Here is a 57,671-nt window from a genome sequence, read left to right on the forward strand (position 1 = left end):
AAGGAAGCGCAACCTTGGAAAAAAATCACGGAAGATTAAATCATTTAGCATTCTGAGTAGGTACGCATTCCCCCAACATCACGCAAGTTTTCAACTTGTTGGAACCCCTTTCAAGATAACATCTTGTATGCGTCTACACAACATTCCACCAAAGGCGCAATAACTTTTAAGCCTACACTACACTTATACTTGGCCGTTGTGCGTCAGCTAAAACCTCGTTCATTCAACTTAATTGTTTCTATATTTAGAAACTTTCATTATCTTTGTTAGGTTAACTAAAGACCATGTATGAGGTACTTTGAGACAGAATTTTTAGACGAAGCAAAGAAGTTTTTAAAGACCCTTCAGCCGAAAACTGCAAAAAAAGTATTTTACAACATTGACCTTGCTGAACAGACAAATGACCCAAGACTCTTTAAGAAACTCGAAAGTGAAATTTGGGAATTTCGAACAAAATATGCAGGACTTCAAATACGACTTCTTGCATTTTGGGACAAGACAGACAATAAAGAAACTTTGGTAATAGCTACCCACGGTTTTATAAAAAAGGTTGACAAGATTCCGACAAAAGAGATTGACCGAGCAGTGAGATTGAAGGATAAATATTTTGAAAGTAAAACTAAATGATATGGCAACTAAAAAAATGAAAACATCAACGCTTGCCGAAATGAAAGATGAATTTATCGGGAAGGTTGGCACACAGGAAAGAGACGAATACGAATACGAGCTCCGAATGGAAGTCTTGGGTAGAATGATAAGAGCAGCACGTAAAGAAAGACATTTAACTCAAGAAGAGCTGGGTAAGCTCATTGGTGTTAGGAAAGCTCAAATTTCAAAGCTTGAAAGCAGTGCTAATAGTGCTACAATTGACACGATAATAAAAGTTTTCAAAGCATTAAAGGCTGAGATTAATTTTAACGTAAAGTTAGAAGACGACTTTGTTAAACTCGCTTGATCGAAAAAAAGCCGACCGCACAATCGAGACGACTGACGGTCAGATGACCGCCAGTGCGCCCCCGCCAACATGAAGCATTCGGGCAAGCCTCCCTTTGGGACGTTCACTTTAATGAACTATATTTAACATTCAAGGCGCACACATCGGCTATAGCAAATGTGGGTTTAGGTGCTTAAGTGAAAAGTAAATAAATAAAATGTCAGTGCTAAATTGAAAAAAAGGGCGAGAAATCCCCAACTGCTCATAGCCGAGAACCGTAGTAGTATAACTTGCATGAATTACCAAATTTTGGTACTTTAGGGTAAAACATTTGAATTATGAGTAAAAATACATCTATATCACTCGGGAATTATTTTGACCAATTCGTAAGTAGCCAAGTTTCTGCTGGCCGATATAAAAACGTAAGTGAAGTTATTCGTGCAGGGCTTCGACTTTTGGAAAATGAAGAAAGTAAAGCAATTGCCTTGAGAAATGCTATTCAGGAAGGAATTGATAGTGGTATAGCACACGATTTTGACCCAAAAAAGAACCTTGAGGAATTAAAAGCCAAAAGGAGAAAGAATGGCTGAATATAAATTGACCAATAAAGCTGTTGATGACTTGAGCGGGATTTGGGTCTATACGGCTGACGAGTGGTCCGAGGAGCAAGCTGATAAATATTACAATATGCTACTTGACAATTGCCAAGAAATAGCCAATAATCCCGAATTAGGAAAGAATTATGACAGAATTACAACCGACTTGTTTGGATTAAAAGCAAACCGACATATAATCTTCTACCGTAAAACAAAATCAGTTCCAATTGAAATAACAAGAATATTGCACGGAAGAATGGATTTGAAAAACAGATTGACCGAATAGAAAACCACACTCAATCGAGTAGCCCGAACTGAAATAATCAGGCGGGTTTGCTTAGTTTTTTCAGCAATGGAAAAAATGAAGAAAAGGAAGCGCAACCTTGGAAAAAAATCACGGAAGATTAAATCATTTAGCATTCTGAGTAGGCACGCCCGTCCGACTGGCGCAACCGGGCGGGCATTCGCTATACACTGGCTGGGCTGCAAAATGCGCGCTAGTTGAGTGGGCTTTTATAAAGATCACTTCTTTCATAAGGGCTATTCGAAAATTCAGCTTAAAATTCGAAGTGAAAGTTGTGTCAAATTTCAGGCTGTTTGAGCCAAACGAGATTGACTAAATTAGATAATTTTTAATGGCGAGTTCCTGAAATTTAGCTACTGAACAAAGAATTTAGTTGAATTTTAGACAGCCTAGATTTTCCTGCTTTCAGCAGGCAAGCTTGCCCGAACTGAAATAATCAGGCGGGTTTGCTTCGTTTTTTCAGCAATGGAAAAAATGAAGAGTAGGCACCTGTAACAACCGGAGGACCCGTTCGACTGGCTGGGCTACAAAATGCGCGCCAGTTGGGTAAAAATATTTTTATTAATTTGTCAGAAAAATTTTAAACAGATGAAAACAATCCTTTTTGTACTGAGCATTTGCCTGTTGGATTTCTCGATTGCCCAAGCCCAAACAGAAATTGAGATAAGCGATGAAACCTTTTCTAAAAATTGGTACAACGATATAGACAAGGCTGCAAGTGAGCCTGAAAATGTTGTATTTCTGGACCTCAGCCTGCAAAAACTCAAAACTTTCCCCGAGGAAATACTGGAATTCAAAAACCTGGAAAAACTCTATCTGCCTTTCAACTACTACCCTGCTATTCCCAATGAAATCGGTCAACTGGACAAGGTAAAGGAATTGGACATCAGCGGAAGTTACTACATGAACCGCCTGCCCATAGAAGGACTAAAAGAAATGGAAAGCCTGGAAAAAATCATTGTGAAAGATCACAAATTAGTGGCTGGAGAGATTGACAAGCTGCGTGAAGCCCTACCCGGTTGCACCATAATTACGGAATGAGGGTTCAGGATGCACCATCTTAAACACCATTTCGGTAAGCAAGGATTCGTTATTACTGCCCATTGCGCCCACACCTTTGAATTTAAGATCGTATTCCTGTAAAATTTCCATTATGCTCTCTGTCTCAACAAGCGAATAATTGCCAACAAAGTTTTTCAAATCTTTCATTTGAAAAAAATTAGCTCTAAGTGCACTTTGTACTTCAGAATCGGGAAGTGTTTTGATGTGCTGGTAAACATAGGCTTTGCTGAAAAAAGAATACAGTGTTCCTACAACTCCCAGCGGATGGTTTTTTTTGGGATTGGCAATGAAATAATTGACGATCTGAAAAGCTTTAGGGGCATTGCCTTCTGCCAGAGCTTTGGTCAGTTCAAAAACATTAAAATCCTTTGAAATCCCAACCAGTCTCTCAATATCTGATTCAGAAACCCGGCTGCCTTCACCACAGCTCATGGCGATTTTCTTTATTTCATTGTCGATTTTTGAAAGATCCATTCCAAGATATTCACTCAGCAACATCGATGCCTTGTATTCAAAATGCAATTTGTAATGCGCTGCCCTTTCATTGATAAAAGCGGGAACCTGATTTTCATACATCTTTTTGGGCTCAAAAATCACCGCACTTTTTTTCAGCGCCTTAGTAATCTTCAGCCTTTTATCCATGCTTTTGTGCTTGTGCACAATCACAAAAACAGTAGTGGGCATTGGATTTTCAGCATAACTGACCAAAGGATCCCAATCTTTCAACGACTGTGCTTCTTTCAAAATCACCAGTTGCCTTTCAGCGCCCATGGGATATCTCCTGAGCGCATCCAGTAAACTCACAGGATCGGTATCCTTCCCATAAGCTATGGTTTGATTGAAAGCTTTTTCCTGATCATTCAACAAATGCTCCTCAATATGAGCGCTGATCTTATCAATGTAAAATGATTCGTCTCCGTGTAAAAGATAAATCGGTGCGATTTTCCGATTATTAAAGTCCTGAATGACTTTCTCCATGTCCTTGCTGCTCATAGTCCTCCTGCGCTTTAAAACTTTAAGTGTTTTACTGTGTCCCCTTTATTTATCAACTGTTTCAGGGAATCAACACCAATATTCAGATGTAATTGTACGAAATTTTCGGTCACTTGTTTATCACTTTTAGAAGTTTTTACACCTTCTGCCACCATAGGCTGGTCGGAAACCAATAATAAAGCACCTGCCGGTATTTCATTGCTAAAAGCAGTGATAAAAATCGTGGCTGTTTCCATATCAATGGCCATGGCGCGCATTTTCCTCAATCTTTTTTTAAAGCGATTGTCGTGCTCCCAAACCCTGCGGTTGGTGGTATAAACGGTACCCGTCCAGTAATCACATTCGTAATCCCTGATGGTGGTGGAAATGGCCTTTTGTAAAGCAAAGGCGGGCAATGAAGGCACTTCTGGCGGAAAATAATCATTGGAAGTTCCTTCACCCCGGATGCCGGCAATGGGCAAAATCAGGTCGCCAATATTGTTTTTCTTTTTCAGGCCTCCGCATTTGCCCAAAAACAATACTGCTTTGGGTTCAATGGCAGACAGTAAATCCATAACTGTAGCGGCATTGGCACTGCCCATTCCAAAATTTATAATGGTGATCCCCTCGGCAGTTGCTGAAGGCATGGCATTTAACCTGCCGGTGACCTCCACCCCGTGCTTTTCTGCAAAGCGATCCACATAGTTTTGGAAATTGACCAGCAGGATATATTTGCCAAATTGTTCCAGTGACAGCCCGGTATATCGGGACAGCCAATCTTCCACTATTTCCTTTTTGCTTTTCATCTACAACAAATCTAAGCCATGAACCAATTCTTTTGAAAATATAAATATCAACAAAATGGACGAGAGCTTTCTAACAATTAGTAACTTTATGTAAATTCAATGTTCCGAATAAGCTCAGACTATGAAATATAAATACTTAATGTCGCTGATTTTTATTTTAATCAGCTGCATTTCTACTGCATTTGCACAAAACCAGGTATTAAATTACAGTTTTGAAAATTTTCCATCTTGCCCGGAGTACCCCGATGACATTACAAACTGGCAAAGTCCCTATCAAATAGTAAGTGGAGACACCTGTTCTACTCCCGATGCTTATAATTCCTGCAACAATATCCCTTTTGGAGGAGGAATTGGCGTACCTGATAATATCCTGGGATTTCAATATGCACATTCAGGAGAAGGTTATGTAGGAATTATCCTGTATGATGCCTTTGCTTTAACGGGATGTAGTAACACTCCTACCGGGTGGAGAGAATATGTGGAGGGCACCCTTGATGCCCCTCTTATTGCAGGAGAAACATACTGTGTTTCATTTTATGTGAACCTCGCAGATGATGTAAAGTTTGCAACAGATGATATTGGGGTCTATTTTTCCAATTCACTGGTGAATATAGATTGTTCAACGGTGGGCAATGCATCAGATTTACCATTTACGCCTCAACTACAATACACCGGCCAAACACTTACTGATACTTCAAACTGGACTCGTTTAGAATGGGCTTACACCGCTTCTGGTGGAGAGCAATACATCATTATTGGAAATTTTAATGATGATGCAAACACATCATATACATGTGTAAACCCTAATGCAATTAATTCTCATGCTTACTATTACATAGATGACGTGGAAGTTACTTTAGATTTATGCTGCCCTGTGATAGATATTGTAAACAGAACATCAGTTTCCTGTAATGGTCTGAGTGATGGAGCCACTACTGTAAGTGTAACTGGAGGTGTCCCACCTTACTCTTATTCATGGTCTGCAGGTACAAGTTCTGATGAAATAAATACAAATCTACCGGCTGGAAGACATACGCTAAGTGTAAGTGATTCAAGGGGCTGCCAGGTTTCTAAAAATATTGTTATTGAAGAACCTGATGAGTTAAGTGTCAGTATCGTTGAACTATCTACCAGTTGTGGAAATACAATTACCGCTACTACTGCTGGCGGAACCGGCCCTTTCACTTATAACTGGTCAAATGGTGCTTCAGGTGCCAGTTTATCCAATGTTCCCACAGGCACACTTTCGGTTACGGTAACCGATGACAATGGCTGTACAGATAATAGTTCAATTAATGTAACTCAGGTTTCAACTTTTACAATTACACCTTCTTCTACCGACAATACCTCATGTGCACAATGCAACGGAACTGCAACTGCCAATGTCAATGGTGGCACGCCTCCTTTCACCTACGAATGGTCAAATGGTCAAACAGGTACAACTGCCGACAGTTTGTGTGAAGGAACCTACACTGTTACCGTTACAGAAGGTGGAAGCGGTGGAGGTGGAGGTAGTGTTTTTTGGTCAGAAGACTTTTCAAGTGGTGGTACCGGCTGGTCATTAAATATCAATGGCCCTGGAGCTAATGACGCAGATGCCAATGAATGGGTTATTAACAGCAATGTGAATGAATGCTCCAATTGTCCTGACACAGGCTCTTTGGGCAACTACCTTCACATTACCTGTACCAGCACTCCCTGTCAACTGGGAGGGGATAATGGAACATGCGTTTACGATCAAGGCGTTCCATTTTTTGCCGAAGCAGCTACAGATAAATATGTATCATCCCCAAATATTTCAACTATGGGAAGATCAGGAATTACTCTCACGTTTTGGTATATGTCTGGTGGAGAAAGTGGTGCAGACTATGGTCTTGTTAGATTAAGTGATGACGGAGGAACTACATGGTCTGATCTGCCTGCACAATATCAAGGTGTGCAAACTTGTACACAGGCATCAGTAAATATACCTGCTGCATATGAAAACTTGCCTGATTTCAGAATAGGTTTTCGTTGGATCAATGACAACAATACCGATGGAGATGACCCGCCATTTATGATTGACGATATTGAATTAAGTGATACCAGCAGCAGTGCTTGTACTGCAACAGCTTCAGTTACTGTTGATTTTTCCGGTAGCGGTTTAAATGCAAGCATTGATAGCATATCCAACATTTCCTGTAATGGGGAAAATGATGGTTATATGAGCGCAAGTAGTGGTAGTAATTTCTCCTACAACTGGTCCAATGGAGAAACTACACAGGATATTTCAGGACTGTCACCGGGCACCTATACGATAACTATTGAGGACAATAACAATTGCAGTATAACACTAAGTGATACAATACACGAACCGGAACCCTTAACACTAACTGGCAACAGCTCCGGCTCCGGTTGTGACGGAGATGCTGCAATTGCAATAAATGTGACAGGCGGAACACCCTCCTATTCCTATGAATGGAGCAATGATTCAACAGGTAATACAATCAGCAATCTCAACAGTGGAGATTATACAGTTACTGTTACAGATGTCAATAATTGTACTGCTTCTGAAAGCTTTAATATTGACAGCACAGGTAGCTTTAATATTGACCTTACTGCTGTAAATGCCTCCTGCCCTGGAGTAAATGACGGGCAAATTACATCATCGGTAAGCGGAGCCAATTTGCCCCTATCCTATTCCTGGAGCAATGGCCAGCAAAGTGCTGATCTTAACAATGTAGATGTGGGCACCTATTCCGTAACCATTAGTGATGCAAATAACTGTACGGTTTCTGCCAGCGAAACTGTTTTTGCAGATGAAAACATTGAAGTTTTTGCAGGCATTTCTCAGCCCATTTGTCCTGAAAATCAAACAGGGGCAATAAAAATAACACCATTAACCGGCACTCCACCATACACTGGCGAATGGAGCAATGGCGAAAACCAGGTAAGCATTTCAAATCTTGAGGCAGGCACCTATTCCTTAACACTGACCGATTCGGCAGGTTGCGTACTCGATACTTCATTCGATGTCAATTCCCTTTCCAATTTTGAAATACAGACTACTTCCAGCGGATTGTCCTGCTCAGATACTGAAGGCAATGCAAGTGCCGCTACAGAAGTAACAAGCGGAAATACCGCTCCATATACTTATGCCTGGAATACGGGCGATTCCACTCAAAATATTTCAGGACTTGAAAGCGGCACCTATATTGTTACCGTTAGCGATTCGCTCGGCTGCAACAAAGTAGATACTGTCAATATTTTTGCAGCCGGATTGTTTCTGAATGCGGAAATCATTAATGAATCCTGTCCGGATGAAGGAGATGGCGCAATTATCACCACTGTTGCAGGTGGATTCCCTCCTTATACTTATAATTGGAGTACGGGGTCTGCCGATTCAAGCATTTTAAATCTCAGTGCAGGAGAATACGAACTTACCGTTAGCGATGCCGAAGATTGCAGTGCCTCTGAAGCATTCGAAGTTGAACTGAGTGATAATGCTACTGAAAACTGCGATACACTGATTATTTACGATGTGTTTTCACCCAATGGTGATGTGCGCAATGATATCTGGATTATTGACGGTCTGTTTGAATATACTGACAATGAACTGCAAATATTCAACCGCTGGGGTGGAAAAGTCTTTGAAGCCAATCCTTATGACAACGACTGGGATGGCCGCTCCATGAAAGGTGAGGCATTGCCCACAGCAACCTATTACTATATTTTAAAAGTGAAAAACGGAAGTGAAAAAGTTTATTCCGGACATGTAAATATCATCAGATGAGGAAATTCAATACCATCATTGCAGGCATAATTATTTTACTGGTTTCAGCAGAGTCAAAGGCCCAGCAGAAACCACTGTTTACCAATTATGTCTTCAACCAATTTTACTACAACCCGGCTGTTGCAGCTACTTCCGAGGCCATTGATTTCCGCTTTTTATACAGAAACCAGTGGGCTGGATTAGATGGAAAGCCACATACACAAACCCTTTCTGCTTTTGGAGCCCTAAAAGACATAAATCTCGGACTTGGCGGTAATGTCTATCACGACCAAACCGGGCATATTCGCAATACCGGATTTAATCTTTCTGCATCTTATGCTGTAAATATTGGCGATGAAAGTATGCTGTCAGGTGGTATTTCTGCTGGAATTATCCATTACAAACTCGCAAATGATATCAATATTCGTGAATCTGATGATGCAGCGGTAATCAGTGCACAGGAAGGCAGAATCGCCCCGGATATCGGACTGGGTATTTATTTTAAAAGAAAAGGACTTTATGCGGGTTTTTCGATGCCACAAGTCATTCAAAGTTCTTTGGAGTTTAATGTGGAAGACCCAGACAACCGCAATAAATTAATGCGGCATTATTTCCTGATGGCTGGCTATCGCTTTGAAGTTGCTGATAAATTTGAACTGGAACCCTCTGCTTTGCTCAAAGGGGTAAAAGGCAGCCCTTTACAAGTTGATATCAACTTAAAGGGGATTTACAATAAAATGGTATGGCTGGGTGCTTCCTACAGGAGCCTGGATGCTGTAACCCTGATGGCCGGAGCCATTATCAAAGAACAGTTTGAACTGGGCTATGCCTATGACATTACCACTTCAAACCTCAACAATGTGAGCAATGGAAGTCATGAAATTCTTTTGGCCTACAAAATATTCAACAAAAAATAACTCAATTTCTTCTAAGCTCTATTTTCCAACTTCTAACTTCTAATTTCTATCCTATAACTTCTAATTTCCTCTAACAACATACCCCAAATTATTTCTACTATATTTCAATAAGCATCAGATAAATCAAAAGCTAAAATCAATTTCTAACTTCCAACTTCTACCTTCCAACTTCTAATTTCCTCCAACAACCTACCCCCACCTTATTTCCACTGTATTTCAATAAGCATCAGGCAAATCAAAAACTAAAATCAATGCCTCCTAACTTGTAGTATCATTGTAATGATGAGAGGCTAATCAAACCCAGCTTAAACCTCTATATTTGTAATTGAGGTAAAATTTATGGGAATTATCAATAAAAAATCAATTTGGGTGTTTTATCAGGACGGAGGAACACCTAATCAGGGATGGGGAGAGCGCCATTTGTCTATGGCTAAAGAATGGATCAATCACGGATATGAGGTGACCATTTTTGCCGCCAACCGATCCCACAGATATATCAATCAAGTTGAATTCCAGGGCAACTATAAAATAGAAAATTACGATGGGGTTCAATATTGCTGGGTCAAGGTACCTGGTTATAAAAAAGCGAAAAGTATTGTCCGTATTATTTCATGGTTGATCTATATGTGGCGAATATTTTTCGTTCCTAAATCGATCAAAAGGCCTGACATCATTATTGCATCTTCTATACCATTATTTCCAGTGATCAATGCGCTCTATTGGAAGAGAAAAACCAAATGCAGGTTTATTTTTGAAATCCGTGATATTTGGCCTCTTACCCCTATTGAACTTGGCAACTATAGTAAGTTCAATCCCTTTATTCTTCTGCTCAGAAGAATAGAGAAAAAAGGATATCGTAAAGCCGATCATGTTGTGTCAGTACTTGAAATGGCTGATAAACACATTGAGCAAAGTATAAAACGGTCAGTAGAGTTTACCTGGATTTCAAATGGAATCCCCAATGAAATACTTAACCGAAAAGATTCTCTGAATAGTGAAATGGAAAAATTATTTCCCAAAAATAAATTTATTGTTGGATATGCTGGCAGTATTGGACAGGCCAATAATATGTATCCCCTACTAGATGCTGCCAGAATCCTTTTAAATGAAAATGATTATCATTTTGTAATCGTAGGTGAAGGTCCAGAGAAAAATAATTTAATAAGGAAGGCAAGAGGTTTGGACAATATTACATTCCTTAATAAAGTCAATAAGTATCAGGTTCAGTCAGTACTTGATCATTTTGACCTTAACTTTCTCAGTTGGAGTAAAACTCCGATTTATAGATTTGGAATTTCGCCCAATAAATTATTTGACTATATGTTATCGACAAAGCCAATACTAATGGCAGGTAATATTGATGAATCAGCATTGCTTGAAACACCTTCCTTATATACAGTTCCAGCTAATGATTCGGCAGCTATTGCTAAAGCCATTAAAGAGATCAGTGCAATTGACAAACAAAAAAGGGAAGAGTTGGGAAATAAAAGCAGGGAGTTTTTACTCGATAACTTCACCTATAACAAATTAGCCCACAGATATCTTGAAATATTCCGAAATGAAAATTGAAACAATTACAGTGGGTACCAATCCTGATAATATTGTACCTTACCTAAAGAAATTAATGCAGGGAAATTGGAAAAGTGCGACTACTCCCCCGCTTTGGGATGGAAAAGCTGCCGAAAGAATTGTAGATAAAATTATTGATTTGTACAGTTAATTGTCAAATTCAAATACATGAAGCATACTAGTATTGCTAATTTTATTTCTGTATTGGCTTTATTGCTTTTTTTATCAGAATCAATACTGGCCCAAACCACTGAAATAGCCGCCCACCGCGGAGCAAACCACCTGGCACCGGAAAACACCAAAGCCGCAGCCCAGGCCGCCATTGATCTTGGCGTGGAATACATTGAAATCGATGTGCGTAAAAGCCGTGACGGGGTACATTTTATCATCCACGATTTGCGAGTTAACAGAACTACTGATGGCAGCGGATTTGTGAGTGAAATGACCGCCAGTCAATTGCGGAAATTAGATGCCGGCTCCTGGTATGAAAATGGCGATTTTGCAGGCGAACCCATTCCCGAACTCTACGATTACCTAAAATGGATCAAAGGAGAAGCTAAGGTTTATTTTGATGTGAAAAGTGCCGATTGGGATACGCTATATGCCTATGTCAAAGAATTTGAAATACAGGATGAAGCATTTTTCAATTTTTTCTCCAAACGCAAAGCCCGAAAATTCAAGGAACAATTTCCCGATCTGCACATTAAAGTCAATTCATACAGCAGCGACCCTGAAGATTTGCGCAAAACAATCAAAAAATACAATGCCTCAGTTATTGAAATAAGGCCGGAACACATGAACGGGGATTTGAAAAAAGTGGCAGAAGAAGAAAATGTGCGCCTGATGGTCTATGCCAAAGAAAATTCAGAAAAGGAATTCAGGCAAATCATCAAATTTGCCCCTGCTATTGTCAATTTGGATCGTCCAGCATTATTTGTAAAACTCAGAACCCTAGCTACCAACAAAAAATAATATCACAAAAAAGTAAGTTTTGCAGGCTGATCAAGCATCCATCCTTTAATGCTGTACCTTTCCCTATTGGTTAGCAATACTTCATGTTCAAGTTCACTCCTAAAACAAACCAAAGTGCCCTGTGCAGGTAAAATTTCGTGTGCTTCACCTTCATTGTAAATAATCAATTGACCACCATCCGCAACTTTCCAGTCTGAAGCTAAATAACAAACTACCGATATCAAACGATGTGCATTGTGCTGAAAACGATCTCTGTGCTTAATATACCTGGTATTGGTCGGATAAAAAGTATAATGCGCTTCAAAATCTTTCAGGGATAAAAAACAAGTTCTGTTCAATAGCTGCATTAAAAAATCCATGCGCTGAAGAAAACTCTGCACAATTACCGGTTCATCACTCTTGCTGATCCAACGGATAAAATCACCGCGCAAATTTTCCCTAACATCAAATTTGAGCTGTTTGCCGATTCCAGCTTTCTTTAATTCATCTTCATCCTGAAGTGCCTGGATATGTTTTAATACAGCATTACTTTCCTCTTGGCTTAAAAAATTGGGCTGTAATGCATAGGAATGAGCAGCAAGATTGTCAATCAGTTGATCAGCAAACTCATTTATATTTCTGGGAAATTTTATTGTTGTCAAGTTTATTCGTTGTGGATCAAAATTACATCGGTTTTTCTGAAATAATGTTGTTTTTGAAATTTCAAAATACCTGGATTTTATATCTTCAAATCAAAATATTGAAATTGAGCAAAGCCACCGACTTTTTTGAAAGCCTCCCTCCCATTCAGCTAAAGTACAGAGCTGCTGTTTTGGCGCACCACATCAAAACCCCAACGAATATCGGGCAAATATTGCGCATAGCTGGAAATGCCCACTGCGATGAAGTGATACTTACTTATAAAACCCAAAAAGCTACTGATAGATTGATCAAAAGAACGGCTGTCAATAGTTTTGGCATCACGCCATTTCATTGGGTTCAGGCGCAAAAACTGAGCTTGGATATTTTGCCAAAAGATAAAACGCCCGTGATTGTAGAAACCACTCCCGGTGCTAAAAACCTTTATGAGTGTGCACTGCCCGCTAATCCCATTTTTATTGTGGGCAATGAATCACATGGACTTGATAGAGAAGACCTCTCGCTTTTTGATAACAAAATTTACATTCCCATGCCCGGAAAAGTTGTCTCCATGAATGTGGGCAATGCGCTGAGCGTAGTTCTTTTTGAGTGGATAAGACAGCAAGCAAAATTCTAGGTTCTAATTTTCTAATATCGGTTTGCTACTAAGAAACTTGGGGCTTTTCGGAGCAATTTCCTGTCCGCCCCATGTTTTTTTTAGGTGTTGGCCACAGTCTTTTTTATTTCTTTTTCCTTCGCACAATTGTGAATATTAGGAGTCCTGAAAATCCAAGTGGAACTCCTAGTAGGTAACTAATTCCTGTCGTTTTATTCCAAGTCCAAAATCGTGCAGAATAGCTGGTTAATGTCCATTTCTTAACTTCAAATTTAGGAACAACTTCACAGTCTGTCGGTGAACACAAAATTGTATCTATGCCTATTACTTTTCCTTCAATTAAGATTTCTGAGTGTCCTATTTCGTAATTGTAAGGTTCAAAAGGCGAATTTCCAGTCAATGTCAATTCGTATTCATGAATGTTGGGGTGTTTGTCCAAAATGTTCTCTGGAATCTCTATTGCTCCTTTTAGCACTCTTGCTTCTGGACACGGACAACCACATTCTTGTCCTGTTATTATTAAATCAGTTTTATTCGGTCGTGTCCATAAAGAATTGATTGTCGCTGGTGTAAAACCATACAATGCGATTAGTAGCCATATTAACCAAGCGTATCTCATTTTTCAGATTGTGCCCAACTACTTTCTATCCTCAACCATTCTAACTTCCAGCTTCTAACCTCTAACCATCTAGCTTCTAAATTCTAAGAATAAAACCCCTCTCCTTTTTCTGCTTGGGCTTTCAATGAATCCGTTGGCTTAAATCGCTCTCCAAATTTCCCAGCCAATTCTTCCGCTCTTTTTACATAATTTTCAATCCCCACAAAATCAATAAAGGAAATAGCACCTCCGGTATAAGGCGGGAATCCCCAGCCCAGAATGGATCCTATGTCTGCATCTTCAGGGCGCATCACAATGCCTTCGTCCATGCAGCGCACGGTTTCAAGGGATTGTACATACAACAATCGATCTTTCACTTCCTGTAAATCGGGCTGTGTTTCCAATGGCTTGAAATGTTCTTTCAATCCTGACCACAAGTGCTTTTTGCCGTTTTCAGGATATTCGTAAAATCCTTTTTTGGCCTTTTTGCCCGGACGATCCAGTTTTTCCATAAATAGGGTGCTGACCTCTTTGGCCGCAGCTTTTGTAACGATACCGTCTTTTTCTGTTTGCTTAAAAATACGGTACAGCAATTCTATGCTCACCTCATCGGCTACGGCCAAAGGCCCAACAGGCATTCCAGCTTGTTTTCCTGCATTTTCAATCAATGCGGGTTCCACGCCTTCTGCCAATAATTCTATGCCTTCGCTTACATAAGTTTTGAATATTCTGGAAGTATAAAAACCTCTTCCATCGCGCACTACTATTGGTGTCTTGCGAATTTGCTTCACATAATCCATGGCCAGGCCGAGTGCTTCATCTCCTGTTTTTTCGCCCAAAATAATTTCCACCAATTGCATTTTATCCACTGGCGAAAAGAAGTGCAGCCCGATAAATCTTTCAGGTCGTTTGGAAGCTTCTGCCAACCCGGTAATGGGCAATGTAGAAGTGTTGGAGGCAAATACCGCTTTTTCATCAATAATGGCTTCGCTGTCTTTGGTTACATCCGCTTTTAGTTTTCTATCCTCAAAGACCGCTTCTATCACCAAATCGGCATTTTCCAAATCTTTGTAATCATCAGCACATTTGATGTTTTCCAGCACACGCTCTGCCGTTGCTTCGTCCATTTTGCCTCGCTCAATGCGTTTTTTCAGCAAATTGCGGCTGTAGTCTTTGCCCTTCTCTGCTCCTTCCAAGTTGATGTCTTTCAAAACCGTTTCTATTCCAGCCATTGCCGAAACATAAGCGATTCCTGCGCCCATCATTCCTGCACCGAGTATGGCGACTTTATTCACTTTGCGCTTTTCAACATTGGGGCGGTTGCTCAGGGCATTGGCCTTGTTCATATTGAAAAACAAAGTGCGGATCATGTTTTTGGCTACTTTTCCTGTTGCCAATTGAGTGAAATAGCGCACTTCAATTTCACAAGCACGATCAAATTGCAAAGGCAAACCTTCATATACCGCATTCAAAATGGCCTGTGGTGCTGGGTAATTGTTTTGCGTTTTGCCCGCTACCAAAGCCGATCCGGCAGAAAAAGTATTGAATCCCTTTCCTGAATGCACATCCCCACCGGGAATCCTGAATCCTTTTTGATCCCAAGGCTTTTGAACCGATGGATTGTCTGTAATCCATGATTTTGCAGCCGCAATCAATTGATCCTGATTTTCAACCAAAGCATCTACCAAACCAATTTTTTCGGCTTGTTCGGGCTTTAATCTTCTGCCTTCTACCAACAAGGGTAATGCTTTTTCAAAACCGATCATACGGGGCAAGCGCTGCGTACCTCCTGCTCCGGGCAATAAGCCCAGCGTAACTTCCGGCAAGCCAATTTGCGCTCCGGAATTCTTTACCGCTATTCTGTGGTGACAGGCCAGGCACAATTCATATCCACCACCCAGGGCTGTTCCGTTCATGGCTGCTACGATGGGTCTTTCCGACAATTCTATTTTCCTGAAAAGCTGATGCAATTTTGTGGCCATGGCACTGATTTCTTCAGCCGTATCCAGCGAAGTGATCATTTTCAGATCTGCTCCGGCCATAAATTCATTGTGTGAGGAAGTAATGATAGCTCCTTTTAAGTCTTTGTTGACCAAGAACTTATCAATGCTCTCTTCCAGTGCTTTTACAGATGCATCGTTCAGTACATTCATGGATTGGTCTTCCACACCAATGGTGAGTAATGCAATATTGTCTTCAGTTGTGTATTTGATCATCTCTATAAATTTCTCTTCGTTCAATTAAAATTCTAAATGCCAATCTCTAAATGCTAAATAATTTCAAATAATGAATGTTCAAATTCCAGAAACAATTGCAATTGAAGGGTTTTGAGCATTATTCATTTAGATTTTGAATTTGTTTGGTTTTTAGTGCTTAGATATTAGATTTTGAAAAATTAAATTCTTTCAATTATCGTAGCAATGCCCATACCTCCACCAACACATAGTGTGGCCATTCCGGTATTGAGATCGCGTCTTTCCAATTCATCAATCAATGTGCTGATCAGCATAGAACCGGTCGCGCCCAGTGGATGCCCCATGGCGATGGCTCCACCATTCACATTCACTTTGTCGTGTGGCACGTTCATTTCCTGCATAAAGCGCATTGGCACTACGGCAAATGCTTCATTGACTTCAAATAAATCGATATCGCCAATTTCCATTCCCGCTTTTTTCAATGCTTTTCTGGCGGATAATCCCGGGCCTAAAAGCATAATGGTGGGCTCGGTGCCCGTTACGGCAAAGGCTCGAACTTTTGCTCGGGGTTTTAAGCCCAATTGCTGGCCCATACTTTCACTGCCCACCAGCGTAAGTGCTGCTCCGTCAACAATAGCCGAGGAATTGCCAGGATGGTGCACATGGTTTATTTTTTCAACTTCGGGATATTTCTGAAGGGCGAGATTGTCAAAACCACCCTGTTCGCCCATCATTTGGAAGGAAGGTTTTAGATTCCCCAATGTTTCTACGGAAGAATCCGGGCGGATCATTTCGTCTTTATCCAAGATCACTTTTCCATTGACATCACTGATGGAAATCAATGAATTTTTGAAATAGCCACCTTGCGTAGCTTTGGCTGCTCTTTTGTGCGATTCGGCAGCAAAGGCATCCAAATCCCTACGGCTAAAGCCAAATTTAGAAGCAATCAAATCGGCAGAAATGCCCTGTGGCACGATCTTGTGTTGCATCACTACTTCTGGGTTGGTGAACAAAGCACCGCCATCAGAACCCATCGGTACGCGCGACATGGATTCCAATCCGCCTGCCAAAATCAAATCCTCTTGGCCCGACATCACATAAGCTGAAGCCTGATTGATGGCTTCCAAACCGGAAGCGCAGTATCGGCTTAAAGTTACTCCGGCCGTGGTGTCGGGATAACCGGCAGCCATGGCGGCAGTTTTGGCAATATTAAAACCCTGTTCTTTTACGGGCGTTACGCAGCCCACAATGGCATCTTCCACAAATTCGGGCGCATTTGGATAGCGTTTTTTGTATTCGTCAAATAAGGCGATTAATAAATCGATGGGCTGGGTGGTGTAAAGCGACCCGTCTTTTTTGCCCTTGCCCCGCGGTGTGCGAAGACTGTCATAAATATAGGCGTGGTTCATGTTTTTTTACTTTCGTGCAAAAATAAGATTCTTTAGGGGGATTATTAAGACACAAAGGTTTTTTCGTTTCACCACAAAGGCACAATGGACACAAAGATTCTTTATTGACCACCAAGTCGCAAAGGGCACAAAGGTTTTCTATGACCACGAAGATTCTTTGTTGACCTCCAAGGCACAAAGGGCACAAAGGTTTTTTGGAACTCTGACAGGGTTTTGCCCCCTGTTAGAGTTATGAGAAGTGGGTGTTGTTTGTGAATTCAGAGGAATAAAATCAAAATATGCCCGTCTTTCCGTAAAATTTTCCCAAGAAAATTTATGTGCCTGTCCCGATTCATTTGAGTCGGGAGAATCCCCATCTATGAAAATGAATAGTCTGATTTTTAGTATATTAGTGTTCTAAATTGTTAAGATTTATTTCAAGCTAAAGTCTTATGAACCCCGAAAGCATCAGTAAAATAATACCCGGTATAGCCTTGTTGGTCTTGGGCATTATCGAGGCTATTGGCGGATTGTACATTCATGACAAACGCACAAAAAATGATTTCACCATTGAGCTGCTTAGCTTGATCATCCTCCCCACTTTGATTCAGCCGGGTATTTTTTTTCTTGTCATTTTTGGCATGGGCGCATTATTTCCCGGTCTTGAAGATGTTTTTGTCGGAACTTCCTTGTGGTTGCATTTTGCAGCATTTCTTGTTTTTGACGATATGGCCCAATATTGGTGGCACCGGTTTTCACATGCCAATAGAACCATGTGGAAATTGCATCGGCCGCATCATGTAGTGGAGGAAATGGGTGTGTTGATGACTTATCGAAATGCCGCGCTTTACTATGCCTTAATGCCGGGGATATGGTTTTCCGCTGCATTGGTGTTTATGGGTATGGGATATGTCTATCTAATTTATTTGCCCATAAAACTGGTTGTGATTTTATTGGCGCATAGCAATACCAAATGGGATCGTATATTGTACAGGTATAGAATATTGAATCCCCTGGCATGGGTTATTGAAAGAACGATCTCTACGCCCAGCACGCATTTTGCCCATCATGGATTAACGGCTGAAGATGGCGTATCTCATCCAAACGGCAATTATGGCAACCTCCTGTTTTTATGGGATATCATTTTTGGAAGCGCAAAAATTACGCGCAAATATCCCACTAAGTTTGGCGCCTGGAACCAGATGAAAGAACCCTGGTATGTTCAGCTATTTTTCCCGATCATCCGATCAAAAGACCCAAAGAGCGAACTGCACTCCATTAAAACAAACAATGACTACGATCCTTCTGTGGATTCTAAGCAATTTCATAAGTAAGGCTATTACCAGAGCGCTTTTAGCTCAGGTCTTGAAATAGACGAATGTGCAGTTCAACCCGGGGTATTCATTAGAAGAAAGGATTAATGACGAAAAACACCTTTTAACCAGCATTATACAATTAAAAAGCAATTGTATATTCCGGATTTAAGCATTGCACATTTTTTTTAGGATCATAAATCAAATTCAGCACAATTTTAAAACCATTTTAGAAATAATTATCTTCAAGCATCGTTTTTGGCAATAAAAATATTCCATTTGTATTCCTCCATGCGCAATTTTTCACTCATTTGTTTTTCAATATTCTCATTGAATGTGTTTGCCCAAATTGGAGGGACTGGCACCTACAATTTTATCAACCTACCTGCCACGCCCAGGATTACTGCCACCGGGGGAAACTTAATCACAGTGATGGACGATGATCCTGGACTGGGATTTGTAAATCCCGCACTGCTCAATCCTTCCATGGACAATAAAGTTACTGCCAATTCGGCCATTTACTTTTCCGGTATCAATTTTGGCTATGCAGGATATACCAGGCATTGGGATGATATTGGGACTTTTCAGGGCGGCATTCAATACATTTCCTATGGCCGATTTTCCCAAAGAGATGAAACAGGTGTTGAAAATGGGAGCTTTAGTGCCAGCGAATACAATATCAATGTTGGAGGATCGCGCCAATATGACGAAAAATATTCCTACGGAGCCAATGTGAAAATGCTGATTTCCTCAATGGGTGGCGGATATACCTCTTTGGGAACTGCACTGGACTTAGCTGCTGCTTATAATGATTCATCTAAATATTTCACAGCTACTCTTCTGGTGAAAAATATTGGATTTCAGTTTTTGGCCTACGAAGGCAGTAATCGCGAACCATTGCCATTTGACATTCAATTGGGTTTTTCAAAAAGATTTAAAAAATTGCCTTTCCGCATCAGTGTGGTGTATCACAATTTGCATCGTTTTAATTTGCGCTATGAGAATGATTTGCAAACGGAGCAGCCCTTATTTGGTGAAGAAGAAACGGAGAGCAAAGCCGGAATATTTTTCGACAATTTAATGCGCCATTTCATTGTGGGTGGGGAATTGACCATTGCCAAAGTGGTTCGCATTGGGTTTGGCTACAATCACCAATTGAGGCAAAGCATGTCCTTTGAATCTAAACGTGGGCTTACCGGATTTTCCTTTGGAATAGGCATTAAAATCAAGCAATTTGATTTTGGATTTGCCCGCGGCAGATATCACTTGGCCGGGGCTGTAAACCATTTTAGCGTAGGCATCAATCTCAATAAATTTACCAAAACAAGGGCGGCAAAAAACGGGAATGAATAAAGACATTGTAATTGCAATTGATGGTCACTCCTCCTGTGGTAAAAGCACGATGGCCAAGGCACTGGCAAAAAAACTACACTACCTCTATATCGATTCAGGTGCCATGTATCGCGCAGTAACTTTGTATTGCTTGCAAAATGATATTGACCCCAAAGATGCTCCCGCCATAGAAAAAGCATTGTCCTATATCCACATTGATTTCCGACAGGAAAATGGACAAAACATTACCCATTTGAACGATAAAAATGTAGAGCGGGAAATCCGTACCATGCAAGTTTCTGAAAATGTGAGCGAGGTGAGTAAAATTGGTGCCGTAAGAACCCACTTGGTAAAATTGCAACAGGATTTGGGCCGCAAAAAAGGCATTGTGATGGATGGCAGGGATATTGGTACTGTGGTATTTCCCAGTGCAGAACTGAAAATATTCATGACTGCCAGCCCTGAAATTCGGGCACAGCGCAGATTGGATGAATTACTTGAAAAAGGTGAAAAAACCGATTTTGATACGGTGCTGAAAAACCTTCATAAGCGCGATGAAATTGATTCCAATCGTGAAATTGCCCCATTGCGAAAAGCCGAGGACGCAAAAGTGCTGGACAATAGCAACTTGAACCGCAAACAACAATTGGAAATTGCCCTGGATTGGGCTAAAGCATCTTGATACTTTAATTTGTATTTTTAGCCAGATCGCTCTTAAAAAGCGCTTTCTTTTTCTGTCGAAAAATAGAGATTTTGCAAAACGCAGTATTCCAATTAATTGAGGCCCATCAGCTATTTGAAAAAGAAATAGAACTGCAAAGGAATGAATTCCTAAAAGTGAAAGGCAGTGTTGATACCAATATTTATTTTGTGGAAAGTGGCAGCATGAAAGTCTTTGTACTGAATGATGACGAAGAACAGATCATTCGTTTTGCTTATCGGGGAAATATCATTGTTTCCCTTGATTCCTATATCACGGAAAAACCCTCTGATTTTTATATTCAGGCCATCAAGAAAACGACTGTAAAAGTGATTTCAAAAAACAGCATGATGGAAGTGATTCATCAAAAGCCAGAATATCAAAAACTTTGGATTGAGGTATTGGAAGATTTGATTTTACAGCAAATAGAACGGGAGAAGGATTTGCTCACAACTTCGCCAAAAGAACGCTACAACAGGGTATTGAAGCGCAGCCCCATGCTTTTTCAGGAAATTCCCAATAAGCATATTTCCAATTATTTGCGCATGAGTGCCGAAACCCTTTCGAGATTGAAAAAATCTTGATTTCAATCAATATTTATCTTTCATACATCTGCCATCTTTGTAAATAAAAAGATGCGTATCAAAAGCGAAAAACTTATTGAAGATTTGATAGAAAGAACACGGGCAAACCTCAATGAAGTGGAAAAACTAAAAAACCAGCCCGATGCAGCCTTAAACTGGAAAAGCAAGCCCGAAAGCTGGAGTGTGCTGGAATGCATTCAACATCTAAATCTTTATGCAGACTATTACAATCCTGAAATTTCAAAGCGCATAAATGAAAAGCAGCACCCTTCCGAAGAGAATTATAAAAGCGGCTTATCGGGAAATTACTTTGCCAATATGATGCTGCCCAGGGAAAAGCCCAATAAAATGAAAACTTTCAGGGACAAAAACCCACTCCATAGTAAACTGGATAGATCTGTTTTGGATGCTTTCATTCACAACCAAATCACAATGATTGAACTCCTGAACAAATCTAGAAGCGTGAGTTTGAACAAAACAAAGTGCAATATTTCCATTACAAAATGGCTAAAGCTGAAATTGGGAGATACTTTTCGAGTAGTGATTTACCACAATCAGCGGCATATTTTGCAGGCAAATAAAGCCATCAAGGCTTTTTCAGAAAGACTTTGAGGTCAGCTAACGCTACTTTAACAATAGATTTGTTGTTAAAAACTTTTGACAACAGAATTATTGTCTATTTCTCTTTCACCCTTACGTTCAAAACCCTTTTTGTCCCTGCTCCTATATTAAACCGTTCATCAATACGATGGCCGCAGACCCAAACCAATTTTTCGCCAGAAAAAAGCAATAGGATATTTTCCTTTTCCAGGGCATTCAGCTTTTTGTCCTGAAAGAAATTGCTCACCTTTTTCTTTTTCTTGTTCATTCCCAGCGGATAGAAATAATCGCCTTTTTTCCAGGGCCGGATTACCAGGGGAAAGTGCAGTTTGTCACAATCCAGAAAAGCATAAGCTGATTTATCGTTGATATTGATTTTGGTACGATCTGCCTTTTTAAAGGTAAAATGCACATTGCCCACACTCACCGCCTTTTGATTTTCAGATACGGCTACCAATCCCCTACCCTCATTGGTATTGGCACATAAAATCAAAAACTTGCGGTCTTTCAAAATCCGGTAGGCCTCATTTTTGATTTCCTTGCCAGGCGGGGCATTCAATAGTTTTTCTATTTCAGGCAAATGATTTTCCTTAAAACCATAGGGCGACAGCCACTCATAGAGCAGGGTTTTCCAATAGGTATAAGATTTCAGTTTTAGTATGGACACAAACTGCGCCTCCAATCGATGTTCAATCAATTTTTTCAAAATGCGCTCCAATCCTGTTCTATAAATGGCTTCTGCATCTTGCATTTTAAAAGCAAATGCATTCATTTTCTCAACAAAATCAGGATATTGGTTTTCAAATTTTGCCACAATTTCATGACGGACATAATTGCGCTCGTATTTGGTAGAGGCATTGCTGGCATCTTCCCTATAGTCAATTTTGTTTTTTTCGGCAAATTGCTGCAGTTCCGCTCTGGTGAAACACAGAAATGGCCGTATCAACACCGATTTTTTGGGCAATATTCCCTTGATGCCAGAAATGCCAGTGCCTTTCGCCAGATTCATCAGCAGGGTTTCGGCATTGTCATTCGCATGGTGTGCCGTGGCTATCAAATCACAATTTTGTTCCTTTCGCAATTTCTCAAACCAAGTATAGCGCAATTGTCGAGCTGCCATTTGTATGGACACATTATTTTTATTGGCAAATTTTTCGGTATCAAAATTTTTTACAAATACTTTAAATCCCTTTGCCTTGGCTTTTTTACGCAAAAATGACGCATCCGCATCAGATTCCTTTCCGCGCAATTTAAAATTACAATGTGCGACAATAATCGGCTGTTGTATTTGGAGCATAAATTCCAATAATACCATAGAATCCAATCCGCCACTTACGGCCAACAGGATTTTTTGCCCCTTATTGAACAGCTTTTCGGTTTCCAGAAATTTTCTCCATTTATTCAGCATCGTCTTCAATTAAAGTTAAGGCCTGTTGCAATTCGCCTACTGTGTGCATATCCTTAATGCGCTTGTTCACTTCAATACCTTTTTTATAAGTTTCCACAGCCTGATCATGAGCTCCGGTGCTTTCATAAACCTTAGCGAGGTGATAATAAGCACCCCCGTAATTTTCATCTACTTCAATCAACTTCCTGAAATATTTTTCAGCATTTTGAAAATCCTGCTGTTTAAAATATTCCTGCGCAATGGCAAAGAGCACAAAAGTATCAGTTGGATTTTTCTCAAGAAAGTCAAACAATCGCTTTAGTCGCTGTGTTTCCATTTTAGTGTTTCATTGTTTAAGTTTGCAAAGCAAAATTTAAAAATCGAAAGTATGAAATTATTAGTATGCGTGAGTAAGGTGCCAGACACCACTACAAAAATCAATTTCACCGATAATGATACGAAGTTTAATACAGATGGCGTACAATGGATCATGAATCCAACGGACGAATGGTATGCTTTGGTCAAGGCTATGGAGTTGAAAGAAAAGAATGGCGGTACTGTAACCGTTGTAAATGTTGGTAATGGGGAGAACGATCCAATTATCAGGAAAGCATTGGCCATAGGTGCAGATGATGCAGTGAGAATTGATGCAGAAGAAAAAGACAGTTTTTATGTTGCTGCACAAATTGCTGAATTTGCCAAAGACAAAGGCTATGATTTAATTCTCACTGGAAAGGAAACCATTAATTACAATGGTTTTAATGTAGGTGGAATGCTGGCAGAATTGCTCGATCAGCCATTTGTAACCCTTGCTACTTCGCTTGAGGTAGAAGGTGAGAAAGCCACTCTCACAAGGGAGATTGAAGGCGGAGAGGAAAAACTGGAAGTCAATTTACCTTTTGTAGTCAGTGCCCAAAAAGGAATGGCAGAAGCCAGGATTCCAAATATGCGCGGGATTATGGCTGCTAGGAAAAAGCCACTAGAGGTTATTCCCGCTGCTGACGTGGAAGCATTAACAGAGGTGAAAAGTTACGACAAACCCAAAGGAAGAGGGGAAGTAACACTGATTGATCCTGAAAATGTAGAAGAATTAGTTGATAAATTACATAACGAAGCAAAAGCAATATAAGATATGTCAATATTAGTCTATGCCGAAAGTTTTGAAGGCAAAATAAAAAAACAAGGAAAAGAAGCTGTGGCTTACGCTGCTGCAATGGGTGATGCTACTGCATTGGTATTGGGTACGGCTGATGAGAGTGAACTATCTGCACTTGGCAAACTCGGAGTTTCAAAAGTATTGCATGTAAATGATGAGCGTTTAAATGCCCAAGATTCAAAAGCTTATACCAAAGCAATAGCAGAGGTTGCCAATCAGATAAATGCAGAGGTGATCGTAATGTCATTCAACAGTACGGGAAAAGCTGTTGCACCAAGATTATCCGCCCGTTTAAAAGCAGGATTGGTTTCAGGAGCGAGCGATTTGCCAGATACTTCAGATGGTTTTGTTGTGAAAAAAGGATCTTTCTCAGGAAAGGGATTTGCATTCTACAAAATCACCACTGATAAGAAAATCATTACCATTAATCCCAACTCGTTCCCAGTGAAAGAGGAAGAAGGTTCTGCAAGTGTAGAAGCTGTTTCCGTTGATTTGGCCGATAGCGATTTTGGAATAAAAGTAGTGAGCAGAGATTTGGTGAAAGGCGGTATTCCATTGCCCGAAGCTGAATTGGTGGTATCTGCCGGTAGAGGTTTGAAAGGGCCAGAAAACTGGGGAATGATAGAAGAAATGGCAGAAATTTTAGGTGCTGCCACTGCTTGTTCCAGACCGGTATCTGATGTAGATTGGAGACCTCACCACGAACACGTAGGTCAAACGGGAATCACCATCAGTCCGAATTTATACATAGCTGTTGCCATCTCAGGAGCCATTCAGCATTTGGCCGGGGTAAGCAGTAGTAAAACGATTGTGGTGATCAACAACGATTCGGAAGCTCCATTCTTCAAACATGCCGATTACGGTATTGTGGGAGATGCTTTTGAAGTGGTTCCCAAGTTGAATGAAGCACTGAAAAAGTTTAAGGAATCAAATAACTAAGATTACAGAACTTTAAATATTTTGATTGCTATGCAATCAAGCATAATTGAAAAGCGGCAATGATTATTTGCCGCTTTTTCTTTACTTTGCGCTATGAGTATGGATGATAAAATAGAATTAGAGATAATCAATATTACGCACAGCGTTTCTACATCAAATTCATTTGCGGTTGTACTGGGCGAGCTCAAAGGCGTTAGACGTATGCCCATTGTTATTGGGCCTTTTGAAGCGCAATCCATTGCTGTGGCAATTGAAAAAGTAAAACCCAACCGCCCACTTACCCACGATTTGATTTTTCAGATGTTCAACACTTTTCATGCTGAACTCAATGAAGTCTGGATCAGTGATTTGAAGGGTGGTATTTTTTATGCCCGCCTGCATTGTAGCTTAAATGGAAAAAGCTATGAACTGGACAGCCGCACTTCAGATGCCATTGCGCTGGCCATTCGTTTTGAATGCCCTATTTATACCTACAATCATATTTTAGAACAAGCCGGCATAGTGATGGACGATGATGTGGCTGCAGCCTCTAAAGGCAAACCCGAGGCAGGTGTTGCCAAAGAGGAGAAACAAGAAAAAGGACTTGGAGGAAAAACTTTGGGGCAATTGCAGAAATTGCTGGACAAAACATTGCAAGACGAAGATTATGAGCTGGCTGCCCGCATTCGCGATGAAATTAACAAGCGTGAAAATGATTAATCACAAAATGCTCAGCCATCAATAAAAATTCATGGATATACTCAGAGCTGCTTTTGGCATATTGGTCTTACTCGGGATTGCTTATGCGCTGAGTGCCGATAGAAAAGCCATAAAATGGAAGCTCGTTGCTACAGGAGTAGTTCTTCAGTTTATTTTTGCCATAAGCATATTGTACATTCCCTGGGTAAGAATTGCTTTTCAGTGGATTTCTGAGCGCTTTGTTGATATTTTAAATTTTTCCAAATCAGGTGCCGAATTTTTATTTTCTGGCCTGGTGTCAGACACCGAGACTTTTGGATTTATCTTTGCTTTTCAGGTATTGCCTACCATTGTTTTCTTTTCAGCATTGAGTTCTTTTTTGTATTACCTGGGCATACTTCAGCGCATTGTTTATCTTTTTGCCTGGGTAATGAGCAAAACCATGCAGCTTTCAGGTGCGGAAAGTCTTTCGGCAGCAGGGAATATATTCCTGGGACAAACAGAAGCGCCCTTACTTGTGCGGCCATACCTTGACAAAATGAGCAAATCGGAAATAATGACACTCATGACCGGAGGCATGGCAACCATTGCTGGTGGAGTATTTGCGGCTTATATTGGTTTTCTGGGAGGAAAAGATATAGAGCAACAAAAGCTTTTTGCAGCACATTTACTCTCCGCCTCTATTATGTCTGCTCCTGCGGCTATTGTAGCTGCAAAAATGCTTTTTCCTGAAACAAACCCAGATATCAACAGAAATATCATTATTCCAAAAGAAAAGATCGGGGCGAATTTTCTGGATGCCATATCCATAGGTACTACGGACGGTTTAAAACTAGCTGTTAATGTGGGTGCAATGCTGCTTACTTTTACCGCATTTATGTATATGTTTAACTATATGTTTGAGGAATGGATCGGTGTATGGACCGGGTTGAATGAAGTAATTGCAGAAAAAACCGATGGCCGCTATTCTGGTTTGACTTTACAGTATTTACTCGGCATGATCTTCTCCCCTATGGCCTGGGTACTGGGCGTTGCTTCAGAAGATATGGTACTGGTCGGCCAACTTTTAGGGGAAAAAACAATACTCAATGAATTTTTCGCCTATGCTTCGCTGGGACAATTCAGAGAAAGTGGAATATTGGTCAATGAAAAATCTATAATTATTGCTACTTATGCCTTATGCGGATTTGCCAATTTTGCTTCGATTGGGATTCAAATTGGAGGCATTGGCTCTCTTGCTCCCTCACAGCGAAAAACATTGTCTGAGCTGGGGATTAAATCATTGATTGGTGGCACTATTGCCTGTTTTATGACAGCTTGCATTGCCGGAATGCTGAGTACATTATGAGATATTTATTGACATGTCTTTGCCTTGTTTCATTTGGCCTGCTCAGTGCCCAAACTGAGCCGGAAAATATCAGTCTGTTGATTCAAAATGGCAAATATGAGCAGGCACAAACACAATTGGACAATCTATTAGAAAATAAGAAACACGCAAAAGATCCTTATTATCATTATCTGTACGGAAGGCTACATAAAGGCATATTTGAAAGCAATGGTAAAGCAGACATTGGCAAAAGACTTGAAGCCATTCAAAAAGCATTTGATTATTATCTTAAAGCCTATGAACTTTCAGCGCAAAAAGGCTCAGGAAATAAAGTTTACTTAAACAGCGCGAATCAAATACTTAAAAGAATTATAAGTTTTGCCCGGGAACTACTATCTGAGGACAAGAACAAAGATGCACTTCAATTGATCAGAAATTTATACGAAAACATTATTGGGCACCTGGCTTTTAAGGCAAGTACTATTGCAGATGTAGGGTTGAATTACGCCATTATACTGGAGCAAGAACAAGATAATCAGGCGGCTATTGAAATTTACAGATCGCTACTGAACAAAGCATATTTTTTACCTGAAATATTTCTCAACCTTAGTTATTTGTATCAATCAGAAAACAACTACGAAAAGGCCTTAGAGGTATTGATGGATGGCCGAAAACACTTTCCTCAAAACAAAACCATAAACATTGACATTGTCAATTATGCATTGCTTAGCGATCAAAGTGATGAAATTATCAAGGAACTGAAAACAGACTTAAAAAAAGATTCAAGTAATATTCAATTGGCACTGGCCATTGCCACTTTGTACGATAAACAGGAAATGTATGAAACAGCTAAAGAATACTACCGCTTTGTTTTAAAACTCGATCCTGATTTTCTGGAAATACGCTACAATCTTGGAGTTTTATTATACAATCAGTTTGTAGATTTAAATAAATTCCTGATGAAAGGCGATACAGAACTATCTTTTCAAGATCTAAATGCACAGCGCAATCGACTGATCGAACAATGTAGAAGTGAATTTGAATACCTGAAGGAAAAAGGGTTTAATCTTGAAGAAGTCAATAGCATCCTGGAACAGCTGGAGCAGCTTTAAAACATGACCATTAGCTGGTTTATTGGTTCCATTCCAGCTCTACCAAAAAATCATCAAAAACCTGCCCGACAAAAATACGCTCGCCAATGGGAAGTGCCACAGATACTCCACTGATCACATTGCCATCATTTGAATGCAGCATTTTAATTGCTCCTGTTTTACTGTGAATGGCATAAACCTCAGAAGGGGAAACATTCATAGGGTTGTCCGATGCATGTTTTACAAATTTCTTAAAACTCGGATGAGCTGTTGTGTAAATCCATTCTCCCTGCATATGCAGATTGTCCATGCCTTTTATTCGGGCAAGATTGCCCAGTTTTTCTAAGCGACCATCTTCCAAAATTTGATAATAAAGCAATTGTTTCTTTTGTGTGGTAGAAATCCAGAGGCTGTCGTTTCTATTGCAAATTCCATTGGCATAGGCCAATCTTTTAGCAACTATACTAAATTCATCCTTGCTGTTTTTATAAACAATTTTGCTGCTGCGCACCCTGAATATTTTTTCCATTAAATAGCCAAAATTGATCGTGCTTCTTTTTGAATCATTGGTAAAATAAAAACTTCCATCGGGTCTTGCACTAATATCATTAGGCGAAATAAGCAACTCATCTTCAAATATTTGCACCACTTCCAGGTATTTGTCATAAACCCGGAATTTAATCACCTTATGTCTGTTTGTGCTGTCTTCCGGCTCATGATTGATGACATACAGATAAATCTGCCCATCATTTTCCTTAACGATATCAATGCCGTGTGGTGCCAGGAAAAAAGGCTTTAAATCATTGTGAATGGGCATTGCCTCATTATAACCGCTGAGGGGGTTCATTTGCAGTATGGCTCCTTCTTCCGCTTGTTTTGCCCATCTATTGTTGGAAGATATCAAGACGCGGCTCCTACCTTCATAATTATCATATACAAGATCTTCAGGACCATATGCGGTAGGAATTTTTCTGATAAATTCAGCCAAACCCGATTCCTGTGTGAACCCGGCATAAGAAATTATCAGAAAAAATAAATAGAGCACAATCTGCTTCATAACTTGCGAAAATAGTGATTGTGAAAATTTTTAAGACAAAATATTGATGCTAAACTTTCAGCTTAAGAATAAATAGGCAATATTATCACAGATACCAAGTCCGAAACTATTATTTTCCATTTCAAATGCATAGCTTAATCCTATAGACAAAAACTAATGCTATGGAATTAAGTGCAACCGAAGCCGTAAAGAAAATCAAATCGGGGAATCATCTATTTATTCACACCGCAGCAGCTGCTCCTCAAGAGCTCATTCGAAAATTATCGGAAAGACACAATGAACTGAAAAATGTCAGCATTTATCAATTGCACACCGAAGGAACAGCTCCCTATGCAAGTGAAGAATGTGGAAATGCCTTTCATGTAAAAGCACTGTTTGTAGGCCAAAACACAAGAAATGCTATACAACATGGCCGCGGCAGCTATATTCCCATTTTTTTGAGTGAAGCACCATTGCTCTTCAACAAAAATATTATCCCTGTAGATGTAGCACTAATTACTGTATCGCCCCCGGACAAACATGGATATTGTACACTGGGCACTTCTGTTGACACTTCACTGGCAGCAGAAAAAGCTGCTAAACTGGTAATTGCTCAGGTCAATAAGTATATGCCCAGAACCCATGGCGATAGCATGATTCACATCAGTCATATTGATATAATGGTGTATCACGATGAACCTCTTCCGGAAACAAAAGCAGGAGCGCTCACGGATACTGAAACAGCCATTGGAAAAAATATTGCAGGACTGGTAGAAGATGGTGCTACATTGCAAATGGGTATCGGTGCCATTCCAAATGCTGCGTTAGCGGCTTTGGAAAATCACAAAGACCTGGGCATTCACTCTGAAATGTTTTCTGACGGTATCATTCCCCTGGTAGAAAAAAGTGTTATCAATGGTGCAAACAAGCATAAATTCCCAGGGGCCATTGTAGGCTCTTTTGTGATGGGCAGCCAAAAACTATATGAGTTTATTGATGACAATCCTTTGGTCAAAATGCTTGATTCCAGCTATGTAAACAATACTGATGTAATTCGCAGAAATCCTAAAGTAACAGCCATAAACAGTGCCATAGAAATTGATTTGACAGGACAGGTATGCGCAGATTCTATTGGCAGCAAAATTTATTCAGGGGTGGGCGGACAAATGGATTTTATGCGTGGAGCCTCTCTTTCAGATGGCGGAAAACCAATAATTGCACTCACATCCACCACAAAAAAAGGGGACTCTAAAATTGTACCTACACTTAAAGAAGGTGCCGGTGTAGTTACTACAAGAGCTCATGTGCATTATGTAGTAACGGAATATGGAGTCGCCAATCTTTACGGAAAAACCATCGAAGAGCGCAATAAGGAATTGATAAGAATTGCCCATCCCGATCATCGCGAAGCACTGGAAAAAGCTGCTTATGAAATTTGGGAGTGAGGTTTAATTTTGCTCAGGAGCCTGCATGGCTTTTTTACCAAATATCCAATCGAGCATTTTCACTGATGTACCTTCACCACAGCTCATTCGGATGTAAATAATTGCTGAAGAAATGAAAGTGAGTATTCCAATAAAAACAATGGCGGGAATAATACCCAAAGTATCTGCAATAATACCTGTTAGAATAGCACCAATGGCGTAACCCATATCGCGCCAAAAGCGAAAAATACCAATGCTTTTTGCCCTGTCCTGTGGATGTGTGTTTTCGGCCACAGTTGCCAGAAATGTAGGGTAAACCATTGCTGTGCCCCAGCCTAAAACAGCTGCCAGGGTCACAAAATGAAACATGGAATTGGCCCAAACAAAAAAGATCAGTGCAATGGCCTGAAGCAACATTCCGGAAAAGAGCATGTCTTTCTTGCAGAATTTATCTGCCATTCTTCCGGTAAACAATTGCCCGATACCCCAAACAGCAGGATAAACTGCCGTAACTATTCCTATTTGCTCCAAATTGAAATTTTTACTCGCAAGCAATATTGGAAAAATCCCCCAGGCCATACCGTCATTCAAGTTATTGATTAAGCCTGCCTGTGATACAGATCCCAGGTTTTTATCTTTCCAGGTCGTATCCCAAAATATGTTTTTCAGTTTGATCACTTTATTGGAAACTGTTTCTTTTGCCACATGATGTCGGGTATCTTTTATTAAAAAAATACTGCCCAGCAAACCCAAAATAACCAAAGCGATACCAATGTAAAAGGGATATGGGCGAATACCGTATTCACCTGCAATATACCCCGTAAGAAATGCCACTATGGCCACAGAAAGATAACCGGCAAACTCATTGAGCCCCATCGCAAAGCCGCGCTGCTTATCTCCCACCAGGTCAATTTTCATGACAACCGTACTGCTCCACGCCAAGCCCTGATTGATTCCCAACAGTACATTTGCAGCAATTATCCAGTTCCAGCTTTGAGCATACATTAAAATCAAGGGGACAGGAATTGCTATTATCCAACCAAGTACCAACAGGTTTTTTCTGCCAAATCTATTGGCCAATGCTCCTGCATAATAATTGGAAAGGGCTTTTACTACACCAAAAACCACAATAAAAGAAAGAATGGCTGTTTTGGCTGCAATGGCAAATTCCTGTTCTGCAATTTGTGGTAAAATAGAACGCTCTAAGCCTACCATTCCACCTACAAAACCATTGATAATGACCAGCAGGCTAAATTGCTTCCAGTTTTCTTTCAGTCCTAATCTTATATTGTCCATTTAAAGGGAGTATGAAGTAATTATTTAAGGAAATCTTTTACCACAATATATTCTTGTTTGTATCTCATCCGTATGCTTTGCCTCAACAATCTGTACTTGAAATTAAAATTCGTTGTCTGCCATCAAAATTGGCATTTGCAAAATATTTGAAGTCATAGGCCCTTGATATTTCCTGATAAATGAGCCAACTGATTTCTGCGAAAATAGTGTTTGTGAAACTTTTTAAGGCAGAATATTGATGTAAAAAAGCCCCTCCAAATTGGAGAGGCTCTGTAATTGAATGTGTATTTCAATGAAAAGAACTTATTTCTTATCGTTCTTATCGTCATCATTCACTTCTTCGTACTCTACATCCTGCACGCCTTCATCATCAGTTTTTTCCTGGCCTTCAGCAGAGGTCTCACCTTCAGCTCCGCCTTGTGCAGCACCTTCTTGCTGCTGTGCATTGTAGATATCCTGAGAAGCAGCAGACCATGCTGTGTTCATCGCTTCTACAGCTTGATCTATTTTCTCAAGATCCTGGCTTTGCTGTGCTTCTTTCAGGTTTTTCAAGGCTTCTTCAATCGGCCCTTTCTTCTCTTCTGGTATTTTGTCTCCATAATCTTTCAACTGCTTTTCAGTCTGGAAGACGAGAGAATCGGCCTGATTGATTTTCTCAACCTTTTCGCGTTCTTTCTTATCGGTTTCCTCATTGGCCTTGGCCTCATCGCGCATTTTCTCGATTTCTTCTTTAGAAAGACCGGTATTGGCTTCGATACGAATACTTTGTTCTTTGCCAGTTCCTTTATCTTTCGCAGATACGCTTAGAATACCATTTGAATCGACATCAAAAGTCACTTCAACCTGTGGTACTCCTCTTGGAGCAGGCGGTATTCCATCTAAGTGAAAGCGTCCAATTGAGCGATTGTCTTTGGCCATAGCACGTTCTCCCTGAAGCACATGTATTTCTACCGAAGGCTGATTGTCAGCAGCGGTAGTAAATACCTGTGATTCTTTTTTAGGAATAGTGGCATTGGCTTCAATTAATTTGGTATAAACACCGCCCATGGTTTCAATACCAAGAGAAAGTGGTGTTACATCTACAAGCACAATATCATCATCGATATCTCCACTCATAATTCCACCTTGAATAGCGGCACCTATAGCAACAACCTCATCTGGATTCACACCTTTAGAAGGTTTTTTGCCAAAGAATTTCTCTACAGTTTCCTGAATTTTAGGAATACGGGTAGAACCACCTACAAGTACTACTTCATCAATATCTGAAGCAGAAAGCCCTGCATCTTTTAGAGCATCTTTACAAGGAGCAAAAGTCCTTTCAATCAGTTTATCTGCCAATTGTTCAAATTTAGCACGGCTCAGTTTTTTAACAAGGTGTTTTGGTACCCCATCAATAGCTGTTACATATGGCAGGTTGATCTCTGTCTCATTAGTACCTGAAAGCTCTATCTTGGCTTTTTCAGCAGCTTCTTTCAATCGCTGCAATGCCATTGGGTCTTTTTTCAGGTCAACATTCTCGTCTTTTTTGAATTCTGCAGCCAACCAGTCTATAATCACCTGGTCGAAATCGTCACCACCAAGATGCGTATCACCTTTGGTAGATTTTACTTCAAATACACCATCACCGAGTTCCAGGATAGAGATATCAAATGTACCACCACCCAGGTCATAAACAGCAATTTTCATTTCGCGGTCTTTTTTATCCAGACCATATGAAAGTGCTGCGGCAGTTGGCTCATTGATGATTCTCTTTACAGTTAAACCTGCAATTTCACCGGCTTCTTTAGTAGCCTGACGCTGTGAATCATTAAAATAAGCCGGAACAGTAATTACTGCTTCAGTAACTTCTTGCCCAAGATAGTCCTCTGCTACTTTTTTCATTTTTTGCAATGTCATAGCAGAAATCTCCTGAGGGGTGTATTTACGTCCGTCAATATCAATTCGAACGGTATTGTTCTCTCCTTTCAGGACTTTGTAAGAAACAGTATCTGCTTCATTGGTGATTTCATCAAAACGCCTTCCCATAAATCTTTTTACAGATTGTATGGTTTTGGCAGGATTTGTAATCGCCTGGCGCTTGGCAGAATCACCTATTTTGCGCTCACCATTATCTAAAAAAGCAACTACCGATGGCGTTGTTCTTCTTCCTTCTTCATTTTGAATCACTACTGGTTCATTACCTTCCATTACAGCAACGCAAGAGTTGGTAGTCCCCAAGTCAATTCCAATTATTTTACCCATTAGTCAAAAGTTTTTAAAATTTTCAAAATAATACACTTTTCACTTGTCAATGAATGTGCCAATACGCTTTAATTGGCAAAAGCTTGAAATATTGGCATAAATAAAGAAATCAGGATGCGTTCATGTCGCAATGAAATGACAAAAAGGCAGATTAATTGCAGGCGCCTTCAAAATTGAGATTGCGGGTAAACTGTCCGCATGAAAGGCTATCGAGGCTGCTTTGGCTAAGCATTATGCCATTTCTAACCACCGAGGCTTTACTACTGAACAGGCCAATGCCATTTTCTATATTGGTATATTCAGGTTTGGCATTTAGTTGGGTAATGTCATTAGCCAATGTATTATTGACCAGAATATATCGGTAAAGTTCTTCTTCACCGGCATTAATTCTAATATCAAATGGGGTGTTGGTCGCTGCTCTATTTACTGATGCATCTTCAGAAATAAGACCTGACAGCCTTGAAAAAAAGGCATCTCCTTCTAAATTATAGGCCATTGATTCGCCACCATTGGTTGTGTTTGAGGTCAGGCCGATAGCTGTTGTATAGCGCACAGTTTTTTCAACAGCATCGCTTTTGTTTTCGTTAATACCCCACTCCAAATAATTAAAGCCGATTTGCACATCATAAGTTTTACCATATCGTGGACTATTCCATGAAATTTCCAGTCCTCTTGAATTGGTATAAAACGGGATTTTAAACTGATCAATAAAACTCGGAGGGTAAGTAATGCTGTATGGCCCCAGCACCGGTGTAGAGGATTTAATAATTTTTCCTGAATTGGGATTTTCAATATACAGGTCGTAGTTGTTTCCTTTCTTTACTTCTCGCCTATATGCATAAAGTATATTCGGGCTGCTGGCAAATACACCTTCTGGTTTTTCAATAGGCGGATTCAAAGTATCGCCAACCACTCTTCTCAGTTCAGTGGTGACATTGCTTTCTCGCTCTGTGATCCGTACAATCAAATTGGCTGGATAATAAATAGAATCGGGGTTTTGCGCTTGTTCCAGCGCATTGGTTTCCGGATCGAGAAAGCCCTTCATCACTCGGATATATTGCGTGGTATTGGCTGTGTCAAATACGCCATATACTACTGTAACTTCTTCATATTCGGCAGTGAGGTCCAACTCATTTGAGCATGAGCTGATGAATAATCCGGCCAGGAGCAATAATAGTACAGTTAGAGACTTCATTACTTGCAAAAGTAAGTTTTTTCAGACTGTTGGTACATTCTTTTATAAACAGTATTCTGTAGATTGTTTAAATTCAAGTCGACTTAAAACAGCAGGACAAATGCTCAGTTACTTAAATAGATAGACCGAAGCCACCACAAACTGGTGATCATCGGATGACTGGGCATGCTGTACAGGCTGGCTTTTCGGCAAATGTGCTCCAAATTGGAGTTTTGATTTTTTATAAGCCCAAATTCTAATGCTCCAATGTTTCAAACGTTAGTCTTTTCGTCTTTCAGATTTGTTTTGGGTTTCGTTTTTCGGATGATACAAAACCCAAGGTTTATCACCGATTTACCTTTCGAATTAAGAAATTTATACATCCTGCTCACGAAAATAAAAATACCAAACACTAAAAAGGCAAGTCAAATTTGCTGACTTGCCTTTAACGAATAAATAAATTCCTAAAAAAATCACATAAACTCAGCCCTGGCCTTTTCCCAGGAATTGCGCAGGGATTCGCGCGCTTCTTCAAAGCCTTTTTTCAGTTCCCCGGTAGAGCGTTCTGATTTTTCAGACAGGTCATCAAAACGCTTTTGGAGTTCTTTCTTGCGTTTTTGAAGTTCTTCTATACGTTGATTGATTTTTTCTCTCTGCTCTGCATTGGCCTGATCAGCTTTTGCGCGTAATTTATCAATATCATCAAACAATTGGTTAATTGTTTTGTGTGCTTTGTCACGAAATTCTTTTAAATCGCTCATTTTTTTAAGTGTTTTAAGGTTAATCAATATTTATTTCGTCCGATTTTAATACCACCTGATTATCCGGCTGTGTTGCCATTGGGTTATTTTCAGCGGTAATTATAATTTGATTGGGCTTATAGACAGACGAAGCTTTCAATTTTCCTTTAAGCTTGTCATCTAATTTCAATTGACCGAGATTGAAACTGCCATAATCACCTTGATTCCAGACTATGTATGTTTTCCTGCCCGGTGTGAGATTTTGCGGCTTAGCAAGATTTTTAACTTTCAAATCAATGGTGTAGTTGCCATTTTTATCGCGGTCTATTTTCATCTCGACTTCAGCAGCTGGGACATGTGTTGATTTTTGAAAATTAACCTGCTGTGCACATGAGGCAAAGCATAGCATTAAAATAAGGATATAGAGTAAAGGTATAGATAAGAGTGTTTTCATAGTCCTCCTATATTAGGGAAAATAATGCTAAAATCCAAAAACATGGATCATAGAGAAACATGAGTTTTGCCTTAGCATTACTTTAAAAGCCTACTCCTCTACTTATTATACCTTCGGCTTTTTTACTTTCACCATATATATGGGTGTAAAAATGCCCTGCTCCCCTCCTGCTACTAGTCCATCTGCCGCTACCAATAAGATTTTCTGCGCTTTGCTCACGCCTTTTTTTACGAAGTTCAGTTTTTCGAGTGTTCTAAGCATATAGTGCACTATTGTTCTACTGGCTTTGGTATGCCTGATCTGGGACAAAGACCAACCACTTTGTAAGGTGCTGTACCAGGGCACATTATTTCCGTAATTGACTTTTAGAAGGTCAATATTTTCTATTTGCTCAAATCCTGCTGCTTCGATAGCCTTGTCAATCTCCGCTATGGTTTTCAATTCAGCAATGCCATTCCCGTATTCTATCATTTCCTTGATCTTTATGTGCTCCGGGTTTGAAGGATTGAATTGATCTGTCATAGCCCATTCATAAAAACAGGCCATTCCTCCCGGTTTTAATTTGCTCAGAGCTTGTTTGTAAACCGCAATAAGATTTGGTGCATGACAAAGCGCTTCAATGGCATAAATTTTATCAAAGCTATTATCGGGAAAGGGAATCTCCATAAAATCGCCCTGCACCACTTGCAGTAAATGATCAATTCCCGACTCGCGGTTAAGGGTTTTAGCCCGTTCTACCTGGTGTACATTGATGGTCAGGCCGGTAATATACGCACCTGAAACCCGGGCGATATTCCTTGCAGGCCCCATAATGCCACAGCCCAGATCCAGTACTTTATCACTACTGCAAAGCCCCAATTGCGATGCAAGAAAATGTTCGTGCCGTAAAATACTCGATTTGAAATCCTCTCCCTTGTATCTGGGTGCAAAATGAAAGGACTGCCCCCAGCCTTTTTCATAGAAATTAGTGACCAGCGTGTAGTAATTGTCCGTTAAATGCTGTGCTTTTTTAGTTCGCTTTTGATAATCGCGTTCTTCAAAATCCTTATTGTAATCACTTACTTTTTCCTGTTGGGTAGTTTCCATTGATTTAGTTTTTTGCTAAACATAAAAAAGGGGCTGATTAATCGTGTACAGTTGATTAAAAAACTAAGATTTGAGGTTCTGTCAAAAAACTTCTGAGGTTCAAATAAAACAAAAAGCAGGCAAAACCCTATCGTTCGCCTGCTTTCTTTCTTCTTCTTTCCTCTTCTCTCCTATCCTTTGTTATTACTGAGGTGGTTCCTTCACATTCAACCTTCCACCGGTTTCAATATGCAATTGAGTAGCGGTATCCATATAGTAAGTATTGCACTTGCCCAATACTCCATCAAAAATATGCGGTTGATTAGGCCTGAGCGGTATGATGACATCGGTGTCATAATCAGGAACCCCACATTGCCAGTTCATGGGTTTGTCCCAGTCAGTATCAATATTACCCGTCCAGATAGACCGATTAATAGGCAATACATCTATTTCGAGGGCATTGCCGATTTGAGGATTGTTACAGGCTCCTGAAGTAACAGCCCGCCTGAAATAGGTTTTCTGGGTCAGTGAATCGGGCTTGTAATTTCTGGAATTGGAACCCGGTATCTGGATCCATGTCATGGTGTTATAGCTGTATTCCCAAACAAAATTGTAATTGGTCGAATCACCACCTGCCGGTATAGTTCCCGTTAGGGTATCGGGGGCAGTATTATAACAAACAGTTTGCTCTGCCTGGATAATATTATTTGAAAGGCTGGGCTGTATTACGACCACTATTTTCTGACTGATATCTTCACAGTTTCCAGACCTTACAACACGTCTGTAATGAGTTGTAGAAGACAATGTAGGCGGAATATAGTGTATTGAATCAGCTCCAGGAATATCAGTATAATTGTTTCCCTGTGACTTATATTGCCATTGATAAGTGTAATTCCCATTGGCGCCAGTGGGCTGTGATCCAATTATACTTGTTGGACGACCTGAATTACAGAACGGTCCGGGATTTCCAAGAACACTTAAATTGTTATTGCTAATTGGCGAAGCTGTAATTTGAATAACATTACTTTCATCTCCAAAACTTCCGGTACAAGGTCCTGAATATACGGTTCTTCTAAACCAGGTTGTTTGAGAAATGCCTCCCGGAGTATAATCCTGACCGGTATTGGCTCCTACAGCTGCACTAAACCCTGTAGAAGCTGAAGTGGTACTACTTTCCCACAAATAAGTAAAAGCACCGTCACCTCCTATAGGCAATGATCCTGTTAAAACGGATGGCGTATCACCTACACAAATATTTTGATCGGCAGAAATAGTGTTGTTGTCAATACTCAGGATCGTAACTTTGATCACATTGCTGGTATCCGATTGGGCATCAACACATGGTCTTGAAGTGACAATTCTTCGGTACCAGGTATCTTCCATATGTGCAGTAGCTGGTGTATAATCTTTCTGATCACTGCTTCCCGGTGCATTTGCAAATCCTGAAGCTGAAGAAGTAGTACTGACCTGCCATTGATAAGCATAGTTGCCATTGCCACCTGTGGGCAATGAGCCTGTAAATGCATCAGGTGTTTGCCCTATACATATTGTTTGTGCAGTATCAATTGTATTGTCATCAATAGAAGGCAATACTGATATCTCAATTACATTGCTGGCATTGGTTTCATTACCTGTACAAACGCCTGAAGAAGCAATTCTCCTGTACCAGGTAGTATCGTTTAGCACAGGTGGCGAATAGTTTTGCCCGGTAGCTCCACTGATTACTGAGAAATTTGCATTATCCGTAGATACTTCCCATTGATAAGTGTAAGTAGAATGATTTCCTCCTGTTGGAATGCTACCTGTCAATTGATCGGGAGCCTGCCCTGAGCAAATGGTTTGTGCTTCATTGATCAGGTTGCTGTCAATAGGCGGCAATACATTGACCGTCACTGTGCTACTGTCAACACAGCCCGTAGCAGTATTGGTTACAATCAATTGATAAGTAGTCGTATCTAAAGGACTGGCAATTGGGTTGGCAACTGTAGCAGAACTTAATGTAGCAGTCGGTGACCAGCTGTAAGATCTGTTGGATTGTGGAGATGCTCCAATTTGAGTGCTTTGTCCATAACAAATGGTTCGTTCGCTGCCGGGATTTACTGTAGGCAATGGGTTAACCGTTACAGGCATTGCATTTTCCGCCCAGATCGGACAGCCATTGTCTCCAGTAACCGTTACATTGTAATTCCCAGAGGTAGTTACTGTTGTTGATGTTGTAGTATCCCCATTCGACCATAAGTATGACACATAAGAAGAATCGGTACTTGATATTAATGTTACAGAATCACCCTCACAGAATGTAGTAGGACCATCAGCCGTAATGATTGGCCTGGGTGGTGCTGGTTTTACAGTTATATATAATGAATCATCTACTGAGCAACCATTTGCGTCTGTATTTACAACTATATACCAACCTTGTGATGCCAATGTAGCAGGAAAAGGCACCGGGTTAATTTGACCCGAAGTATATCCATTTGGCCCCGTCCATGACCAGGTAACTTTACCAAAGCCCTGCCCTTTTCCAAGCAGGTTGATATTTCCAGAAGTTTCACATACTTCCGTATCATTGGATTCAGCAGTAGCCTCAACATATGGAAAGGTATCAAAAGATTTAGTAGAAGTAGAGCTAATTCCACAGTTATTTACACCATAAACACTGATTGAGCCAGGAGTAGTGGACGCATCAAATTGAATGACAATTACATTGGAGTCAGCTCCTGAGAGAACTGTTGCAGTAGAGGGTATATCCCATACATAACTCGTGGCATGTGCTATGCTATCAATAGAGAAAACAAAACCCTGGCCACCCGGGCAAATTGTATTGGCTCCTGAAATAGACCCTGCCGAACCGGGCAGCGGATCTACTGTAACTTCAAAGCTTTGTGTTGAATTGGTTCCACAGTCATTTGTTCCGGTGACAGTCACAAATCCTGAAGTGGCTATATCAGAATAATCGACTGTAATACTGTTGGTACCTGCTCCACTAACTATTGATGCTCCAGGAGGCAATGTCCATTGATAATCTGTGGCATGATCAATAGGAGGCACAGAATATACAATTCCCGATTCAGCCTGACAAACAGGACTTACACCTGTAATGGTATCAGCTTCAACCGGTAAAGGATCCACTGTCACATTATAATCAGCAGACACGCTTCCATTGCCACATCCGTTGGTTCCATGTACTGTAATTGTCCCTGAAATCGCTGTATCGGAATAGTTTACGATAATATTATTTGTGTTTGCACCAGAAACAATGCTTATACCCTGAGGCAATGACCATTCATAACCACTTGCATATTGAATGGAAGGCACTTCATATTCCACATTGTTCTCCCCCTGGCAGACTGTTGTTGTACCGCTGATCGTTCCAGCAGCTTCTGGATATTGATTCACTGTAATTTCAATAACATTACTGGTATCTGTACATTCTCCAGAAGATACGGCTCTTCTGAACCAGGTTGTTTCTGTAAGTACAGCCGGGCTGTAGTTCTGTCCAGTGTTGGTGCCTGAAGCAGCTGTATAGCCTGAGCCGGAAGAAGTTGTACTGCTTTCCCACAAATAATTATACAAGCCATCCCCTCCTGTTGCTGCCTCTCCTAAAAGTTCATCAGGAACATCTCCCGCACAAATGGTCTGTGCTGCTTCAATCAAATTCTCAGCAATTGCGTCTTGTACATTGATAGTGATCTGGTTTGAGTTTTGACAACCGGTAGCAGTTATTGTTTCAATAAGTGCATATGTAGTTGTATCAGAAGGGTTTGCTACAGGATTTGAAACAGCAGCATCATTCAAAGCACTGACAGGAGACCAGGAATAGGTGTTTCCAGCTGTTGCAACAGCTCCAATCTGAATACTTTGACCATCACAAATATTTACATTGCCACCAGTATTTGCAGAAGGCAATGGATTTACGGTAACTACAACCGAGTCAATATTTTGACAGCCTGTAGCGGTAATAGTTTCTGTTAAAACATAGGTGGTTGTTTCAGTGGGGCTTGCAATAGGGTTGGAAATAGCAGTATCATCCAATCCATTTACAGCCGACCATGAATAGGTGTTTCCAGCAACGGCTGTCGCTCCGATCTGTACACTTTCTCCCAAACAAATTATTTGATCATTGCCGGTATTGGCTTCTGGTAATGAATTGACAACAATGGTAACAGAATCCGTGTTTGAACAGCCATTGCCATCGGTTCCGGTCACAATATATTTGGTAGTTTCATTTGGACTGGCTGTCACATTTGCTCCTGAAGTAGCACTTAATCCATCAGCAGGAGACCAGGAATAAGAACTTCCTCCTGAAGCTGATAGATTTGCTGATTCACCATTACAAATGGTATCTGTATCTGCTGATACTGAAATATTAGGAAGGGAGTTAACCGTTACTGTTACTGAATCAATATTCTGGCAACCAGTGGCGGTAATTGTTTCTGTTAAAGTATAGGTAGTAGTTGTTGTAGGGCTTGCCAATGGGTTTGAAACAGCAGCATCATCTAAACCACTTGCAGGAGACCAGGAATAGGTATTTCCTGCAACGGCAGCCGCTCCGATCTGTATGCTTTCTTCCAGGCAAATTGTTTGATCATTGCCGGTATTGGCTTCTGGCAAAGGATTTACAGTAACTACAACTGAATCGACTTTTTGACAGCCCGTTGCGGTAATGGTTTCTGTTAAAACATAGGTGGTTGTTTCTGTTGGGCTGGCCACTGGACTTGAAGCAACAGCATCACTCAAACCACTGGCAGGCGACCAGGAATAAGTATTTCCGGCAACGGCAGCCGCTCCAATCTGTATGCTTTCTTCCAAACAAATTGTTTGATCATTGCCGGTATTGGCTTCAGGAAGCGGGTTTACGGCAACTACAACCGAATCGACTTTTTGACAGCCTGTGGCTGAAATGGTTTCTGTTAAAACATAAGTTGTGGTTTCAGTCGAGCTTGCCACTGGATTTGAAGCAGATGCATCACTCAACCCACTTGCAGGTGACCACGAATATGTATTGCCCGCAACTGCAACGGCTCCGATCTGTACACTTTCTTCCAGGCAAATTGTTTGGTCATTGCCTGTATTGGCTTCAGGAAGCAGGTTTACGGTAACTACAACTGAATCCACATTTTGACAACCAGTGGCGGTAATAGTTTCTGTTAAAACATAGGTGGTTGTTTCAGTGGGGCTTGCAATAGGGTTGGAAATTGCAGCATCACTCAAACCACTTGCAGGCGACCAGGAATAGGTGTTTCCGGCAACGGCTGTCGCTCCGATCTGTATGCTTTCTTCCAAGCAAATTGTTTGATCATTACCTGTATTGGCCTCTGGTAATGGATTGACAACAATGGTAACAGAATCCGTATTGGAACAGCCATTGCCATCGGTTCCGGTCACAATATATGTGGTAGTTTCACTTGGGCTTGACATTACATTTGCTCCGCTTGTGGCGCTTAAACCATCGGCAGGAGACCAGGAATAAGAACTTCCTCCTAAAGCTGATAGATTTGTCGATTCACCATTACATATAGTGTCGGAGTTTGCTGATACAGAAATATTTGGCAAAGGATTAACGGTAACGGTAACTGAATCAATATTCTGGCAACCGGTGGCGGTAATGGTTTCTATTAAAGTATAGGTAGTGGTTGTAGTAGGACTTGCTACTGGATTTGAAGCATTGGGATCATCTAAACCACTTGCAGGTGACCATGAATAGGTGTTTCCGGCAACAGCAGTTGCTCCGATCTGTATGCTTTCTTCCAGACAAATTATTTGAGCATTGCCTGTATTGGCTTCTGGTAATGGATTGACAACAATGGTAATTGAATCCTTACTGGAACAGCCATTGCCATCGGTTCCGGTTAAAATATAAGTGTTTGTCTCATTCGGAGTGGCAGTTACATTTGCTCCGCTTGTGGCACTTAAACCATCGGCAGGAGACCAGGAATAAGTATTGCCTCCTGAAGCTGATAGATTTGCTGATTCGCCAATACAAAAGGTATCAAAATCAGCAGAAACAACAATGTTAGGCAATGGATTCACTGAAACTGTAACAGAGTCAAAATTTTGACAGCCTGTAGCACTAATGGTTTCGGTTAAAATATAGGTTGTTGTATCTGCCGGGCTTGCCATCGGATTTGAAACAGCAGCATCACTTAATCCACTTGCAGGCGACCATGAATAAGTATTTCCTGCAACAGCAGAAGCTCCAATCTGTAAACTTTCTTCCAGGCAAATTGTTTGATCATTTCCGGTATTGGCTTCTGGCAGAGGATTTACAGTTACTATAACTGAATCAATATTCTGACAACTGGTAGAGGTAATGGTTTCTGTTAAAACATAGGTGATGGTTTCAGTCGGACTTGCTGTAGGGTTTGAAGCAGCAGCATCACTTAATCCACTTGCAGGCGACCATGAATAGGTGTTTCCAGCAACAGAGACTGTTCCGATTTGAATATTTTCACCAATACAAATATCCTGATCACCTCCTGTATTGGCAGCAGGAAGAGGATTGACAACAATGGTAATTGAATCCTTATTGGAACAGCCATTGCCATCGGTTCCGGTCACAATATATGTGATAGTTTCACTTGGGCTTGCCGTTACATTTGCTCCGCTTGTGGCGCTTAAACCATCGACTGGTGACCAGGAATAGGAACTTGCTCCTGAAGCTGATAAATTTGCAGATTCACCATTACATATGGTATCAGTATCTGCGGATACTAAAATAGTTGGCAAGGAATTAACCGTTACCGTTATAGAATCAATATTCTGACAACCGGTGGCTGAAATGGTTTCGGTTAATACATAAGTGGTGGCTTCATCCGGACTTGCCATTGGATTTGCAACAGCAGCATCACTCAATCCTGCTGCAGGCGACCACAAATAAGTATTGCCAGCAACAGCAGTCGCTCCGATCTGTACACTTTCTTCCAGGCAAATTGTTTGATCATTGCTGGTATTGGCTTCAGGAAGCGGATTTACGGTAACTACAACTGAATCCACATTTTGGCAGCCTGTAGCGGTAATGGTTTCGGTTAATACATAAGTCGTGGTTTCATTCGAACTTGCTGTAGGATTGGAAACAGAAGCATCACTTAAGCCAATGGCTGGCGACCATGAATAAGTGTTTCCAGCAACAGCAGTAGCTCCAATTTGTACACTTTCTTCAAGGCAAATATCTTCATCATTTCCAGGATTTGCAAGGGGTAATGGATTGACTGTAATCGTTATTGTATCTGTACTGGAACATGCATTGATATCGGTTCCTGTAACAACATAAGTTGTAGTTTCACTTGGACTGGCTGTCACATTTGCTCCTGTCGTAGCACTTAAACCATCGGCAGGCGACCAGGAATAAGTATTGCCTCCTGAAGCTGATAGATTTGTCGATTCACCATAACATATAGTGTCGGAATTTGCTGATACAGAAATGTTTGGCAATGGATTAACTGTAATGGTTATAGAATCAATATTCTGACAAGCAGTAGCTGTAACTACCTCTGTTAAAGTATAAGTGGTAGTAGTTGTTGGGCTTGCAATCGGGTTAGAAATAGCGGCATCACTCAAACCACTGGCTGGAGACCAGGAATAGGTGTTTCCAGCTACAGTTGTAGCTCCTATTTGAACATTTTCCCCAATGCATATTTCCTGATCACTTCCGGTATTGGCTTCAGGAAGAGGATTGACAACAATGGTAATTGAATCCTTATTGGAACAGCCATTGCCATCAGTTCCAGTGACAATATATATGGTAGTTTCATTTGGACTGGCTGTCACATTTGAACCTGTTGTAGCACTTAAACCATCGGCAGGCGACCAGGAATAAGAACTTCCTCCTGAAGCTGATAGATTGGCAGATTCACCATTACATATGGTATCAAAATCAGCAGACACTACAATATTTGGCAAAGGATTTACGGTGACGATCACAGAATCCGAATATTGGCAACCCGTAGCTGTAATGGTTTCAGTTAAAATATAAGTCGTGGTTTCGGAAGGACTTGCCATTGGGTTAGAAACAGCAGCATCGCTCAAACCACTTGCAGGTGACCATGAATAGGTGTTTCCTGCAACGGCAGCCGCTCCAATCTGTACACTTTCTTCCAGGCAAATTGTTTGATCATTGCCAGTATTGGCATTTGGTAATGGATTAACTGTAACTGTAACCGAATCCACATTTTGACAGCCGGTGGCGGTAATGGTTTCGGTTAAAATATAGGTGGTGGTTTCTGTTGGGCCTGCTGTTGGATTAGAAACAGTAGCTTCGCTCAACCCACTTGAAGGAGACCAGGAATATGTATTGCCGACAACAGGTGCTGCCCCAATTTGCACACTATCACCAATACAAAGTGGCTGATCATTTCCGGTATCGGCATCGGGCAAAGGATTCAGTGACAATATTGCCACATCAGAAGTGTCACTTCCCGTATTATTGCTAAAGACAGCCCTATATTGATTGTTGTTATCTGCATAATCTGAAGTAAAAGTATAGTTCGTTGAAGTGGCACCTGAAATATCAGACCATGAATTTCCTCCATCATTACTCACCTGCCACTGAACTGAAGGTGCAGGTGCACCACTGGCCGAAGCACTAAACGAAACATCTTCCCCTGCGCAATGCAAAGCAGAGGATGGATCAGTAGTTACAGTCGGGGCATTGGGTGGATAGGCCAGCCATTCCACATCATCAATAAACATATTGTTGCCTCGTTGGCTAGTTGCATAAAAGATAATGTGATTGGTATTTCCTGAAAATGCAAAAGGAATATCAAAGGAATATTCATACCAGCCATCAGCAGATTCTGTTGGGGATAAACTGCGCGAGCGATGAATTGTCCCCAATAATGTGGCTCCGCCAATTCCGGTTCCGGTATTGACATAAACATCTATTTTGTCGGCAGCTGAAGAAGCGCCATTGTCGCGATACATCCAGAATGTGACAGTGGAAGTATTGTTTTCCCTGGCAGATAAATCAAAAGCAGGAGTGATTAAACTTACTGTTCCCCCACTTTTAACTACCGATGATTCAAATTGAGCCATGCCCGCTCCTGAATTTGGAGTAGTAGCAGGGTTTGTGCCGTTGGTTACCCTACTCCAATGTGTTACAGCAGGATTGGTACCCTGCCCACCGGGGTTGGCAACTACAACTTGTCTTGTCCAACCATTTGGAGGAAACACAGTTGCGTCAAAAGATTCGGTATTGAGCACCTGTGCATGAGTAGGTTTCGATATAAAGACTCCTGCAAATAAAAGAGCTACAAGGAGTATATACCGACTAATATTTATAGAGTGAACAGTGTCAATAGGTTTACTCCACAGATAAGAAATAATTGATTTATACATTGGAGACAGGTATATAGTTAGTTTAATCTGTTTGTTTGGTTCCCTTATTAAAGAAGCAATTGTTTGATTATGCATTATAAATTAGGATTCTATACGTAGACACCCATATTTTGTTTCTTTATCATCCTTTTTCAATTGATTAACATGGTTTTATTTTGACATAAAATGTTAGCAAAAATAATCATTAGTTAAAGGAGAATCAAGTTTTAAATTGTGAAATTTTATTTTTTAATAGAATTTTAAATCAGAATTAATCTAAAGACAGTTATATTTCAATCCAATATTATAATTTATCAATTGAAATTTCATAGCTATTTTTATAAGTTTTGTTGTTAAGCGTTTATTAATTTTAGATTATTAATCATAAGATAAAGTGCGATGGATTTGCATTTCTCGTAGATTTCAATTTATTGATTGGCTGTTCATCTTCAACATTTTACTATATCTGTACTATCTTTACCATGTTATCATTTTGCAACTAAAACTTTAATTGATTTTGCTCAGGCTTTTTGCAATTTTTATTTGTATTTGCACACTTTATTCAGAAACAGGACTCTTACAAGCACAAGTCAATGAAGCAAAATTTGACGAGGATACTTTTGATCTAAAAGTGCTCAGCTGGAATCTTTATTTATTGCCGCGATTTTTTAAACCAACTAAGCAGTTGATACGGGCAAAATATATTGCCGAAAGACTTGTTGAAGAAGATTACGATGCATTGATGCTACAGGAAGTTTTTGGCAAACTATCAAGTACTATTTTACATAAAGGACTCAAAGAACACTATCCATACTACCTGGGGCCTGCCAACAAAAAAGGCAGTCCGTTCAAAGCCAATAGCGGAGTAATGATTTATAGCAAATATCCTTTGGAATTGCTCACCGAATTTCAATTTGAAGATTGCAAAGGCATAGATTGCTGGGGAAGGAAAGGTGGCTTACTGGCGGCATTCGAAAAAGATGGGCAAGAATATCAAATAATGTCAACACATCTACAAGCATTTGAAGGAGATAAACGGGACAAAATACGCCTGTTGCAATACCATCAAATATTGCGCGATGTAGTATTGCCTTACAGCAAAGATGGGGTGCCTCAAATTCTTGGTGGCGATTACAATACAATGAGGCGCGACAGTTTTTATTACGATGCCATGCTCTCTGTAATGAATGCAAGCAACAGTCCCTGTGTAGGAGATACAATTTGCACCTACGTATCTTTCAGCAATGACCTGATCAATTCTGGAGAGTATGAATTGGTACTGGATTATGTATTTTTGAGAAACAATGGAGTGAAATTCAGTGAAGAAAAACGAAAAGTACGGGTTTTCCAAGCCGACTGGGATCCACGAAAACGCAGAAGAAAAGGCAAACGCAAAGACCTTTCTGATCATTATGCCGTTGAATTAAAACTAAAAAAATAATATGCCTTTAATCACTTTCTTACTTATTGCCATTTTCTCTATTTCTCTTAATGACTGCAAAGCGCAAGACACAGCCTATTTCAATGATTACACAGAAGTAGTCCCTGAAAATGAACTCCGCATTTTATCCTGGAATATTCAAATGTTGCCGCGATTGATACTAAGGGTGAGACGAGGTCCGATCAGGCGGTCTCGATTAATTCCACAACATATTATTGATGATAAAATCGACATCATTGTTTTTCAGGAAGCTTTTGATAGAAGATGCAGAAGAATATTAAAAAGACGTTTGAAGGAAGAATATCCCTATCATGCAGGGCCTGCCAATAAGAATTTTGGCATTCGCACCAATAGTGGCGCTATGATTTTTAGCAAATACCCCATTAAGGAATTGGGCAAAATTAATTTCAGCGTTTGCGAAGGCATAGACTGCTATGCACACAAAGGTGCCCTACTGGTGGAAATAGAAGCGAAGGGAAAACAAATACAAGTGCTCGGCACCCATTTACAGGCAGGTGGTTCGGATTCTACAAAAATGAGCGAATACCGAGAACTGGCTGAATTGATTGAAAAACACAGAACAGAAGGCATTCCGCTTTTCCTTTGTGGCGATTTCAATACCAATAAAAAAGACCCAGAGCTTTATCCTGAAATGCTCGGCACACTTGATGCACTTGATGGTCCTATTTCAGGGAATTTAAAATTTACTTCTGATGAATTGCGCAATGATATGTGCGGTGATGGAAATCCTGATAAACTGAAACAAAAAGTGATTGATTATATATTGTTTCAATCCAATGACTGGCAGCCCGATTATATGGAAAGAAACATCAGGCAATACCGCGAACGCTGGAGCAAAGACCACATGGATCTTTCGGATCATAATGCTGTACTGATGAAAATACGATATTGATATGCCTGAAGATGAACTCGTTCAACAGCTTTATGATGCCGGATGGACAAGTCATATCGCCCGAATGCTGGGTGAAAATATATACAAATACCGCCATTCCGGGCGCAGTGTGGTTTTTGATTTTGACAATACCATCATTTGCGGAGATATAGGCGAAAAGGTACTGCGCTATTTTTCAGAAAATCAATATGCCTTCAAACCAATGCACAGCGGTTTTAGCCCCGATATTTATTTTGAGGGACAATTGTTCAGGCTGGAAGATTTTTCTGCCCTGGAATATTACAATACCTTTCTCTCCTACTCGGCCCTGAGTTTTAAGCAGGATCCGCATTATAAAAGTATCCCTTACTCCTGGGCAGTTCAGATTATGGAGGGACTTTCTCTGCGGCAATTGCTGGATATTACCAAAGCAGTATTTCCACAATTAAACAATCCTGAAGCTAAAAGAGAAAAACCTTTTTTCTACACACCTATTCTGAAATTGATGGCAATGCTTCAACGCTATGATTATGATATAAAAATCATTACAGCAAGCAATGTATGGTCAGTGCGGAAAATAATATTAGAGGCAGTAAATCCCATACTTGCCAAATGGAATAATAGTAAAAATAAAACTGCGGCAATAAAAGCAGAAAATATCATTGGACTCGAAGTATTGCTTCGTCACCAATCCGATGGAAACTTGCGCAAAGACCGGCATTTGATGGAGGATTTTCCTAATTATAGTATGTTGAGCGGCAAAATTTTAGACGAGTGGATATTGAGTCCCAACCTGAATTTCCCGGTAACTGCCTATGAAGGCAAGCCGGCTGCATATTACAAGCACTTTGGGAATGCTCAACCTCTTTTCTGCTTTGGTGACACAACAAGTGATATAGACCTGTTAAAAATGGCCGAGCAACCAGTATGGTTGGCGCGCATGGAAGATTCCCTGGAAGTTGAAAAGGTATGGCGGGGCTGGAATGCCAAAGCTTTTTTAAGAAACAATGTCCAAGCTATTGAATCTAATGTTTTGTGTAGTTTTTTACAGTGGGAATCTTTAAGTAATGAAACCTTCCTTAAAAGACACCCAAATGAAAAGGAGTTGAGAAAATCTATGGAAATTATTGATATGGTGGATATTTAATTCAACAAGTCCAATTCCTAAAATGCATAACCCAAACTAATATTTAAAGTAGGTTTTAAATGTTGAAAAAATGCAGGCCTGTCTTCCGGCAATTGAGTGCGCCTGGTACGTGCACCATTGAAATAATCGGTAAAATTATTGCGATAACCCAGACCGGTACATACATCGAAAGCAAAATGCCCGGCTACCAGTTGGTAACCGAAAAGAAAATTGCCATTTATATAATAAAAGTTTTGGTATTGTACGCCATTCTTCAATTTAAACTTGGCATAATTAAATGAAAAATGAGGGGCTACATAAAGCCCATTGGGCGCTTCTTTTTTCTTTAGTAAATAAAAACGATAAGCAACCTGTACCCGGCCACCAAAAAACTGGTATTTCTGATTGGTTAAGGTGGTATCCAGGATATTTACCAGGCTGAGAAACACTCCTGAATAATTTAAAGATACTCCTATAAAACTGCTCTGCCGGGGAGCTGTAGCCATTTCATACATTAGGCGCAATTCGCCAGTTAATGGAATTTGACCAAAAAGCAATGCAGTGGGGCTGATTTTCAATACATTTTTTGAAGGGCGCTCATAGCCTTCCGGCATTCTTACTTTTTCATCCTCTTCCGGATCAGCATCGGGCTCTTTAATACGCTCGGGATTAAATTCAAATGATTCATCTTCCTGGGAGAATACTTCATTGCTAAATAAATAGAATGGAATAATGAACAAACAAAGTATAAATCGCATGGGCTAAAGTTACTTAAAAGCTGAGATTTTGAATAGGAATTTTTCGATCTACTTTTTTGATCAAGCCACGCAATACTGTCCCCGGTCCTACCTCTGTAAAAGAGCTTGCACCATCACTTATCATTTGCTTTATAATTTGCGACCAACGCACCGGTTCGGTGAGTTGAGCAATCAGGTTTTCCTTTATTTCAGCTTCATCGGTATGGGCTTTGGCATCTACATTTTGATAAACAGGACAAATAGGATTGCTAAATGTTGTTTTACGAATTTGTGCTTCCAAAGCCTTACGTGCAGGCTCCATTAATGGAGAATGAAAAGCACCGTCAACTTTCAGAGGAATAACTTTCAAAGCTCCGGCCGCTTCCAATTCTTTTTTTGCCAATTCAATACCTTTTATACTGCCAGAAATAACCAACTGGCCGGGACAGTTGTAATTGGCAGGAACTACAATTTCCTCAATTCCATTACAAATTTCCTCTACCTTTTCATCGTCCAGTCCAAGCACTGCCGCCATTGTTGATTCCTCTGCATCACAGGCTTTCTGCATGGCTTCGGCTCGGGCTTTTACCAGGAGCAACCCATCTTCAAAGCGCAATACTTTATTGGCTACCAAAGCAGAAAACTCTCCCAGTGAATGCCCTGCAACCATATCGGGCTGAAAAGTTTTTCCTGCAATTTTACTCAGTACTGTGGAATATATAAATATTGCAGGTTGTGTGACCCTGGTTTGTTTGAGTTGCTCCTCGCTCCCATCAAACATAATTGCAGCGATATCAAATCCCAGAATTTCATTGGCCTGTTGAATCAGTTTTTTAGCAACATCAAATTTATTGTATTCTTCCTTGCCCATTCCTGAAAACTGGGCACCCTGACCTGGAAATACATATGCGTTCATATTTATACCAATTTATTGGAAATCAGGGAAATAAACTCATCCCTGGTCGCCTTTTTCTCAAACTCCCCATTGAAGGCAGAAGTCGTTGTAATAGAATTTTGTTTTTGCACACCGCGCATCATCATACAAAGATGCTTAGCTTCAATCACTACTGCCACACCAAGTGGTTTCAAAGCTTCCTCAATGGCATCTCTTATTTGTATGGTCAAGCGTTCCTGAACCTGAAGCCTTCTTGCAAATACATCTACCACACGCGCCAATTTACTGAGGCCCACAATTTTTCCATCGGGAATATACGCAATATGAGCCTTACCAAAAAATGGCAACATATGATGTTCACACATTGAATACAGCTCAATGTCTTTAACAATAACCATTTCACTGTGATCTTCTTTGAAAATAGCCGAGCTCAAAATTTCATGCGCATCTTGATCGTAGCCCTGTGTCATAAATTGCATGGCTTTGGCCACTCTTTCAGGTGTTTTAGTAAGACCATCGCGCTGCGGGTCTTCACCCAAAAGGCTGACAATATCCTTGTATTTATCTGTTAATTTATCTGTAATATCACCGTTGTAATGTTCTTCCCTGACATAGTTGAATTCTGTTGAATCATTTTTGTTCATAGGCTTGTTTTATTCCCCGAAATATTCCACGTAAATATTGGGTGTTTCATATAATTTAATGGCATGCAACTCACAACCTTTGATCTTTGCTTGGAGCAATTTCCATATTTCTTTAATCAGGTTTTCCGTAGAGCTCATTTTGCCTTTCATAACTTCTACATCCAAATCAAGATTTTTGTGATCCAACACTTCTACAACTTCACTTTTAATTATCCTGCTTAACTCTTTGGCATTCATTATAAAACCCGTGTCAGGATCAGGGGCTCCTTTTACTGTTACATATAAATCATAATTGTGCCCATGCCAGTTTTTATTGGCGCATTTACCAAATACCTGCTCGTTTTTTTCATCACTCCACGCCTCATTTCTAAGGCGGTGTGCTGCATTAAAATGTTCTTTCCTGGTAAGATAAACCATTTGAAATAATTTGCTGCAAAGATAGAAAGAAAGGGGCATTGTTTTAAGCTGTACAAGAATTTGAATTCAGTCTAATTTACAACCCTGTTTTGAGTTTAGTGTTCACCTTTAGCTAAGCGAAAAAGAATAAAATTAGACTGAGGAACAATTGAAATTGTTCTAATTAATGTTAATTTCATCCCCTGTGAATCAAAAATGGCTTTGCATATCATTTTTCTGCTTTGTTTTATCATTGAATCAGCTATTTGCGACAGGCTTTGGAACAGCTACTGGTACTGGTGCTCAGAGTATAGGTGAAATAGGTTCTACCAGTCAGGATGTGTTTGCCGCACAAAACAACCAAGCCGGCCTCGGTTTTATCAATGATTTTTCAATTGGGGTTTTCAGCTCCAATCGTTTCTTGGTAAGAGAAACAAGTTATTTTCACCTTTCTACTGCCCTGCCTACTTCAAGTGGTACTTTTGGGCTCACGGTAAATTATCGAGGATCTTCCCTTTTCAACGAAAAACAAATAGGCATTGGCTACGGACGCAAGATTGGCAAAAATTTCGCCATTGGTGCCCAATTTGATTACCTCAATTTGTTCCTCAGCGAATACGGTCAAAAAAACCTTTTCACTTTTGAATTGGGCGTACAATACCTGGCAACAGAGCAATTGCTGATTGCTGCACATGTTTATAACCCGCTGCGTCTTCAATTTGAGGCACAGGGCTTAGACCGCCTGCGAAGCATTATGCGACTGGGTATTAAATATATGCCGGGGAAAGACTTTGCTTTTCATGCCGAAGTTGAAAAAGATTTTGATTTTCCGGTACAGGTAAAATTGGGCGCGGAATATACTGCATTTGAAAAATTGAGAATTGGTGCAGGTGTCAAAACCAATCCTTTTGAAGGCTATTTTGGTGTTTCAGCACTGCTCAATAACCTTACAATCGGAGTATCAGGAGGCTATCACCCATTTCTCGGGTTTTCTCCGCAGGCTTCAATCAGCTATGCTTTTAAAAAGAAGAAAAAATAATTTCTTGTGAAAAGAAGTTTGTTTGCAATCACGCTTTCATTGTTTTGCCACACAATAATGGCACAGGAAGAAGATGAAAATGCTTTGCAACGCACCCAGGATATTCTTGAAATTAGCTTGGAAGAACTGGGTGAAGGCAGTTTTGATTTTGACACTTATTTAGAGCGTCTGACTGATTTAGAGAGACACCCAATCGATCTTAACACAGCAGTTTATGATGATTTTCAACCCTTATTGGACATAGGTCTGATTGATCCGCGACAGATTGATAACCTATTGAAATACCGCGAGCGCTTTGATTATTTTCAAAGTATTTATGAGCTTAAATATGTGATTGACTGGAATTTGGAAAGCATCAAAAAAGTTTTGCCTTTTATATATGTCAGTGAAGATTTTGAAAGCTACCAACCCACTATAAAACAACAGGTATTTGGAGGAAAGCAGGAAGTGTTTTTGCGCTATTCGCAAGTACTGGAGCAAAAAAGAGGCTATAGCCCATTGGACAGTGGCAGTACTGCTACAAGATATCCAGGCAATCCGGGCAGGTTGTATTTGCGTTATCGCTACAATTACCGCAATAAAATATCTTATGGTTTTACTGCCGAAAAAGACCCCGGAGAGGCTTTTTTTAAAGCACCACAACAAAGAGGTTTTGATTATTATTCAGGCCATGTATTCCTGCGCGACTTAGGCCCGGTAAAAGCACTGGCACTGGGTGATTATCAGGCCAATTTCGGACAGGGACTGACTTTGTGGACGGGCTTTGGTTTTGCTAAAAGCCCTTATGTAATGAATATAAAACGTTCGGGAAGAGTGTTGAAACCCTATACTTCTGTAAATGAAAACAATTTCCTGCGCGGAGCTGCTGCTACTTTCAAGTTGGGTAAATTCAATGTTACAGGTCTTTTCTCCAGAAATAGAATTGACGCCAATGTCCAGAGAATAGATACTACCAATAATACACCATTGGAGATCAGTAATTTTCAACTAAGCGGCTTACACAGAACAGAAAGCGAAGTGGCCAATAAAGGGACTTTGACCTGGACTGTAACCGGTGGCCATGCAGAATACCAACACAGGGCATCGAAAATTGGTGTTTCGGCAGTGCAGCATTTTTTCAATTCCGAGGTCAATCCCGGAGACAGAGTATATCAACGCTATTACCTAAGTGACAAGAGTTTTGGAAATTACAGTTTGGATTATGCGCTGATGTTGCGGAAGTTTTATTTGTTTGGAGAAAGCAGCATGGACAATCACTTGGGACATGCACATGTGCACGGTTTTGTAGCTCAACTGGATCCACGCGTAAAAATGGCGGCTGTGTTCCGCTATTTCACTGAAGATTACCGCTCATTTGGCAACAATAGTTTTTCTGAAAACACCCGTGTTCAAAATGAAAGCGGGCTTTACTGGGGTTGGGAGCTTACACCTCATAAAAAATTAAACCTACAGGCTTATGTTGATTATTTTAAATTTCCATGGCCGCGCTTTGGGGTTGATGGCCCCTCTTATGGTGTTGAATATTTTGCACAGGCCAATATTGATATTTCACGCTATGTGCAACTTTATTTCCGCTACCGGTATAAGAAAAGAGAAAGAAACAACAGGGAAGAAACCGGCCCCATAAATACTGTGATACCTGAAATCCGCCAAAACTGGCGCGCACATATTGCATACAGGGTATTTCCATTTCTCACATTGAAAAACAGGGTTGAATTTGTGCGCTTTAAAAATACCGGCAATGAAATTGAAAACGGGTTTTTGATCTACCAGGATTTTAATTTCTCTAAAGACGATTTCCCTTTGAGTGCAAATTTGCGCCTGGCCTTTTTCGACAGCGATACCTGGAATACAAGAATCTACGCTTATGAAAACGACCTGCTTTATTATTTCTCAATTCCTGCATATTCGGGACAAGGCGTGCGTTTTTACCTGAATATTAAAATAGATATTAACAAGAATTTTGATTTCTGGCTTAAGTATGCCATCAGTCATTTTAGCGACAGAAATACTGTAGGTACTGGACTGGAAGAAATAGAGGGCAATAAAAGATCGGAATTGCGCGGGCAGATCAGGATGAAGTTCTAAAAACAAAGATTAAACTTCAAAATGTTTTCTGTCAAGCAGCTCTTTATACATATATGCCCTGCGGGGATTGAATGCTGGTTTTTGCTTTTTTTCAGATAAATGCTTTCGTTTTAAAACTGAGCGTTTTTTTCCTGAATTTAACTCAGTTTTTGCCTTTTCATAAGAAGCTTCTGCTGCTCGTTGCATTTCTTCCTGATTTCTTAAAAACTCGGGATCTTCAGAAGGAGAAAATAATTCTTCAGCACTCGGTTCGGTGGTCTGTGTTTCTTTCTGACTTTGCTTTGCTTCATGTTCCTCGGGATAAAATTCTTTTTCCAGTTCTTCGAAAAAATCTCCAAAAGGGGATGGCTTTGATTCAGGATCAGACGCTCTTCTGCTATCGGTAGTTTCAGATCGATCATCCTTTTGCTTTCGCTTCGCCTCTTTGTCCGACTTACTTTTCATGAAATAACGAATAGCTATAAAAGCCCCAAAAATCAAAAGTGAGAGTAATTGCTGAAAATCCATGGCTCTAAATTAAAGCAATTATATGGCATCTTCCAAGCCATTAAAATTCTGCTGCTAAAAACAGCCCTAATGTATGCACTTTGTAGTGTTGCTTAGATCGGTAATTTAGCAGGTCTTTATGCCTGGAGAGCCCAAAATGAAATTCAGGACCGACCAATAAGGCAACATTTTTCATTTGATATTTCACTGCTGGCCTGAATAGCAAGGCTACCTGTGTTTCATTGTTTTCAGAAATTTCATTTTCACGTGTCCAGTTGGGATATTCTGTAGTTTCTATCAGATCGTTCGATTGTGGTCCAGTAGCATAGCGTTCGTAATTGCCCTTCACAAATATTTCATTTTTAAACTCAGGGGCAAGTAATATTCCCAGGTCTGCCAAAAAGAACCAACCAGTACTTCTATTGCCAAAACGTGCACAAGAACCCGGCTTCTTTTTGAAATTATACTGCCAGCCAATGCCTGCCTGCACTTCTACCAAGAGTTTTTCATGCCTGAACTGTGCATTCCAGTCATATATCCCAGGCTCTTCTCCTCCCCATTGAGATGCTCCGCTTGCTATGTATTGAAATTGACGTTTGGCTATTCCAGCACCTGTAAACACACCCCAGTTTTCATTAAACCAAAGCCTGAATAACAAACCACCTGAAACACCGAGGTTCACTGTTTTAAAATCAGTTGCAGATTCTTTGTCTTGCAAAAAATCCATACGAGGCAGCAAATAGGGGCTGACTGTTATACTTGCACTTCGCTTTTTAGAGC

49 protein-coding genes (1 of these 49 running past the window's edge) are annotated in these 57,671 nt (G+C 40.3%); 27 read left to right on the forward strand and 22 right to left on the reverse strand.

The features are described from left to right. Positions 1-288 precede the first annotated feature (288 nt). The 5 genes from WD048_03910 to WD048_03930 all read left to right on the forward strand — a co-directional run bounded on the left by WD048_03910 (position 289) and on the right by WD048_03930 (position 2,875). Complete coding sequence (locus tag WD048_03910; GenBank protein MEX0811338.1) at positions 289-627, forward strand: type II toxin-antitoxin system RelE/ParE family toxin; 339 nt, start codon at positions 289-291, stop codon at positions 625-627. Between the two features lies 1 nt (position 628). After that, on the forward strand, positions 629-955 hold the full coding sequence (locus WD048_03915; protein MEX0811339.1) for a helix-turn-helix transcriptional regulator: 327 nt from the start codon (positions 629-631) through the stop codon (positions 953-955). 317 nt (positions 956-1,272) lie between these two features. After that, positions 1,273-1,524 carry a type II toxin-antitoxin system ParD family antitoxin gene (locus WD048_03920; protein MEX0811340.1) on the forward strand — a complete coding sequence of 84 codons (252 nt, stop codon included), beginning with the start codon at positions 1,273-1,275 and terminating at the stop codon, positions 1,522-1,524. Next, positions 1,517-1,816 (forward strand): type II toxin-antitoxin system RelE/ParE family toxin, encoded by a 300-nt coding sequence (locus WD048_03925; protein MEX0811341.1) that lies wholly within the window; start codon positions 1,517-1,519, stop codon positions 1,814-1,816. The genes WD048_03920 and WD048_03925 overlap by 8 nt, the downstream gene beginning before the upstream one ends. A gap of 606 nt (positions 1,817-2,422) precedes the next feature. Next, positions 2,423-2,875 carry a hypothetical protein gene (locus tag WD048_03930; GenBank protein MEX0811342.1) on the forward strand — a complete coding sequence of 151 codons (453 nt, stop codon included), beginning with the start codon at positions 2,423-2,425 and terminating at the stop codon, positions 2,873-2,875. Here WD048_03930 and holA read toward each other — a convergent pair. Together holA and WD048_03940 are read right to left on the reverse strand one after the other, a co-directional pair. Then, positions 2,846-3,889 (reverse strand): DNA polymerase III subunit delta, encoded by a 1,044-nt coding sequence (holA, locus tag WD048_03935; protein ID MEX0811343.1) that lies wholly within the window; start codon positions 3,887-3,889, stop codon positions 2,846-2,848. The genes WD048_03930 and holA overlap by 30 nt on opposite strands. 14 nt (positions 3,890-3,903) lie before the next feature. Further along, positions 3,904-4,674 (reverse strand): AMP nucleosidase, encoded by a 771-nt coding sequence (locus WD048_03940; GenBank protein ID MEX0811344.1) that lies wholly within the window; start codon positions 4,672-4,674, stop codon positions 3,904-3,906. A 121-nt stretch (positions 4,675-4,795) separates the two neighbouring features. Between WD048_03940 and WD048_03945 the strand changes: the two genes are divergently transcribed. From WD048_03945 to WD048_03965, 5 genes are all read left to right on the forward strand, one after another. Continuing rightward, a complete protein-coding gene (locus WD048_03945) occupies positions 4,796-8,446 on the forward strand; it encodes a gliding motility-associated C-terminal domain-containing protein (GenBank protein MEX0811345.1) in 3,651 nt (1,216 codons plus the stop codon). Then, complete coding sequence (locus WD048_03950) at positions 8,443-9,342, forward strand: type IX secretion system membrane protein PorP/SprF (protein ID MEX0811346.1); 900 nt, start codon at positions 8,443-8,445, stop codon at positions 9,340-9,342. Before WD048_03945 ends, WD048_03950 begins: the two co-directional genes overlap by 4 nt. 339 nt (positions 9,343-9,681) lie before the next feature. Next, positions 9,682-10,911: a glycosyltransferase family 4 protein gene (locus tag WD048_03955; protein MEX0811347.1), complete on the forward strand. Its 1,230-nt coding sequence runs from the start codon at positions 9,682-9,684 to the stop codon at positions 10,909-10,911. Further along, on the forward strand, positions 10,901-11,062 hold the full coding sequence (locus WD048_03960; GenBank protein MEX0811348.1) for a hypothetical protein: 162 nt from the start codon (positions 10,901-10,903) through the stop codon (positions 11,060-11,062). The genes WD048_03955 and WD048_03960 overlap by 11 nt, the downstream gene beginning before the upstream one ends. A gap of 17 nt (positions 11,063-11,079) precedes the next feature. Continuing rightward, positions 11,080-11,883: a glycerophosphodiester phosphodiesterase family protein gene (locus tag WD048_03965; protein ID MEX0811349.1), complete on the forward strand. Its 804-nt coding sequence runs from the start codon at positions 11,080-11,082 to the stop codon at positions 11,881-11,883. A 2-nt stretch (positions 11,884-11,885) separates the two neighbouring features. Here the strand turns inward: WD048_03965 and WD048_03970 are convergent, their stop codons facing one another. Further along, entirely contained in the window at positions 11,886-12,524 is a 639-nt protein-coding gene (locus WD048_03970) for a 2OG-Fe(II) oxygenase (GenBank protein MEX0811350.1), read from the reverse strand. Between the two features lie 11 nt (positions 12,525-12,535). Here WD048_03970 and WD048_03975 point away from each other — a divergent pair, with 11 nt between their 5' ends. Then, positions 12,536-13,138 (forward strand): TrmH family RNA methyltransferase, encoded by a 603-nt coding sequence (locus WD048_03975; protein MEX0811351.1) that lies wholly within the window; start codon positions 12,536-12,538, stop codon positions 13,136-13,138. A gap of 103 nt (positions 13,139-13,241) precedes the next feature. Here the strand turns inward: WD048_03975 and WD048_03980 are convergent, their stop codons facing one another. From WD048_03980 to WD048_03990, 3 genes are all read right to left on the reverse strand, one after another. Then, positions 13,242-13,736 (reverse strand): hypothetical protein, encoded by a 495-nt coding sequence (locus WD048_03980; protein MEX0811352.1) that lies wholly within the window; start codon positions 13,734-13,736, stop codon positions 13,242-13,244. Positions 13,737-13,819: 83 nt separating this feature from the next. Beyond that, the gene (locus WD048_03985; protein MEX0811353.1) at positions 13,820-15,931 is read right to left on the reverse strand and encodes a 3-hydroxyacyl-CoA dehydrogenase NAD-binding domain-containing protein; all 2,112 of its coding nucleotides are present in this window, start codon (positions 15,929-15,931) and stop codon (positions 13,820-13,822) included. A 179-nt stretch (positions 15,932-16,110) separates the two neighbouring features. Then, complete coding sequence (locus WD048_03990) at positions 16,111-17,319, reverse strand: acetyl-CoA C-acetyltransferase (GenBank protein ID MEX0811354.1); 1,209 nt, start codon at positions 17,317-17,319, stop codon at positions 16,111-16,113. A gap of 431 nt (positions 17,320-17,750) precedes the next feature. Between WD048_03990 and WD048_03995 the strand changes: the two genes are divergently transcribed. From WD048_03995 to WD048_04015, 5 genes are all read left to right on the forward strand, one after another. Further along, the gene (locus WD048_03995; protein ID MEX0811355.1) at positions 17,751-18,632 is read left to right on the forward strand and encodes a sterol desaturase family protein; all 882 of its coding nucleotides are present in this window, start codon (positions 17,751-17,753) and stop codon (positions 18,630-18,632) included. A 237-nt stretch (positions 18,633-18,869) separates the two neighbouring features. Further along, complete coding sequence (porQ, locus tag WD048_04000) at positions 18,870-19,964, forward strand: type IX secretion system protein PorQ (protein ID MEX0811356.1); 1,095 nt, start codon at positions 18,870-18,872, stop codon at positions 19,962-19,964. Then, complete coding sequence (gene cmk, locus WD048_04005) at positions 19,957-20,625, forward strand: (d)CMP kinase (GenBank protein MEX0811357.1); 669 nt, start codon at positions 19,957-19,959, stop codon at positions 20,623-20,625. Before porQ ends, cmk begins: the two co-directional genes overlap by 8 nt. Before the next feature lie 71 nt (positions 20,626-20,696). Next, positions 20,697-21,227, forward strand: coding sequence for a Crp/Fnr family transcriptional regulator (locus WD048_04010; protein ID MEX0811358.1), 531 nt, complete (start codon positions 20,697-20,699; stop codon positions 21,225-21,227). Between the two features lie 51 nt (positions 21,228-21,278). Next, positions 21,279-21,839 carry a DinB family protein gene (locus WD048_04015; GenBank protein ID MEX0811359.1) on the forward strand — a complete coding sequence of 187 codons (561 nt, stop codon included), beginning with the start codon at positions 21,279-21,281 and terminating at the stop codon, positions 21,837-21,839. 64 nt (positions 21,840-21,903) lie between these two features. On the opposite strand, the gene tilS is transcribed toward WD048_04015, so the two are convergent. Together tilS and WD048_04025 are read right to left on the reverse strand one after the other, a co-directional pair. Beyond that, positions 21,904-23,235, reverse strand: coding sequence for a tRNA lysidine(34) synthetase TilS (gene tilS, locus WD048_04020; protein ID MEX0811360.1), 1,332 nt, complete (start codon positions 23,233-23,235; stop codon positions 21,904-21,906). Then, positions 23,225-23,551 (reverse strand): tetratricopeptide repeat protein, encoded by a 327-nt coding sequence (locus tag WD048_04025; protein MEX0811361.1) that lies wholly within the window; start codon positions 23,549-23,551, stop codon positions 23,225-23,227. Before WD048_04025 ends, tilS begins: the two co-directional genes overlap by 11 nt. Before the next feature lie 51 nt (positions 23,552-23,602). Between WD048_04025 and WD048_04030 the strand changes: the two genes are divergently transcribed. The 5 genes from WD048_04030 (at position 23,603) to WD048_04050 (ending at position 28,426) form a co-directional block, all read left to right on the forward strand. Next, positions 23,603-24,343, forward strand: a complete 741-nt coding sequence (locus WD048_04030; protein MEX0811362.1) for an electron transfer flavoprotein subunit beta/FixA family protein — start codon at positions 23,603-23,605, stop codon at positions 24,341-24,343. Between the two features lie 3 nt (positions 24,344-24,346). After that, complete coding sequence (locus tag WD048_04035; protein MEX0811363.1) at positions 24,347-25,309, forward strand: electron transfer flavoprotein subunit alpha/FixB family protein; 963 nt, start codon at positions 24,347-24,349, stop codon at positions 25,307-25,309. Between the two features lie 99 nt (positions 25,310-25,408). Then, a complete protein-coding gene (locus WD048_04040; GenBank protein ID MEX0811364.1) occupies positions 25,409-26,008 on the forward strand; it encodes a bifunctional nuclease family protein in 600 nt (199 codons plus the stop codon). A gap of 31 nt (positions 26,009-26,039) precedes the next feature. Further along, positions 26,040-27,335 carry a nucleoside transporter C-terminal domain-containing protein gene (locus tag WD048_04045; protein MEX0811365.1) on the forward strand — a complete coding sequence of 432 codons (1,296 nt, stop codon included), beginning with the start codon at positions 26,040-26,042 and terminating at the stop codon, positions 27,333-27,335. Then, positions 27,332-28,426 (forward strand): tetratricopeptide repeat protein, encoded by a 1,095-nt coding sequence (locus tag WD048_04050; protein MEX0811366.1) that lies wholly within the window; start codon positions 27,332-27,334, stop codon positions 28,424-28,426. The genes WD048_04045 and WD048_04050 overlap by 4 nt, the downstream gene beginning before the upstream one ends. A gap of 19 nt (positions 28,427-28,445) precedes the next feature. Here the strand turns inward: WD048_04050 and WD048_04055 are convergent, their stop codons facing one another. Further along, complete coding sequence (locus tag WD048_04055) at positions 28,446-29,462, reverse strand: hypothetical protein (GenBank protein MEX0811367.1); 1,017 nt, start codon at positions 29,460-29,462, stop codon at positions 28,446-28,448. A gap of 161 nt (positions 29,463-29,623) precedes the next feature. On the opposite strand from WD048_04055, the gene WD048_04060 reads away from it, so the two are divergent. Further along, positions 29,624-30,886, forward strand: a complete 1,263-nt coding sequence (locus WD048_04060; protein MEX0811368.1) for an acetyl-CoA hydrolase/transferase C-terminal domain-containing protein — start codon at positions 29,624-29,626, stop codon at positions 30,884-30,886. A gap of 3 nt (positions 30,887-30,889) precedes the next feature. On the opposite strand, the gene WD048_04065 is transcribed toward WD048_04060, so the two are convergent. From WD048_04065 to WD048_04095, 7 genes are all read right to left on the reverse strand, one after another. Beyond that, complete coding sequence (locus WD048_04065; protein MEX0811369.1) at positions 30,890-32,161, reverse strand: MFS transporter; 1,272 nt, start codon at positions 32,159-32,161, stop codon at positions 30,890-30,892. Between the two features lie 303 nt (positions 32,162-32,464). After that, the gene (dnaK, locus tag WD048_04070) at positions 32,465-34,402 is read right to left on the reverse strand and encodes a molecular chaperone DnaK (GenBank protein ID MEX0811370.1); all 1,938 of its coding nucleotides are present in this window, start codon (positions 34,400-34,402) and stop codon (positions 32,465-32,467) included. 151 nt (positions 34,403-34,553) lie between these two features. Continuing rightward, positions 34,554-35,597 (reverse strand): DUF4249 family protein, encoded by a 1,044-nt coding sequence (locus WD048_04075; protein MEX0811371.1) that lies wholly within the window; start codon positions 35,595-35,597, stop codon positions 34,554-34,556. 452 nt (positions 35,598-36,049) lie between these two features. After that, entirely contained in the window at positions 36,050-36,337 is a 288-nt protein-coding gene (locus tag WD048_04080; GenBank protein MEX0811372.1) for a hypothetical protein, read from the reverse strand. Between the two features lie 19 nt (positions 36,338-36,356). After that, on the reverse strand, positions 36,357-36,770 hold the full coding sequence (locus WD048_04085) for a hypothetical protein (GenBank protein ID MEX0811373.1): 414 nt from the start codon (positions 36,768-36,770) through the stop codon (positions 36,357-36,359). A 105-nt stretch (positions 36,771-36,875) separates the two neighbouring features. After that, on the reverse strand, positions 36,876-37,856 hold the full coding sequence (locus tag WD048_04090; GenBank protein MEX0811374.1) for a methyltransferase domain-containing protein: 981 nt from the start codon (positions 37,854-37,856) through the stop codon (positions 36,876-36,878). Between the two features lie 183 nt (positions 37,857-38,039). Then, positions 38,040-47,168, reverse strand: coding sequence for a hypothetical protein (locus WD048_04095; protein MEX0811375.1), 9,129 nt, complete (start codon positions 47,166-47,168; stop codon positions 38,040-38,042). Positions 47,169-47,664: 496 nt separating this feature from the next. On the opposite strand from WD048_04095, the gene WD048_04100 reads away from it, so the two are divergent. The 3 genes from WD048_04100 to WD048_04110 are packed head-to-tail and all read left to right on the forward strand — an operon-like array spanning position 47,665 to position 50,627. Beyond that, positions 47,665-48,588, forward strand: a complete 924-nt coding sequence (locus WD048_04100; protein ID MEX0811376.1) for a sphingomyelin phosphodiesterase — start codon at positions 47,665-47,667, stop codon at positions 48,586-48,588. Position 48,589: 1 nt separating this feature from the next. Next, the gene (locus WD048_04105) at positions 48,590-49,501 is read left to right on the forward strand and encodes a sphingomyelin phosphodiesterase (protein ID MEX0811377.1); all 912 of its coding nucleotides are present in this window, start codon (positions 48,590-48,592) and stop codon (positions 49,499-49,501) included. A gap of 1 nt (position 49,502) precedes the next feature. Next, positions 49,503-50,627 carry a hypothetical protein gene (locus WD048_04110; protein ID MEX0811378.1) on the forward strand — a complete coding sequence of 375 codons (1,125 nt, stop codon included), beginning with the start codon at positions 49,503-49,505 and terminating at the stop codon, positions 50,625-50,627. A gap of 17 nt (positions 50,628-50,644) precedes the next feature. Here WD048_04110 and WD048_04115 read toward each other — a convergent pair whose 3' ends face one another. From WD048_04115 to WD048_04130, 4 genes are read right to left on the reverse strand one after another with little or no spacing between them, the layout of a single operon-like run. Then, positions 50,645-51,364: a hypothetical protein gene (locus WD048_04115; GenBank protein ID MEX0811379.1), complete on the reverse strand. Its 720-nt coding sequence runs from the start codon at positions 51,362-51,364 to the stop codon at positions 50,645-50,647. A gap of 13 nt (positions 51,365-51,377) precedes the next feature. After that, on the reverse strand, positions 51,378-52,259 hold the full coding sequence (fabD, locus tag WD048_04120) for an ACP S-malonyltransferase (GenBank protein ID MEX0811380.1): 882 nt from the start codon (positions 52,257-52,259) through the stop codon (positions 51,378-51,380). Between the two features lie 2 nt (positions 52,260-52,261). Then, the gene (gene folE, locus WD048_04125) at positions 52,262-52,882 is read right to left on the reverse strand and encodes a GTP cyclohydrolase I FolE (GenBank protein ID MEX0811381.1); all 621 of its coding nucleotides are present in this window, start codon (positions 52,880-52,882) and stop codon (positions 52,262-52,264) included. A gap of 9 nt (positions 52,883-52,891) precedes the next feature. Further along, positions 52,892-53,299 (reverse strand): 6-carboxytetrahydropterin synthase, encoded by a 408-nt coding sequence (locus WD048_04130; GenBank protein ID MEX0811382.1) that lies wholly within the window; start codon positions 53,297-53,299, stop codon positions 52,892-52,894. Between the two features lie 232 nt (positions 53,300-53,531). On the opposite strand from WD048_04130, the gene WD048_04135 reads away from it, so the two are divergent. Both WD048_04135 and WD048_04140 read left to right on the forward strand, forming a co-directional pair. After that, on the forward strand, positions 53,532-54,317 hold the full coding sequence (locus WD048_04135; GenBank protein ID MEX0811383.1) for a hypothetical protein: 786 nt from the start codon (positions 53,532-53,534) through the stop codon (positions 54,315-54,317). A gap of 6 nt (positions 54,318-54,323) precedes the next feature. Then, positions 54,324-56,405 carry a hypothetical protein gene (locus WD048_04140; protein ID MEX0811384.1) on the forward strand — a complete coding sequence of 694 codons (2,082 nt, stop codon included), beginning with the start codon at positions 54,324-54,326 and terminating at the stop codon, positions 56,403-56,405. A 9-nt stretch (positions 56,406-56,414) separates the two neighbouring features. Here the strand turns inward: WD048_04140 and WD048_04145 are convergent, their stop codons facing one another. Together WD048_04145 and WD048_04150 are read right to left on the reverse strand one after the other, a co-directional pair. Beyond that, the gene (locus WD048_04145; protein MEX0811385.1) at positions 56,415-56,912 is read right to left on the reverse strand and encodes a hypothetical protein; all 498 of its coding nucleotides are present in this window, start codon (positions 56,910-56,912) and stop codon (positions 56,415-56,417) included. 40 nt (positions 56,913-56,952) lie between these two features. Beyond that, positions 56,953-57,671, reverse strand: the 3' portion of a protein-coding gene (locus WD048_04150; protein MEX0811386.1) for a hypothetical protein. 106 nt of this gene lie beyond the right edge of the window; the window shows 719 of its 825 coding nt (coding positions 107-825); its start codon lies beyond the right edge, outside the window — the gene reads right to left on this strand; the stop codon is at positions 56,953-56,955.

Source organism: Chitinophagales bacterium (assembly GCA_040877935.1).
GTDB lineage: Bacteria > Bacteroidota > Bacteroidia > Chitinophagales > CAIOSU01 > JBBDNB01.

Coding starts and splice junctions, on each gene's coding strand:
- WD048_03920 (MEX0811340.1), top strand. CDS start 1,273: ATGAGTAAAAATACATCTATATCACTCGGGAATTATTTTGACCAATTC.
- WD048_04115 (MEX0811379.1), bottom strand. CDS start 51,364: ATGCGATTTATACTTTGTTTGTTCATTATTCCATTCTATTTATTTAGC.
- WD048_04145 (MEX0811385.1), bottom strand. CDS start 56,912: ATGGATTTTCAGCAATTACTCTCACTTTTGATTTTTGGGGCTTTTATA.
- holA (MEX0811343.1), bottom strand. CDS start 3,889: ATGAGCAGCAAGGACATGGAGAAAGTCATTCAGGACTTTAATAATCGG.
- WD048_04045 (MEX0811365.1), top strand. CDS start 26,040: ATGGATATACTCAGAGCTGCTTTTGGCATATTGGTCTTACTCGGGATT.
- WD048_04055 (MEX0811367.1), bottom strand. CDS start 29,462: ATGAAGCAGATTGTGCTCTATTTATTTTTTCTGATAATTTCTTATGCC.
- WD048_03950 (MEX0811346.1), top strand. CDS start 8,443: ATGAGGAAATTCAATACCATCATTGCAGGCATAATTATTTTACTGGTT.
- WD048_03960 (MEX0811348.1), top strand. CDS start 10,901: ATGAAAATTGAAACAATTACAGTGGGTACCAATCCTGATAATATTGTA.
- WD048_04110 (MEX0811378.1), top strand. CDS start 49,503: ATGCCTGAAGATGAACTCGTTCAACAGCTTTATGATGCCGGATGGACA.
- WD048_04040 (MEX0811364.1), top strand. CDS start 25,409: ATGGATGATAAAATAGAATTAGAGATAATCAATATTACGCACAGCGTT.
- WD048_03930 (MEX0811342.1), top strand. CDS start 2,423: ATGAAAACAATCCTTTTTGTACTGAGCATTTGCCTGTTGGATTTCTCG.
- WD048_03990 (MEX0811354.1), bottom strand. CDS start 17,319: ATGAACCACGCCTATATTTATGACAGTCTTCGCACACCGCGGGGCAAG.
- WD048_03965 (MEX0811349.1), top strand. CDS start 11,080: ATGAAGCATACTAGTATTGCTAATTTTATTTCTGTATTGGCTTTATTG.
- WD048_04035 (MEX0811363.1), top strand. CDS start 24,347: ATGTCAATATTAGTCTATGCCGAAAGTTTTGAAGGCAAAATAAAAAAA.
- WD048_03995 (MEX0811355.1), top strand. CDS start 17,751: ATGAACCCCGAAAGCATCAGTAAAATAATACCCGGTATAGCCTTGTTG.
- tilS (MEX0811360.1), bottom strand. CDS start 23,235: ATGCTGAATAAATGGAGAAAATTTCTGGAAACCGAAAAGCTGTTCAAT.
- WD048_04105 (MEX0811377.1), top strand. CDS start 48,590: ATGCCTTTAATCACTTTCTTACTTATTGCCATTTTCTCTATTTCTCTT.
- WD048_04025 (MEX0811361.1), bottom strand. CDS start 23,551: ATGGAAACACAGCGACTAAAGCGATTGTTTGACTTTCTTGAGAAAAAT.
- WD048_03955 (MEX0811347.1), top strand. CDS start 9,682: ATGGGAATTATCAATAAAAAATCAATTTGGGTGTTTTATCAGGACGGA.
- WD048_04050 (MEX0811366.1), top strand. CDS start 27,332: ATGAGATATTTATTGACATGTCTTTGCCTTGTTTCATTTGGCCTGCTC.
- WD048_03940 (MEX0811344.1), bottom strand. CDS start 4,674: ATGAAAAGCAAAAAGGAAATAGTGGAAGATTGGCTGTCCCGATATACC.
- WD048_04065 (MEX0811369.1), bottom strand. CDS start 32,161: ATGGACAATATAAGATTAGGACTGAAAGAAAACTGGAAGCAATTTAGC.
- WD048_04030 (MEX0811362.1), top strand. CDS start 23,603: ATGAAATTATTAGTATGCGTGAGTAAGGTGCCAGACACCACTACAAAA.
- WD048_04085 (MEX0811373.1), bottom strand. CDS start 36,770: ATGAAAACACTCTTATCTATACCTTTACTCTATATCCTTATTTTAATG.
- WD048_04060 (MEX0811368.1), top strand. CDS start 29,624: ATGGAATTAAGTGCAACCGAAGCCGTAAAGAAAATCAAATCGGGGAAT.
- WD048_03910 (MEX0811338.1), top strand. CDS start 289: ATGAGGTACTTTGAGACAGAATTTTTAGACGAAGCAAAGAAGTTTTTA.
- WD048_04090 (MEX0811374.1), bottom strand. CDS start 37,856: ATGGAAACTACCCAACAGGAAAAAGTAAGTGATTACAATAAGGATTTT.
- WD048_04015 (MEX0811359.1), top strand. CDS start 21,279: ATGCGTATCAAAAGCGAAAAACTTATTGAAGATTTGATAGAAAGAACA.
- dnaK (MEX0811370.1), bottom strand. CDS start 34,402: ATGGGTAAAATAATTGGAATTGACTTGGGGACTACCAACTCTTGCGTT.
- WD048_03925 (MEX0811341.1), top strand. CDS start 1,517: ATGGCTGAATATAAATTGACCAATAAAGCTGTTGATGACTTGAGCGGG.
- fabD (MEX0811380.1), bottom strand. CDS start 52,259: ATGAACGCATATGTATTTCCAGGTCAGGGTGCCCAGTTTTCAGGAATG.
- WD048_03980 (MEX0811352.1), bottom strand. CDS start 13,736: ATGAGATACGCTTGGTTAATATGGCTACTAATCGCATTGTATGGTTTT.
- folE (MEX0811381.1), bottom strand. CDS start 52,882: ATGAACAAAAATGATTCAACAGAATTCAACTATGTCAGGGAAGAACAT.
- WD048_03985 (MEX0811353.1), bottom strand. CDS start 15,931: ATGATCAAATACACAACTGAAGACAATATTGCATTACTCACCATTGGT.
- WD048_03915 (MEX0811339.1), top strand. CDS start 629: ATGGCAACTAAAAAAATGAAAACATCAACGCTTGCCGAAATGAAAGAT.
- cmk (MEX0811357.1), top strand. CDS start 19,957: ATGAATAAAGACATTGTAATTGCAATTGATGGTCACTCCTCCTGTGGT.
- WD048_04080 (MEX0811372.1), bottom strand. CDS start 36,337: ATGAGCGATTTAAAAGAATTTCGTGACAAAGCACACAAAACAATTAAC.
- WD048_03945 (MEX0811345.1), top strand. CDS start 4,796: ATGAAATATAAATACTTAATGTCGCTGATTTTTATTTTAATCAGCTGC.
- WD048_04075 (MEX0811371.1), bottom strand. CDS start 35,597: ATGAAGTCTCTAACTGTACTATTATTGCTCCTGGCCGGATTATTCATC.
- WD048_04095 (MEX0811375.1), bottom strand. CDS start 47,168: ATGTATAAATCAATTATTTCTTATCTGTGGAGTAAACCTATTGACACT.
- WD048_04130 (MEX0811382.1), bottom strand. CDS start 53,299: ATGGTTTATCTTACCAGGAAAGAACATTTTAATGCAGCACACCGCCTT.